Source organism: Hydrogenophaga sp. L310, from assembly GCF_055703065.1.
Genome location: NZ_JBVPZA010000001.1, coordinates 1 through 56,581, shown reverse-complemented (window position 1 = coordinate 56,581; position 56,581 = coordinate 1). Strand labels below are relative to the sequence as shown.

Here is a 56,581-nt window from a genome sequence, read left to right as displayed (position 1 = left end):
GAATTGCAACAATCGCAGGTGCCAGAAAATTTAGGACACCGTTAGGACACGGAGCCCCAGAAAGACTAAAGGGTTAGCAGGAACTAACCTGCTAACCCTCGTCAATATTGGTCGGCGTGGCGGGATTCGAACTCGCGACCCCTTGCACCCCATGCAAGTGCGCTACCAGGCTGCGCTACACGCCGACAAGCCTCATAGTATAGCTGGCTATTCCAAGAATTCAGGCTCGAACACTCAGAAGCTCGCGAATTTCCAGCAGTTCGCGTCGCACTCCAACCCATTCCGCTCCCGAACTCTGGCTCATTGGCCTGATCAAGACTTCGTCAGCACTCCCAACCACCCGTGGGGCTGCAACCTCAAAGTCCATCACCTCGATCGCTTCATCGCCTTCGTGACGACGCTTGTCCCGCTCAGCATGCACGAGCTCCTGCAGTTTGTTGCGAGCGCCACTGATGGTGAAACCCTGGTCGTACAACAGTTCACGAATACGCCGAATCATCAGCACCTCATGATGCTGGTAGTAGCGCCGATTACCACGTCGCTTCATCGGACGCAGCTGGGTGAACTCCTGCTCCCAATACCGCAGCACATGCGGCTTGACGCCGCAAAGCTCGCCCACTTCACCGATAGTGAAGTAGCGCTTGGCCGGGATGGGAGGTAGCGTTTTTTCCATGAAAATCAAGGCGGTAGAGGCCGAACCTTGAAATTTACTCTAACACAGGCCAGTGCGGGTGAGCACACACAAATTCCCGCACATATTGCAGCCAAACGCCACTGTCTGGCAATTTCACACGTTTTTGCGGTGCACTTTCGACGTAAAAAAGCCCGGGGCTCAATGCCACCGGGCCGAATCGTCGTCACATCCCGGAATCAGTTGCCGATGACCGCTGTTTGCACCTGCTCCTTGAGCTTCGGGCTGGCGTGAAAGGTGACGACGCGGCGCGCCTCGATGGCCACCGGCTCACCTGTGCGTGGGTTTCGGCCGGGTCGCGGCGCCTTGGTGCGGATCTGAAAATTGCCAAAACCGGAAATTTTCACATCGGTGCCTTCGACCAGGCTGTCGGTGATGAGATCGAAGAACGCGTCAATCATGTCCTTGGACTCACGCTTGTTCAGCCCTATCTGATCAAACAACAGTTCGGCCAGTTGTGCTTTGGTCAGAGCCGGGGTTTCCAGGCTTTCGACAGCAAGTTCCATGAGTTGATGCTCCATCCTCGTTGTTGTTTGCTCAGGCACGCAGGCGGGCAGCCACGCGTTGAGCGAGTGATTCGAGTGCTCCGTTGACCGCTGCATCGATCTCGTCATCGGTCAGTGTAGCGTCGTCACGGCTCAGGGTCAGGCGCACGGCCAGACTCTTTTCGTTCGCGGCCAGGCCGCCGGCGGGGGCATCACTCTGCTTCTTCGGCCGGTACACGTCGAACAGCACCGCGTCGCGCAGCAGGTCACCACCACCGGCACGAACAGCGGCCATCACGGCCGCGTGAGTGACCGACTCCTTGACCACGATGGCCAGATCACGCTCGACCGGCTGGTGGCGGCTCACGGCCTGGAACACCGGCACGTCGCGTTGCAGCACGGCATCCAGCTCCAGCTCAAACATCACCGGCGCCTGGGCCAGATCGTAGGTCTGGCGCCATTTGGGGTGCAACTCACCCACATGGCCGATGCAGCGCTCGCCCAGCCACACGCTGGCGCAGCGGCCCGGGTGCATCGCGGGATGTTCGTCCGGCTTAAAGGTTGCCTGCAACGGCGCCAACAGGGACTGCACGTCGCCCTTGACGTCAAAGAAGTCCACCGCACGCTCTGCAGTGCCCCACTGCAACGCGTCAACGGAGCCGAAACAAAGGCCGGCCACCCGCATGGGCTGGTCAAAGCCGGCCACGGTGGTGTCACTGTCGGGCACCGAAGGATCCTTGCGGAATACGCGACCCAGTTCGAACAGGCGCACACGCTGGGCCTTGCGATCCAGGTTGAACTTGAGCACCGCCATCAGGCTGCCCAGCAGGGATGAACGCATCACGCTCATCTGACTGGCGATCGGGTTCTTCAGTTTGATCGGGTCGGCATTGCCGGCCAGCTCGCGCTCCCAGCGCTCTTCAACGAAGCTGAAGTTGATGGTTTCCTGGTAACCCAGTTGCGCCAGTTGTCGGCGTACGGCGAACGGGCCACGCCTGGATTCGGCGCGCAGCCTGGCGGTGATGGGCGCCAGCGGCGGATTCGTCGGCAACTGCTCGTAGCCGATGATCCGGGCCACTTCCTCGATCAGGTCTTCTTCGATCTGCAGGTCAAAGCGGAAGGCTGGCGGCGCCACGGTCACCGTGCCCTTGCCTTCGGTCACGTCCAGTCCCAGGCGGCGCAAGGCGCCCGCGCATTGCTCTTGCGAGACCGGCATGCCAATCACCTTGGCCGCACGGGCCACGCGCAGCGTGACCGGCTTGCCTTCGGGCAGCACCAGCGTCTGATCGTCCAGCGGACCGGCCTGACCGCCGCAAATATCCAGCACCAGCTGCGTGATGCGCTCGACGTGTTCGACGGTCGTGGACGGGTCCACACCGCGCTCGAAGCGGTGACCAGCGTCGGTGCTGAAGTTGTAGCGGCGCGAACGGCCAGCAATCGCCTTGGGCCACCAGAAAGCGGCTTCGATGAAAATACTGGAGGTGTCGTCGGAGACAGCTGTGGCATCGCCGCCCATGATGCCGGCCAGAGACTCCACCTCCTTGTCGTCGGCGATCACGCCCACGTTGGCATCGACCGTGATGATGTTGCCATTGAGCAGCTTGAGCTGTTCGCCCTCGCGGCCCCAGCGCACCTGCAGGCCGCCGTGGATTTTGTCGAGATCGAAGATGTGCGAGGGGCGACCCAGCTCGAACATCACGTAGTTGGAGATGTCCACCAGCGGCGAGATGCTGCGCTGGCCACAGCGCGCCAGGCGCTCGACCATCCAGGCCGGCGTCTGCGCCTGGGTGTTCACACCGCGCACGACGCGGCCACTGAAACGACCACACAGATCGGGCGCCTGAACGCTCACGGACAGGCGGTCCTGAATCTGAACGGAAGCCTCCGGAAATTCGGGCTGCAGCAGTGGCGTATCGGTGAGCGCCGAGACTTCACGAGCGATGCCGTACACGCTCAGGCAGTGCGCCAGGTTGGGCGTGAGTTTGAGCGTGAACAGCATGTCGTCCAGACCCATCTGTTCGCGGATATCGCGGCCGATCACCGCGTCTTCACCCAGCTCCAGCAGACCGTGACTCTCTTCGGAAATCCGCAGCTCCTTGGCCGAGCACAACATGCCCTGGCTCTCCACGCCACGCAGCTTGCCGAGCTTGATGGCAAAGGGCTTTCCGTCTTCACCCGGTGGGAGCAAGGCGCCCACCGTGGCGCAAGGAATCTTGATGCCGGGGCGTGCGTTGGGCGCACCACAGACGATGTTCAGCGGAGCACCTTGCCCTACATCTACCTGGCACACACGCAGGCGGTCAGCGTTGGGGTGTTGCTCGGCACTCAGTATCTGGCCAACCACCACACCGGTGAAGGCGGGCGCGAACGGGCGCAGTTCTTCGACCTCCAGACCGGCCATGGTCAGGGTATCGGCCAGCTGCTGGCTGGTCAGGGATGGGTTGCAGAAGGCACGCAGCCAGGATTCGGGGAATTGCATGGTGGTCGCTTATCTGAACTGACTGAGGAAACGCACGTCGCCGTCGAAGAACAGGCGCAGGTCGTTCACACCGTAGCGCAGCATGGTCAGGCGGTCCGGGCCCATGCCGAAAGCAAAGCCGATGTAGCGCTCGGGGTCCAGGCCCATGTTGCGAACCACGTTCGGGTGCACCTCACCGGAGCCTGCCACCTCCAGCCAGCGGCCGGCCAGCGGGCCGCTCTGGAACTGGATGTCGATCTCTGCGCTGGGCTCGGTGAACGGGAAAAAGCTCGGACGAAAGCGCAGCACCAGGTCGTCGGACTCGAAGAAGGTACGGCAGAAATCAGTGAAAACGACCTTCAGGTCCTTGAAGCTCACGTTCTCGCCGATCCACAGACCTTCGCACTGGTGGAACATGGGCGAATGCGTCGCGTCGCTGTCCACGCGGTAGGTCCGGCCAGGCGCGATGACGCGAATCTCCGGCATGGGCAGACCGGCGTCCAGCGCGGCGCGGTGGCGCTTGACGTGCTGCACCGCGTGGCGGATCTGCATCGGGCTGGTGTGGGTGCGCAGCAAATTCGGCGCTTTGTCGCTGCCGCCTTCGACGTAGAAGGTGTCGTGCATGGAACGCGCCGGGTGATCCTCGGGCGTATTCAGCGCGGTGAAGTTGAACCAGTCGGACTCGATTTCAGGCCCCTCGGCAACCTCGAAGCCTTGCGAGGCAAAGATGGCCTCGATACGCTCCAGCGTCAGGCTCACGGGGTGCAAACCGCCCAATCCACGCTGACGGCCCGGCAGACTCACGTCGAGTGCCTCGCCCTTGAGCTGGGTTTCGAGCTCGGCATCGGCCAGCGCCTGGCGCCGCTCGTTGAGGGCAGCCTCGATGGCTTGCTTCGCCACGTTGATCGCAGCGCCACGGGTCTTTTTCTCGTCGACCGGCAATGCTGCCATGCCCTTCATCAGCTCGGTGATGCGACCCGATTTGCCCAGGTACAGGGCTTTGGCGTTTTCCAGATCGGCCGGGGTGGCGGCTTGCGCGAAGCCAGCGCGGGCGCTGTCAACCAGTGCGTCCAACTCGTTCATGTGTGTCTTGTGCAGAGAAATGAAAAAAGGGGCTGAGAGCACCGAGGGAATCCCTCAAGCCTCAACCCCTTTGAGCGACGGGAAACCGCCATCACCTTTGCAGGCAACGACGTCTTCCGCCGTGAATCAAGCGGCCAGCTTGGCTTTGACTTGCTCCACGATGCTGTTGAAAGCAGCCACGTCGTTCACGGCCAGATCGGCCAGGACCTTGCGGTCGATCTCGATCTGGGCCTTCTTCAGACCGTTGGCGAACTGGCTGTACGTCAGGCCGCAAGCACGGGCACCGGCGTTGATACGCGCGATCCAGAGCTGACGGAAGACACGCTTCTTATTACGGCGGTCACGGTAGGCGTATTGCCCAGCCTTCATCACCGCCTGTTTGGCGATGCGGAAGACGTTACCGCGGCGACCGCGAAAACCCTTGGCAAGGGCGAGAACTTTTTTGTGGCGGGCGCGTGCCGTTACACCACGTTTGACGCGAGGCATGAGTGACTCCTTGTTCGTCGTTGATCAAATACCCATGCCGGGCAGCATCTGCGCCATGTGACCCATATTGGTCTCATGGACAGTCACTGCTCCACGCAGGTGGCGCTTGGTCTTGGTGGACTTCTTGGTCAAGATGTGACGTTTGAAGGCTTGACCGCGCTTGACGGTGCCACCGGGACGAACGCGGAATCGCTTCTTCGCGCTGCTCTTGGTCTTCATTTTGGGCATCTTCATGCTCCTTTTGATTTGTGCTCGTGAGGCGCCGCGAACCTTCCGCGGACTTGTTGGCCCCGAGCCACTTTTATGAAAGGCTTTACAACCTCTCTTTCAGCATCCGGCTTTTCAGCCAGTGCCTCGGACCGGCAGGAGACTACCCTGCCCGTCCAATACTGTTTATCACCGGTCCCTTCAGGTTGCCGATTGTTCAGCGCTTTGCGCTGGCGCCTCAGGTGACTTGGCTGCGGCCTTCTTACGACCGGGTGCAATCATCATGATCATCTGGCGGCCTTCCAGCTTGGGAAACTGCTCCACGATGATCGAATCGGCCAGCTCGTCGCGAATACGGTTCAGCAGCGCCAGTCCCAAGTCCTGGTGCGTGATCTCGCGGCCGCGAAAGCGCAGCGTGATCTTGCATTTGTCGCCATCATCCAGAAAGCGTCGGATGTTGCGCATCTTGATGTTGTAGTCACCGTCGTCGGTGCCCGGGCGGAACTTGATTTCCTTGATTTCAATGACCGTCTGCTTGGCCTTCGCTTCCGCTGCCTTCTTCTGCTCCTGATACTTGAACTTGCCGTAGTCCATCAGGCGACAGACAGGCGGCACTGCGGTGGCCGCAATTTCGACCAGATCCACATCCAGCTCACCTGCCATGCGCAGTGCCTCCATCAGACTGACGATACCCAGCGGTTCGTTCTCGGGTCCGTTGAGGCGAACCTCAGGAGCCATGATTTCACGGTTCAGTCTGTGTGCACGCTCTTCACGTTGGCGGCGGTCGCGAAAATTGGTAGCTATGGTGTATTCCTTGATGTGGGCTGTTCAGACAGGCGGGCAATCTTCGTCACCCTCAATGCGCGCGCCACGTGCACCGCAGCATGGGAGGGGTATCAACCGGATGTTTGACTTCAAACCTTCGATGAAACGTCTGCCGCAATCAGTCTGGAAAAGTCTTCCAGCGGCATGACCCCGAGGTCTTTATTACCTCGCGCCCGAACAGCCACGGCGCCAGCAACCCTCTCTTTGTCGCCCACGACAATGATATAAGGCCGCTTTTGCAATGCGTGCTCGCGTATTTTATACGTTATTTTCTCGTTGCGCAGATCAGTCTCAACTCTAAGCCCTTGATTCTGCAGTGCTTTCGCGATTTCACGACAGTAGTCGGCTTGCGAATCGGTGATATTGAGCACCGACACCTGCACCGGCGCGAGCCAAACAGGCAGCGCACCGGCGTGTTCCTCGATCAAAATTCCGATGAAACGCTCCAGACTGCCAACGATGGCGCGGTGCAACATGACCGGACGATGGCGTGCGCCATCCTCGCCCACGTACTCTGCATCCAGCCGCTCGGGCATGGAGAAATCCACCTGGATCGTGCCGCACTGCCACTGGCGTCCAATGGCATCCTTCAGCGTGTATTCAATCTTGGGGCCATAGAACGCACCTTCGCCCGGGGAAATTTCAAACTCGCACCCAGCCACGCGCAAGCTTTCCATCAAAGCGTGCTCGGCTTTGTCCCAGCTTTCATCGCTGCCAATGCGGGCATCCGGACGGGTGGCGATCTTGTAGATGATGTTCTTGAAACCGAAGTCGGCGTACACCTTCTGCAACAGCGCGGTGTAGGCTACGCACTCATCCAGAATCATGTCTTCGGTACAGAAGATGTGCCCATCATCCTGCGTGAACGCACGCACGCGCATGATGCCATGCAGGCCGCCGGTGGGCTCGTTGCGGTGGCACTGGCCAAACTCGCCATAACGCAGCGGCAGGTCGCGATAGCTCTTGATCCCCTGCTTGAAAATCAGGATGTGACCAGGGCAATTCATCGGTTTGAGCGCGTATTCACGCTTCTCCGACTCGGTGGTGAACATGTTGTCGCGGTACTTGTCCCAGTGCCCCGTCTTCTCCCAGAGGCCTTTGTCCAGGATCTGAGGGCCCTTGACTTCCTGATAGCCGTTGTCACGGTAGACCTGCCGCATGTACTGCTCGACCCCTTGCCACACCGTCCAGCCTTGGGGGTGCCAGAACACGGTGCCCGGCGAGTGTTCGTCGATGTGGAACAGATCCAGCTCACGGCCCAACTTGCGATGGTCGCGCTTTTCAGCCTCCTCCAGCATGGTCAGGTGCTGCTGCAGTTCGTCCTTGGTGGCCCAAGCCGTGCCGTAGATGCGCTGCAGCATTTCGTTGCGGTGATCGCCACGCCAGTAGGCACCTGCCACCTTCATCAGCTTGAAGTGCTTGAGCTTGCCGGTGCTCGGCACGTGCGGGCCACGGCACAGGTCTTCGAAGTTGCCTTCGCGGTACAGGGACACGTCTTCGTTGCTGGGAATGCTCGCAATGATCTCGGCCTTGTAATGCTCACCCAGGTTCTTGAAATACGCCACGGCCTCATCGCGCGGCAACACGCGGCGCACCACCGGTTCGTCCTTGTTGGCCAACTCGGTCATCTTCTTCTCGATGGCCACCAGGTCTTCGGGCGTGAACGGGCGCTTGTACGAGAAGTCGTAAAAGAAGCCGTGCTCGATCACAGGACCGATGGTCACCTGGGCATCCGGGAAAAGCTCTTTCACCGCGTAGGCCAATAAATGGGCGGTGGAGTGGCGGATGACTTCCAGACCATCGGCATCCTTGGCGGTGATGATGGACAGCGGGCAGTCGGCCGTAATTTGAAAGCTGGTATCCACCACCCTGTCCCCGATCTTGCCGGCGAGTGCGGCCTTGGCCAGCCCGGTACCAATCGAAGCAGCGACTTCGGCCACCGTGACCGGGCCGGGAAATTCGCGTTGGGAACCGTCGGGAAGTGTGATGTGAAGCATGGGGAGTCCAGAAACAAAAAAAGCGCGGCATGGGCCGCGCTGGATGTGATCGAAAAAAGAAATCGGGCAGGCGCGAACTGCAGGCCTCAGGAGACCAGGGAGAACATCACACGAGTTCGCGGTGTCATAACCAGATTGCCTTTCTCGCTCTTGCTGCTTGATGAATATTTGAATTTTCCCACAAAAAAGCCCGGGGCTGGCCCGGGCTCCTGTCTCTTCAGCCTCTGCAGGCCCCGTTGAGCATCAGATCAGTGGAACTGCTCTTCTTCGGTCGAGCCGGTCAAAGCTTTCACGCTGGAAGAACCACCCTGGATCACGGTGGTCACGTCGTCGAAGTATCCAGCGCCGACTTCCTGCTGGTGCGACACAAAGGTGTAGCCTTTTTCACGGGCGGCGAACTCAGGTTCTTGCACCATTTCGGTGTAGTGCTTCATGCCTTCGCCGCGGGCGTAGGCATGGGCGAACTGGAAGGTGTTGAACCAGTTGATGTGGATGCCGGCCAGCGTGATGAACTGGTACTTGTAGCCCAGCGCGGCCAGATCTTCCTGGAACGAGGCGATCTGCTTGTCGTTGAGGTTTTTCTTCCAGTTGAAGGAAGGCGAGCAGTTGTACGACAGCAGCTTGCCGGGACATGCGGCCTGCACGGCCTGGGCGAATTCGCGGGCGAAACCGATGTCGGGCACGCCAGTCTCGCACCACACCAGGTCGGCGTAGGGGGCGTAGGCAATGCCGCGGCTGATGGCCTGCTCCAGGCCGTTCTTGACGCGGTAGAAGCCTTCCTGGGTACGCTCGCCGGTGAGGAAAGGCTTGTCGTTGGCGTCGTGGTCGCTGGTGATCAGGTTGGCGGCTTCGGCGTCGGTACGGGCCAGCACAATGGTGGACACACCCATCACGTCGGCGGCGAAGCGCGCGGAAATCAGCTTCTCGCAAGCCTCTTGCGTGGGCACCAGCACCTTGCCACCCATGTGGCCGCACTTCTTCACGGCCGCCAGCTGGTCTTCGAAGTGCACGCCGGCTGCACCGGCGGCGATCATGTTCTTCATCAGCTCGAAGGCGTTGAGAACGCCGCCAAAGCCGGCTTCTGCATCGGCCACGATGGGCAGGAAGTAGTCGATGAACTCAGGGCTGCCCGGCTCGATGCCACGGCCCCACTGGATTTCGTCGGCGCGCTTGAAGGTGTTGTTGATGCGGCGAACCATGGTGGGCACCGAGTCGTAGGCGTAGAGCGACTGGTCGGGGTACATGGTCTCGGATGTGTTGCCATCGGCAGCCACCTGCCAGCCCGACAGATACACGGCTTCCAGGCCGGCCTTGGCTTGCTGCATGGCTTGGCCAGCAGAGATGGCGCCGAAGGCGTTCACGTAGCCTTTCTTCGCGCCGCCGTTGACCTTGTCCCAAAGCTTTTCGGCACCGCGCTTGGCCAGTGTGTGTTCGATCTGCATGCTCCCGCGCAGACGCACGACGTCAGCAGCAGAGTAACCGCGCTTGACACCTTTCCATCGCGGGTTGGTGGCCCAGTCTTTTTCCAAGGCTTCGATCTGCTGTTGGCGGCTCAGTTGCTCGTTAAGGGATTGGGGCATTTGAAGACTCTCCGTGAGGTTGATGAAAAGGGGTCGGCGCTCTCACCATGCAAGCCAGATGCCGATGTATGAACTTTAAGTCTTATAGAAGAGTTTTTAAAGCTCTTATGTCTTATATAAGATAAAATTTTTCTCATTTAAAATCAACAATGTTTACACATCATTTCTCAATACGATATTTTATTTCTTGTATTGAGAAATTTTTTTGCAGCGCAACACATCCTGTTTTCACATTAAGAAAAGACGTTCTCTCATCCCGGAATAGGTAAAACACCATCCCTGTGGGTGCCCCGCGCATGCGACCCACCTCCAGGAGACGCACGTATTCCAGGCGAGCTGTGTCTGCACATACCGGCTGCGAGGCTGAAGTGACGGGGCTTCGGGCATGATCTGCGGCCATGCACGCTTCCATCACAACAACCCCTGCGATACCGCGTTGGTGGGCCTACGCTTGCCTGGCCCTGAGTATGTCGCTGGTCGGCAGCTACGTGGCACTGTCCAAACCTCTTGTGCTGGTCTTTCCGGTTTTTCTGCTGGCCTGGCTGCGCTTCGGCATCGGAGGAATCGCCATGTGGCGCTGGCTGCGCAAGCCAACGGAGGAACCTCCGTTTTCGCCCCGAACACGCCGCCTTCTGTTCTTGGAATCCTTCCTCGGCAACTTCCTGTTTTCGATCTGCATGCTGTTTGGTGTCAGCTTGACCACGGCCGTGGCCGCTGGTGTGGTGATGGCGGCCATTCCGGCGGTGGTGGCGATTCTGAGCCGCATCTTTCTGAAAGAACGCATCGGTCGCCGGACAACTGCCGCCATTGCTTGCGCCGCGCTCGGTATCGGCTTGTTCTCTCTGCAAAAACCCGATGTCGGCCTGGCCGGATCGCAAGAATTGACATTCTTGGGACTGGGATATTCGGTCTGGGGCAACCTGCTCGTGTTCGCTGCCGTGGTGTGTGAAGCATCCTATGTGGTGATCGGCAAGAAGCTGACTGAAGGCCTCGGGCCCAAACGCATCTCTGCCATCATCAACCTCTGGGGTTTTGCGCTGGTCACGCCGTTTGGCTTGTGGGCAGCGTGGCATTTCGATTTCATGGCAGTCAGCGGCGGAATCTGGGGCCTGCTGGTGTTCTATGGGCTCGCCGCCAGCATGTGGACCGTCTGGCTGTGGATGACCGGGCTTCGGACCGTACCTGCCTCACGTGCGGGCGTGTTCACGGTGATGCTACCGGTTAGTGCCGCGGCCATCGGGGTGCTGTTCATGGGAGAACGGTTGACGCCGTTGCAGATGCTGGCGTTCGGTATCGCGCTACTGGGCTTGATCCTGGCAACCCTGCCCGCTCGCCAGTCGACCAGGCGCTGACCCGCTTCAGCTACCGGTCACAGGCAGAACAAGCCAGTGGGGTTGGTCAGCCCCATCCAGAGTGCCCAGCCAGAAGTCAGCGCAAGCGCCAAGCCGGCCAAGCGGATGGCCCAAGCTCCCGATTGACCGCCTCGCAGGCGCAGCAACAACCAGGGTGCCGCCGTGAGGGAAATGGAAGTACCCAATGAGAACAGTGCCATGATGGCAGCTCCCTCGAACACGTTCGCCGAGAGCGATGCCACGAGCAAGGCGGAATACAGCAGACCGCACGGCATGAACGCCCAGCCGATACCCAACACAATGGGCGCACGGGGGCCCAAGCGGGTAAGCACCGGGCGTGCCTTGCGCCACAGCGATTGGCCCAGGCTGTCAATCCAGGCGGGTTGGCGTGCTTGCCAGATCAGTGCCAGCCCAAGGAGAAATGCCGCCGCGTGGAACATGGTCCAGAGCGGCCGGATCGCGATGGTGTTGGTCCCCAGCACCGCAAGCCCCTGGACCGATCCCGCTGCAAAAGCGCCGAACAGTGAATAACCCAGCATGCGACTGAACTGGAACGACCACAAAGCCTGCGTACTGCGAGCTCCCGCCGCGCGGCTGATCCCGGCGCAGGCTGCACCGCACATGGCAACGCAGTGGGGGCCCCCCACGATGCCCATGAACAGGGCCGTGATCGCCATGGAAGTTTGCATGAAAGAACTGTAGCAGTGTGTGCGTCTTGGCCTTCGAAGGCAAAGTCAAACCCGCACCCACAAGGATTGGATGCTTTTTCCAGCGCACGCGCCAGCTCGTGCGCATTTCTCGCGGGCCGAGCCTCGCCCCAGGTCTCCGAATTGACCGTTCAGATGATCTTTGAAAACCGGGCCCGGTCCAGATCAACCTGCAGGTTCTTGTCGAACACCATGGCAATGGCCCGGACCAGATACCAGCCTGTCGGCGTGACCTGAACACCGCTGTCATCCAGGGTGACCAAGCCGTGTTCGGCCAGTCCGGCCAACACCTCGAGTTCACGCGCGAAGTAGCTCTTGAATTCGATCAGATGCCCCAGTTCGATCGATTCGTACTGCAGCTGACCCTGACACATGATGGACATGATGACGGCACGGCGCAGCAGATCATCGCGCGTGAGCACAAGACCACGCACGATGGGCAGCCTGCCCTGATCGAGGGCATCGTAGTACTCCTCCAGCGTCTTGGCGTTCTGGCTGTAGGTGGCACCGATGCGACCAATAGCGGAAACCCCCAGAGCGATCAGATCACAATCGGGCTGCGTGCTGTAGCCCTGAAAGTTGCGATGCAGGCGGCCCTGGCGCTTGGCAACCGCGAGTGCATCCGTCGGCAGGGCGAAATGGTCCATGCCCACGTAAACATACCCGGCATCGCTCATGGCATCCAGCGATGCTGACAACATGGACAGCTTGTCGCCAGGACTGGGCAACTCGGCGGAAATGATGCGACGTTGTGGCTTGAAGCGGGACGGGAGATGCGCATAGGCGTATAGCGCAATGCGGTCCGGCCGCAACTGGTTCACTTGCGCGAGCGTGCGTGCAAACGACTCGGGCGTCTGCAGCGGCAGACCGTAGATCAGATCAACGTTGACCGACTCGAATCCGATCTTGCGCGCAGTGTCCACCAGCGCGAACACCTGTTCAGCGGGTTGCACGCGGTGCACCGCTTTCTGAACGGCAGGGTCGAAATCCTGGACACCAAAACTGAGACGGTTGAAGCCCAGTCTCGCCAAGGTCTGAAGCCGCTGGTCGGTCACGGTCCGGGGATCCACCTCGATCGAGTACTCGCCACCCGGCACCAACTTGAAGTTGCGCCGGATCATCGTCATGAGATCCTCAAGCTCTGCATCGGACAGAAAGGTAGGCGTGCCGCCACCCAGGTGCAACTGGGACACGCTGTGCCCCTTCCCAAAATGCTGGACCTGCAACTCCACCTCACGTGACAGGTAGCGCAGGTATTCGGCCGCCCGTTCGTGGTGTTTGGTGATGACCTTGTTGCAGGCGCAGTAATAGCAGACCGACTCGCAGAACGGAATGTGTACGTAGATGCTGAGCGGAAGGGCCAACGAGCCGGCTCTGCGCTGCTCCAGCGCTTGTATATAGTCGCCCTCGGTGAACGCTTCCACAAAGCGGTCAGCTGTCGGGTACGACGTGTACCGCGGACCGGGAACATCGAATCGCTTGAGCAATTCATCGGAAATGGCGTGACTCACAAACTGTTCTCCAATGCTGAGCCCCGAATGTGCACCAGGCTCGCAGATCCTCCCTTGATCTTGATCAAGCCCCGGTGTGTTCGCAAGCCATCGCTCCCACGAAGGGCCTGGCGCGCGGTCATTTCCTCGACACAAGTCCCAGCTATGCGTTAAGCTCACCACCGATTTCCGGATAATTTATGGACGCACAAAGCATCAAAGTCGCCTGTTCGAGCTGCAACCTGCGAGAATTGTGTCTACCCATGGGTCTCAACCCAGACGAAATGGACAAGCTCGACAATGTCATTTCGGCGCGGCGACGCATCAAACGCGGGTCGGCACTTTTCAGTACGGGTGACCGGTTCACCTCGCTTTACGCGGTGCGTTCCGGCTTCTTCAAAACCTGTGTCACCACGGCCGATGGCAGGGATCAAGTGACCGGCTTCCAGATGACCGGAGAGATCATCGGCCTGGATGGCATCGTGAGCGACCGCCATTCCTGCGATGCCATCGCACTGGAAGATGCTGAAGTCTGTGTGATGCCGTTTGATCAAGTCGAGGAACTCTCCCGAGAGTTCACCACCCTTCAACACCATGTGCACAAGATCATGAGCCGCGAAATTGTGCGCGACCACAGTGTCATGCTGCTGCTTGGCAGCATGCGCGCAGAAGAACGCCTCGCGGCGTTCCTGCTGAACTTGGTTCAGCGCCTGCACGCCCGCGGCTTCTCCCAGTCCGAGCTGATTCTCCGCATGACACGCGAAGAAATTGGTAGCTACCTGGGCATGAAGCTGGAGACGGTGAGCCGCACTTTTTCCAAGTTCGTGGACGAAGGCATCATCGAGGTCAAACAGCGTTACGTCCACATCAAAAACACCGAAGGGCTCAAGCTGATCGTGCCCCCCCCGACCGGTCACTGAACCCAACATCTGTCCCAACAGGAAGCCTCAGCTGGAAACACTCCGCTGGGGTTTTTTATTTTGGAGATCTGCAGGAGCGTTCAGGAACAAGATTCATTCTTGGCACAATCCCGCGGCCGCTGATCCGGCGGGACAGGACACCGGTTCACTTCAAAAGGTGACATGGACAGCAAAGAGGTGAGTGCACTCGACACCATGGCCACGATCCAGAAGGTGAAAAATGCCAGCGTGTAGACCGCTGGACGAGACAACTCCAGAGGAGCCCCAAACCAGTGAAGATCACTCGGATCGATCATGGCAAACACGATCATCTCCAGAACCGCCGCCACCAAAAATGCGGGCCACGCAATCCACATCCATCGTTGAGCCGTCATTCCTGTTTCTCCTCGGGTGTTGTTGTGATCGATTCCGGGCATAACCGGTGCATAGTCGTTCAGGCCATGGCTTGGGATAGTCGCAGCACGCGCTATTACTTCGTCGGTGGCACCACAGGGGAGGCTGCGTGGTTCCGAGCCTGGTGAGCCGGTTGAAGTTGAATCAGCGCTTCGGCACGAGCTTGTCCGTCCAGCATCTGGGCCGCCTTCAGGTCGCGCTCAAAGTCGGCCTTGTTGAGCACCGGGTCTGCGCCCTTCACTGCAATGACGGCCGTGATGATGGCGGCCACAACAACCACCAATGGCCCCCCCACCACCAGCCACATGTGGGGAACGCGCCACCAAGGAATCGGGAGCTGTTCATTGACCGGTGTTTTGAGTATTGTGGTGTTCATAGAGAATCTTGAAACGGGTTGACTGAAAGTGGTGCTCAGCGCGGTACCAGGAAGGCCGCTTTTTCGGTGACACGTGTGCCCGAATCTCCGACAGCCTGGATTTCGAAATAGATGGAATGGGAACCAGTGGCAGCGGTTCCCGGGGGAACCTGGACCCGCATGACCGCAGAGCGTACTTCCGTCGGCAATACTTCAATCTCTGTTTCCGACGCAATGGCAATGCCCGGCAACCCGGAAACACCGATCACATAGCGTTGTGAGCGCTCGGTCGCGTTCATCACCTGCAACCGGAAGACGTTTTCGATGCGTCCCTGTTCCACCATGCGTGCCAACGCACCGCGGTCCCGGATGACATCAACCTTGAGTGGCTTGCGCAGAAACAGACTGACCATAACCGCGAGGCTGATGGCCAACAGGATGCCTGTGTACACCAGAACCCGCGGACGCATGGCCCGACGGATCATCTGCTGGGAGTTCCATCCTTGTGCAATACCGTTCTGGGTCGAGTATTTGACCAGTCCACGCGGATAGCCCACCTTGTCCATCACCTCGTCGCAGACGTCGATACAGGCACCACAACCGATGCACTCGTACTGAAGACCGTTGCGGATATCGATGCCCGTCGGACAAACCTGAACACACAGCGTGCAGTCTACGCAGGCACCCAGTTCCAGTGCTTTGGGGTCGGCCTTCTTCGAGCGCGGGCCACGCGGTTCACCGCGTTTTTCGTCGTAGGTCACGATCATCGTGTCCTTGTCAAACATCGCGCTCTGGAAGCGCGCGTAAGGACACATGTATTTGCAAACCTGTTCGCGCATGAAGCCAGCGTTGCCGTAGGTGGCAAAACCGTAGAAAAATATCCAGAAAGTCTGCCACGGCCCCAGCGAAGCGGCCAGCGAGACCGCGGCCAACTCCCGAATCGGTGTGAAGTAGCCGACAAAGGTAAAACCGGTCCACAGCGAGAACAGAATCCAGAGTGCGTGCTTCGACCACTTCTTCCCGAACTTGCCAGCTGAAAACGCCGAATCGTCCAGACGCATGCGCGCCGAGCGGTCACCCTCGACCTTTTTTTCGATCCAGAGGAAAATTTCGGTGTAGACCGTCTGTGGACAGGCGTAACCACACCACAAACGACCGGCAACAGCCGTAAACAGGAACAATGCCAGGGCTGCAATGACCAATAGACCCGTCAGGTAAATGAAGTCCTGCGGATACAGTACCAAGCCAAAAATGTAAAAACGGCGCGCCTCAAGATCGAAGAGCACCGCCTGTCGGGCATTCCACTCTAGCCAAGGCAACCCGTAGAAAACGATCTGGGTGATCCAGACTGTGATCCAGCGCCACTGAGAAAACAGACCCGAGACAGATCGTGGGTATATCTTCTTGCGCGAGGCGTAGAGCGAAACCATGACCTCATCGTCTGCAGGAACCCCTTTGGGCGGCGGTTCCGGGACGATGGGAATGATGGTGGTCGGATTGGCGCTGGTGGCTGGCTTGGCGGAACTCACGAAGAACCCGAGGTTGGAAAATGGAAAAGAGTCGCAGCGGTCGACTCGACCGCTGCGACTCTCTTTAAACGCTCAATTGGCCGCTTTGTTGGACATGCCCCAGACATAGGAGGCCAGCACATTGATCTGTGCTTCGTTCAACAAGGCCGACTGCCCAGGCATCTGGTTGTTGAACCCGTTGTTCACAGCACGCACGATGGCTTCTTCGCCCCAGCCGTGAAGCCAGATTCCGTCGGTTAAGTTGGCTGCACCCACCGCAGCCATGCCCTTGCCGTCCATGCCATGGCATGCCGCACAAGCAGCGAACTTCTCTTTTCCCTGGGTGGCCCGCACGGAGTCGTGAGGACTGCCAGACAGGCTCAGCACATAGTTCGCCACGTTGCGCACGTCTTCAGCACTGCCCACGGCAGCAGCCATTGGGGGCATGACACCGACACGGCCCTGCGTGATGACCGTCTTGATGGTCGCATGATCACCACCACCCAGCCAGTCGTTATCGGTCAGGTTGGGAAAGCCTTTGGCACCGCGCGCATCCGAACCATGGCACTGGGCACAGTAGTTCATGAACAGGCGCTCACCGATTGCCATGGCTTCGGAGTCACCAGCAATCTGCTCGGGAGTCATGCCGCTGAATTTGGCGTAGATGGGGGCGATTGCCGCCTCCACCTTGGCAACTTCAGCTGTGTGTTGACCCTGCGAACTCCAGCCCAGTGCACCCTGAAATTTGCCAAACATGGGATACAACGCACCATAGGCCAGTGCGAAGATGACCGTGATGACGAACAGATACACCCACCACCTGGGTAGCGGGTTGTTCATCTCCGCCAAGTCGCCGTCCCAGACGTGCCCGGTGGTGTTGTCGGCATGGGTGGTCGCCTTGGTAGTGCCGCTGATCCAGAGCAGGACCAGGCAGGCGATGATGCTGATCAGCGTCAGTCCACCCACGTAGAGGTGCCAGAAATCACTTGTAAAGTCGCTCATGATGTTTCTCTTGTTGGTGCCGCGGTTTAGTCGTCAGTGAAGGGCAGCTGGGCTGCCTCGTCAAAACCAGCCTGGTTGCGTTTGGACCAGGCCCAGACCACGATGCCCACGAAGGTCAGCAGGCTGACCACCGTGACAATGCTGCGGAGATCGTTGATGTCCATGAAGGGCCTTCCGCGTTTACTGGTTGGTACCAGTCGCCGCCGCGGGAGCTGGTTCAACAACCGGCGCGGCTTCAGCCGCGGGTGCAGCAGCCTCGGTCGCTGGCGTCACATCAGCAACGGCGGGCGCTGGAGCGACTTCGGCAGCTACCGGACGGACAGCGCTGCGAGCGGTACCCAGTACCTGCAAGTAAGCGATCACGGCTTCCATCTGGGTCTTGCCCTTCACCGCATCGACCGACTGGGCGATTTCCTCATCGGAGTACGGAGCGCCCAATGTGCGGAGCACTTCCATGCGCTTGGGCATGCTGTCCGCATCCACCGATTTCTCACCCAGGAAGGCGTAGGCAGGCATGTTCGATTCAGGCACCACATCACGCGGGTTGTTCAGGTGCACACGGTGCCACTCGTCACTGTAGCGGCCCCCCACGCGATGCAGATCAGGACCCGTGCGCTTGGAGCCCCACTGGAATGGACGGTCGTACACGAACTCGCCAGCGACCGAGTAAGGGCCATAACGCAGTGTCTCGGCCTGGAAGGGGCGAATCATCTGCGAGTGGCAGTTGTAGCAACCTTCGCTGACATACACATCGCGACCGGCCAGCTGCAGTGCGCTGTAAGGTTTGAGGCCTTCGATCGGTGTGGTGGTGGACTTCTGGAAGAACAGGGGCACGATTTCAACCAGACCACCCACAGCCACCACAAGCGTGATCAACACGATCATGAGGAAGTTGTTGGTCTCGATCCGTCCGTGGCCTTCGATTTTTTCGTTGTTTGCCATGTTTTTACTCCTCAGGCGTGTGCAGGGTTGACGGCAAGGACAGGCACGTCCACAACACGGCCCTGGCGCATCGTCATGATGACGTTCCAGAGCATGACCAGCATGCCACCGAGGTACAGCAAACCACCCAGCAGACGGATCACATAGAACGGGAAGGTGGCTTTCACCGATTCGACAAAGGTGTAGGTCAGGCTGCCGTCGGGATTGACCGAGCGCCACATCAGACCTTGCATCACGCCGGCAATCCACATCGCTGCGATGTACAGCACGATGCCGATGGTGGCCACCCAGAAGTGCAGTTCAATGGCGGGCACTGAGTACATCTTCTTCTGGCCGAATAGGCGCGGGATCAGGTAGTACAGCGAACCCATGGACACCAGACCCACCCAGCCCAGCGCACCGGAGTGCACGTGGCCCACGGTCCAGTCGGTGTAGTGCGACAGCGCGTTGACGGTCTTGATCGACATCATCGGGCCTTCGAAAGTGGACATGCCGTAGAACGACAGGGACACGATCAGGAAACGCAGGATGGGGTCGTCACGCAGTTTGTGCCAGGCACCCGACAGCGTCATGATGCCGTTGATCATGCCCCCCCAGCTGGGAGCCAGCAGGATCAGGGAGAACACCATGCCAACCGATTGCGTCCAGTCTGGCAGCGCGGTGTAGTGCAGGTGGTGAGGACCTGCCCACATGTAGGTGAAGATCAGCGCCCAGAAGTGGACGATGGACAGGCGGTAGGAGTAAACCGGGCGCTCGGCCTGCTTGGGGATGAAGTAATACATCATGCCCAGGAAGGCTGCGGTCAGGAAGAAGCCCACAGCATTGTGACCGTACCACCATTGCACCATGGCGTCCTGCACACCGGCGTAGGCCGAGTAGGAGTGCGTGGCGCTGGTCGGGATGGCTAGGTTATTGAAGATGTGCAGCAGGGCAATGGTGATGATGTAGGCACCAAAGAACCAGTTGGCCACGTAGATGTGCTTGACCTTGCGGATGCCGACCGTGCCGAAGAACACGATGGCATAGGACACCCAGACCACAGTGATCAGCAAGTCGATCGGCCAGATCAGCTCAGCGTATTCCTTGCTCTGGGTCAGACCCATGGGCAAGGTAATCACCGCCGAGACGATCACCGCATTCCAGCCCCAGAACGTCAGCCAGGCCAGCTTGTTCGAGAACAAGGCGGTGTGACAGGTTCGTTGAACCACGTAGTAGCTGGTAGCAAACAGCACCGACCCACCAAACGCAAAAATCACCGCGTTGGTGTGCAGCGGACGTAGGCGACCATAGGTCAGCCATTCAATGCCCATATTGAGCTCGGGCCAGGTCAACTGGGCCGCGATGATTACACCCACCAGCATGCCCACCACGCCGTAGATCACGGACATGACGGCAAACCCGCGGACCACACTATCGTTGTAGACCGCCGGTTGGCTGGCCTTTGTTGTCACGGACATACAGAACTCCTCAAAAATGTCACTTGGCGAGTGTCTACAGGCACCCTGCCAGCCGCCTTGACTTAAGTCAATCACCTCGGAGAATACGCTCGCCTTCTCGCTCGATGTTGTCAAATTGCCCCGCGTGGAGCGCCCACCAGAAAATGCCGATGATGGCGAAGACCAGAACCACGGAGAGCGGAACCAGCAAATACAAAACGTCCATGGTGAATACCTCTGGAAACCTCGGTTCGAAAACAAGCGCGATCTTACGCCGGCCACCCCATACCGGACTGGGTATCCGAGGATCGGACAGGAATATGAGTCGCCAGCCGCAGCGCGTTGCCAATGACCAGCAGAGAACTGCCCGCCATGCCCAACCCGGCCAGCCATGGCGGCATCCAGCCGATCAGGGCCATCGGGATGCTGACCACGTTGTAGAGCGCGGCCCATATCAGGTTCTGGCGCACAATGCGCATCGTGGACCTGGCCAGCTTCAACGTCAAGACCACATCCATGACTTCGCCGCCCTGGATCACATAGTCCGATTGGGCCTGTGCCAGGGGAGCTGCATGCCCAAGAGCAAACGAGGTGTCGGCTCGCGCCAGCACCGGTCCATCGTTCAAGCCATCACCTACCATAGCCAGGCGGTGGCCCCTGGACTGGAGGTTCACCACCTCGGCCAACTTCTGTTCCGGCGTGGCGCCGGCGATGACATGGTCCACGCCCACCGCCTGCCCGACCTGGCGCGCGGCGGCTTTACGGTCCCCGGACAGCAGCCAGGTCTGGATGCCCAATTCGCGAAGAGCGGATACGGCGGCCTGTGCGTCCTCACGCAAACCTTCCTGAAACTCGAAAGTGGCCAGCCATCCCTGGCCGTCAGCCAGATGGGCCAGAGGCGCGCCGTCCACTTCGTCGGTCGCCCCAAGGTTGACGCTACAAAATGCGGCTGATCCCAGCCGCAGTGGCCCTCCGTCCAACAGTTTCGCCTGCATGCCCTGACCCGCCATCTCCTGCATGTCCGTGAAGCTGATGGGCACGTAGTCTGCACCTGCCGCATCGAACTGCGCCTGGACCAGCGCCCGTGATACGGGGTGCAGCGAGCCCTGTGCCAGCGAAGCCGCCAGCAACAGCACGTGGGCCGGATCCGCGCCGTCCCTGGTGCGCACAGCCTGAAGCTTCAACTGGTCATGGGTGAGTGTCCCTGTCTTGTCAAAGATCACTGTGTTGATCCCAGCCAGTGACTCAAAGGCCTGCAACCGGCGGACCAGAATGCCGCGACGGGCCAGCGCGCCGGCCGACGTGAGCATGGCTGCGGGCGTCGCCAGTGAGAGCGCACACGGACAGGTGACGATGAGCACCGCCACCGCCACCGCCAGCGCCTTGCTGTGATCGATCTGCCACCAGTACCAGCCAGCGAAGGCGGCCGCCAAAAGCACCATCACCAGGAACGGCGCCGCAATACGGTCGGCCAGCACCGCCAGCCGCGGCTTTTCTGTGGATGCTTTTTCCATCAGCGCCACGATTTGGGCAAACCGGGTATCGCGCCCCAGGCGCTGAACGGCCACCAGCACCGGGCCGCCCAGGTTGAAACTGCCGGCCACAACCGATTGGCCACGCGTGCGCATGACGGGGCGTGACTCACCCGTCAGCAAGGCCTCGTCGACCGTCGCGAATTCGCTGCGGACCTCACCATCACCCGGAAACGCCTGACCCGCCTGAACGCGCACCACGTCGCCCACAAGCAGTCGTCGAACCGAAACCGATTCGAGGCTGCCGTCCAGCTTCAGTCGCTCACACACTTCGGGCAGACGGCTCATCAGGCTGTCGAGTGCACCCGCCGTTCGGTCGCGCGCCTTGAGTTCAAGGTAGCGCCCACCCAACAGGAAAAAAACGAACATGGTCAGCGAGTCGAACCAGACCTCATGGCCCCAGGGACCGGTCGGATCAAAAGTGGCTGCCGAGCTCGCGATGAAAGTCACCAGAATGCCGATGGATACCGGTGTGTCCATCCCCACTCGGCCCCGCAGGAGGTCGCGCCAGGCGCTGCTGAAAAACGGACCACTGGCAAAAAACACCACCGGCAGGCTCAGCACCCAGCTGGCCCAGCGCAGCAACTGGTCAATGTCGGGAGGGATCTCACCGGGCGCGGCCACGTAAGCTGGCCATGCGTACATCATGACCTGCATGGCGCAGAAGCCGGCGACAAAGAGGCGCCACAGCGCGCGGCGGGTTTCGCGCAGGCGTTCGCTGATCGACAAGGCCTGTTGCATCGGAAGCAGCCGGTAGCCGGTCTCGCCAACCACTTGTGCCAGGTTGGACATGCGGGTCTGGGTCGGATCCCAGCGCACCGTCAGGCGTCTTGTGGCGGCATGCACCCGGGCAAGCTGCACACCAGGCAGATCCTGCAAAGCACATTCGACCGTGTCGGCACAGGCTGCGCAGTACATGCCCTGCACCATCAACACCGACTCCGCCACCTGGCGGCCATCGATTTCGGAGAATTGGGTGAAATCCTGCTGCTCGACCGGGTCGTCCAGAACAGCGAAGTTGTCGGTGACGGTGAGGGGGCCTCGGTGCGCACCAAACAGGCTGGGAACAGCCGCGCCCTCACCCGTCTGCTCGACGCGGCCAGGGGCCGCGAGATCGCTGGGCAAGGAACGCCCAAGCGATGACCCCACCGGGGGCGCGGTGACGGCCTCGTTCATGCGCTGAGGGTAATTCAACTGGTGCTCCTGGCGCTTGATTTAAGTCAACCACTCCAGGGCGGTCTTTGTTAGCCTATTGTCTGTCCAACAACAATTTCACTGGAGAAGACCATGTACAAGCGCATCCTCGTGGCGACCGACGGTTCCAAACTGTCGCAAATGGCCGTCGAGCACGCCATCAATCTGGCCGATATCACAGGTGCCGAGGTGGTGGCACTCAAGGTGGTGCCGCGCTATCCGCAGACCTATTTTGAGGGCGGTGTGGCCCTGGCCGCGGCGGAAGTCGCCCGCATCGAAAAGCAGTGGCAGGACGAGGCCATGGAGGCGGTCAACGCCGTGAAGTCGGCGGGACAGCTCCGCGAAGTGAAGGTCAAGCCAATCACCGTGAAATCCGATCTGATTGCCGAAGCCATCATCGCTGCGGCCAAACGCAACAAATGCGACCTGATCGTGATGGCATCGCATGGTCGTCGAGGCCTCAAGCGCCTGTTGCTGGGCAGCGAGACCCAGCAGGTGCTGACGCATTCGCACACACCTGTGCTCGTGTTGAGGTAACTGGCACCTCCGCGCCACTGGGATTCCCTGCGCCGCCCTTCGGCGTCACACCCCCAGGGGCAATGCGAGCGACCCGGCCAAGCCGGCTTCGCCGCGTTCTGGCTTGATGACACGTGCTCCGGAAAAGCCACCGCAGCGCGTTTCATTTTTCAGGCGAATTCGCTCTTGTATTGCTCGCGCAGCAGGTTCTTCTGAACCTTCCCCATGGTGTTGCGGGGCAGTTCATTCACCACGAAGCAGCGCTTGGGAATCTTGAAGTTCGCCAATTGCGCCTTGAGCATGACCAGCACCTGTTCGGCGTTCAACTGGGCACCCGGTCGTGCGATCAGCACGGCCACACCCACCTCGCCAAAGTCCGGATGCGGCACGCCCACCACGGCGCTCTCGGCCACGCCCGGCAGTTCGTTGATGAAGCCTTCGATCTCGGCCGGATAGACGTTGTAGCCACCACTGATGATCAGATCCTTGCTGCGCCCGACGATGGTCACGTAGCCTTGAGCATCGATGCGCCCCACATCACCGGTCTTGAAGAAACCGTCGGCGGTGAATTCTTCGGCGGACTTCTCGGGCATGCGCCAGTAGCCCTTGAAGACGTTGGGTCCGCGCACCTGAATGCCACCGACCTTACCCACGGGTACCGGCTCACCCGCATCGTCCACCACCCGCAGCTCCACCCCGGGCAACGGAAACCCCACCGTGCCGCCGCGCCGCTCGATCTGCCCGCCGTGGCGCGCGTCAGCCGCGCAAGGGTTGGACGTCAGCATGACGGTTTCGCTCATGCCGTAGCGTTCCAGGATGGTGTGCCCGGTGCGGGCCTGCCAGGTGTTGAAGGTTTCGATCAACAGCGGTGCCGAACCGGAGATGAACAGGCGCATGTGACCAGCCTGCTCGGGCGTGAGGCCGGGTTCGGCGAGCATGCGCACGTAGAGAGTGGGCACGCCCATGAACACCGTCGCTCGCGGCAGCAGCGACACCACGCTGGGTGCGTCGAATTTGTTGAGCCACAGCATCGGGCTGCCGTTGATGAGCGCGCCATGGATGGCAACAAAAAGACCATGCACATGGAAGATCGGTAAGGCATGGATCAATACATCGTCGGGCTGCCAGCACCAGTAGTCCCGCAACACCTGCGCATTGCTCAGCATGTTGCCGTGGGTGAGCATGGCGCCCTTGCTGCGCCCCGTCGTGCCGCTGGTGTAGATGATCACGGCCAGGTCATCGGCTGCGCTGGTGATCGGCGAGTGCTGATCGCTGTGGTGTGCGGCGCGTTCGAGCAAACTGCCGCTGCGATCATCGTCCAGGGTGAAGACATAACGCGTGCCGGCCGTGAAGGCAATCTTGGACACCCATCCGTGGGTGCGCGGGCTGCACACGAACACAGCGGGTTCGGCGTTGGCCACGAAGTACGCGATCTCCGCGCTCTGGTAAGCCGTGTTGAGCGGCAGAAAGACAAAACCCGAGCGCAGCGTGGCCAGGTAAAGCACCATCGCCTCCACCGATTTTTCCACCTGCACCGCGATGCGAGCGCCCGGAGGCAGATCGAGCGAGGCCAACAGATTGGCCACCATGGCGGATGCGCGGTCGAGGTCGCGCCATGTGTAGCTCAAGCCGGTGCCGCCACCGGGCTCAATGTCTTCGACCGCGACCTGATCCAGATCGGTGGGAAACGCCGCACGCAAGGCGGCATACAGGTTGTGGTTGTTCATGGACGGCACAACAGGATGAAGCACAGACGGATCAGAAGACCGGTGGCCGCTTGGCCAGGAAGGCTGTGATGCCCTCGCGGTGTTCGGCGCTGTCGGCGTAAGCGTAGGCGTCGGCCAAGACTCCGTCGTCCAGTGGCGCCGTCGCCAGGCGCCGCAGCGTCTGCTTGTTCAGGCGCGCGGCCTGCGGGGCCAGTGTGGTCAGGCGTTGCGCGCGCACCTGGGCATCCAGCTCCACATCGGCACCGGGCAACACGGCGCGCAGAAAACCGCTGGCCATCATCTCGTCGGCACTGAAGACCATGGCCTCCAGCAACATCGAACGCGCAACTGGCAGGCCGACCTCACACGCCACCAGTTGCGCCTCCCGTGGTGCCATCGGAAATCCGAGTCGCGCAATGGGCGCGCCAAAACGGGCGTCCTGTCCTGCGATGCGGATATCACAGCAACATGCAATCTCGACACCGGCTCCCATGCAATTGCCTTCGATCTGCGCCAGGATGGGCAGGTCACACGCCAGCATGGCCGCCAGCCCGCCCCAGACATCCTGCTCGTGAAAAGCGCGCAGGGTGGCTTCGTCAAAACGAAAATCCGGGTACTCGGCGATGTCGCCTCCCGCACAGAAGTGACCACCCTCCCCGCTCACGATCACGCAGCGCAGATCGGTGCGTAGCTGCAGGTGGTCGAAAACCGTCTTCAACTCACGCCACATCGCGCGCGACATCGCGTTGAACTTGCCAGGATGCGACAGGGTGACCCGGGCCACTGGCCCCTGGCTCAACAACTGAACCGTCCCGCTCATGCCCGAGCTCCCGGGCTGCGCTGTCCATACCACCACCACATCCCCGCGCCAGCCACGATCATGGGCACACACAGCCATTGGCCCATGCTCATCCCGAGCGAGAGCAGTCCCAGATGGGCATCAGGTTCACGGAAGAACTCGGCAATGAAGCGGAACACGCCGTAGCCAAACAGGAAGACCGAGGAAACCTGACCCGTGGCGCGCGGTTTGCGCGCGTACAGCCACAGCAACACGAAGAGCACCACACCCTCCATGAGGAACTGGTAGACCTGCGAAGGATGGCGCGGCAGGTCGCCCGCGCCACGGAACACCATGCCCCAGGGCAACGACGGGTCGGCGACACGCCCCCACAACTCGCCGTTGATGAAGTTGCCCAAGCGCCCTGCGGCCAGACCGGTGGGCACGCAAGGCGCCACAAAGTCCATCACCTGCATGAAGGGTCGATGGCGACTGCGTGCGTACCAGACCATGGCGGCCATCACGCCCAGCATGCCGCCATGAAAACTCATGCCGCCTTGCCAGACCGCAAAGATTTCCAGCGGATGCGACAGGTAGTACGCGGGCTTGTAGAACAGGCAATAGCCGATGCGCCCACCAAGCACCACGCCCATCACACCGAGAAACAGGATGTCCTCGGTGTCGCGACGGGTCCAGGGTTGGGGCACCCGGATCGACGCGAAAGGCTCGTGCTTCAGGCGCGCATGGGCCAGCAACATGAACAGGCCAAAAGCGGCCAGGTACGTCAGCCCATACCAGTGAATGGCCAGCGGGCCCAACTGCAGGGCGACGGGATCAATTTGGGGATGAATCAGCATGGCTTGCGATTGTGCACGCAAGCCATGACCGCCCGTCACAGGAGGATCAGTCGCCGAGCAGGGACAGGTCGCGCACCGCGCCCTTGTCGGCCGAGGTGGCCAGCAGTGCATAGGCCTTGAGCGCGGCCGACACCTTGCGTGGGCGCGGCAGCGTGGGCTTCCAGCCCTTGGCGTCTTGCTCGGCGCGGCGCGTGGCCAGTTCCTCGTCGCTCACCAGCAGGTTGATGCTTCGGTTGGGGATGTCGATGCGGATCCTGTCGCCGTTGCGCACCAGACCGATCGCGCCGCCCGCCGCGGCTTCGGGCGAGCAGTGACCAATGGACAGGCCCGAGGTGCCGCCCGAGAAGCGGCCGTCGGTCAACAGCGCGCAGGCTTTGCCCAGGCCCTTGGACTTGATGTAGCTGGTCGGGTAGAGCATCTCCTGCATGCCGGGGCCACCCTTGGGGCCTTCGTAGCGCACGATCACCACATCGCCCGCCTTCACGTGGTCGGCCAGAATCTCGGCCACAGCCTCGTCCTGCGATTCGGTCACAAAGGCAGCGCCTTCGAACACCAGAATCGATTCGTCCACGCCGGCGGTCTTGACCACGCAGCCATCCACGGCGATGTTGCCATGCAACACCGCCAGACCGCCTTCTTGCGAAAAAGCATGCTCGCCCGAGCGGATGCAGCCTTCGGCGCGGTCCACGTCCAGGCTGGGCCAGCGGGTGTTTTGGCTGAAGGCCACCTGCGTGGGGATGCCGGCCGGGCCGGCCATGTAGAAGGTCTTGACCTCGTCCGATGGGCAACGCGCGATGTCCCAGGCATCCAGCGCGTCTTTCATGGTCTTGCTGTGAATGGTGGGCACATCGGTGTGCAGCTTGCCGGCGCGGTCCAGCTCACCCAGGATCGCCATGATGCCGCCCGCGCGGTGCACGTCTTCGATGTGGTACTTGTTGGTGTTGGGCGCCACCTTGCACAGCTGCGGCACCGATCGCGACAGGCGGTCGATGTCCTGCATCGTGAAGTCGATGCCAGCTTCTTGCGCGATCGCCAGCAGGTGCAGGATGGTGTTGGTCGAGCCACCCATGGCGATGTCCAGCGTGATCGCGTTCTCGAAGGCCTTGAAGCCCATGGAGCGCGGCAGCACCGATGTGTCGTCCTGCTCGTAGTAACGCTCACACAGCTCCACCGCCAGGCGACCGGCGCGCTTGAAGAGCTGCTCGCGATCGGCGTGTGTGGCCACCACCGTGCCGTTCCCCGGCAGCGAGAGGCCCAGCGCTTCGGTCAGGCAGTTCATCGAGTTGGCGGTGAACATGCCCGAGCAGGAACCGCAGGTCGGGCAGGCCGAACGCTCGACTTCGGCCAGATCAGCGTCGCTCACCTTGTCATCCACCGCCATCACCATGGCATCGACCAGGTCGAGCTTCTTGAACTCCATCACCTGCGTTTGCGGATTGGCCAGTCGCACCTTGCCGGCTTCCATCGGTCCACCGGAGACAAACACCACCGGGATGTTCAGGCGCATCGCGGCCATCAACATCCCGGGCGTGATCTTGTCGCAGTTGGAGATGCAGACCAGCGCATCGGCGCAATGGGCATTGACCATGTATTCCACCGAGTCGGCGATCAGGTCGCGGCTGGGCAGCGAATAGAGCATGCCGTCGTGGCCCATGGCGATGCCATCGTCGACAGCGATGGTGTTGAACTCCTTGGCCACACCGCCCGCGGCTTCAATTTCACGCGCCACCAGTTGACCCAGGTCCTTCAGGTGCACATGGCCGGGCACGAACTGGGTGAAGGAGTTGGCGACCGCGATGATGGGTTTGCTGAAATCGCCGTCCTTCATGCCGGTGGCACGCCAGAGCGAGCGGGCACCGGCCATGTTGCGGCCGGCGGTGGATGTCTTGGAGCGGTAAGCGGGCATGGTGAGGTCTTTGTCTGGGCGGATCAGGGGGCAAAAAACGCAGCCCTGGATTATCTCCCACGCCCAGAAGGTGATTGCCGGCCGCGCTATAAGCAAGGCACAACAACACCCCACCACCGGAGACACCCATGGCCAAACCAACCGTCATTCCGATCCAGCCGATGAACCCGCGCAGCCGCAACATCACCCAGGGAAAGTCGCGCGCGCCCAACCGCTCCATGTACTACGCCATGGGCTACGAAGAATCCGACTTCGTCAAGCCCATGGTGGGTGTGGCCAACGGCCACAGCACCATCACCCCCTGCAACTCGGGCCTGCAGCGGCTGGCCGATGCCGCCATCGCCGGCATCGAGGAAGCCGGTGGCAACGCCCAGGTGTTTGGTACACCCACCATCTCCGACGGCATGGCCATGGGCACCGAGGGCATGAAGTACTCGCTGGTGAGCCGCGAGGTGATTGCCGACTGCATCGAGACCTGTGTGCAGGGGCAGTGGATGGATGGCGTGCTCGTGATCGGTGGCTGCGACAAGAACATGCCTGGTGGCCTCATGGGCATGCTGCGCGCCAACGTGCCGGCCATCTACGTGTACGGCGGCACCATCCTGCCCGGGCGCTACAAAGACCAGGATCTGAACATCGTGAGCGTTTTTGAAGCGGTGGGCCAGAACGCGGCTGGCAACATGAGCGATGCCGAGTTGCGCGAGATCGAGATGCGGGCGATCCCGGGATCGGGCTCCTGCGGCGGCATGTACACCGCCAACACCATGAGTTCGGCCTTCGAGGCGCTGGGCATCTCCCTGCCCTACTCCAGCACCATGGCCAATCCGCACGACGAGAAAATGAACTCGGCCCGCGAGTCGGCGAAAGTGCTGATCGAGGCGATTCGCAAAGACATCAAGCCGCGCGACATCGTCACCCGCAAGAGCATCGAAAACGCGGTGGCCGTGATCATGGCCATCGGCGGATCGACCAACGCCGTGCTGCATTTCCTCGCCATTGCTCACGCGGCCGAGGTGGAGTGGAGCATCGACGACTTCGAGCGCGTGCGGGTGAAGACGCCGGTGCTCTGCGACCTCAAGCCCAGCGGCCGGTACCTGGCGGTCGACCTGCACCGCGCCGGCGGCATTCCGCAGGTGATGAAGATGCTGCTGAACGCTGGCCTGCTGCACGGTGACTGCCTCACCATCACCGGCCAGACCATCGCCGAGGTGTTGCAGGCGGCGCCCGACGCGCCGCGCGCCGATCAGGATGTGATCCGTCCCATCGACCGTCCCATGTACGCCCAGGGTCACCTGGCTATCCTCAAAGGCAACCTGTCACCCGAGGGCTGCGTGGCCAAGATCACCGGACTGAAGAACCCCGTGATGACCGGCCCGGCGCGGGTGTTCGACGACGAGCAATCGGCGCTGCAGGCCATCCTGGATGGCCGGATCAAGGCCGGTGACGTGATGGTGCTGCGCTACCTCGGCCCCAAGGGCGGACCGGGCATGCCCGAGATGCTGGCGCCCACCGGTGCGCTGATCGGTGCAGGGCTGGGCGAGAGCGTCGGCCTGATCACCGATGGCCGCTTCTCGGGCGGCACCTGGGGCATGGTGGTGGGCCACGTGGCGCCCGAGGCCGCTGCCGGCGGCACGATTGCCCTGGTGCACGAGGGGGACAGCATCACCATCGACGCCCATGCTCTCAAGTTGGAGCTCAACGTGGCTGCAGATGAAATTGCCCGCCGTCGGGCCAACTGGACCGCTCCCGTGCCCCGCTACACGCGTGGCGTGCAGGCCAAGTTTGCGTTCAACGCCGCCAGCGCGAGCCGGGGCGCCGTGCTCGACAACTACTGAGCGGTGAGTGCCCAGCGCAGGCTCAGCGGCGCTTGCTCTTCATGCCCAGCGCTTGGCGCTGGCGCTCAATGCGGTCCTGCTTTTTCTGGTCCATCTTTTCCATTTCCTTGCGCTTGGTGTAGCCGGTGCTGTCAGCCCAGGCCCACCAGGCCATAGCCATGGCAAAGGGCGACAACACCCACCACCAGGACAGCTCGGCGACGAATCCAATCTCGAAATACTTCAGTAGCAACAGGCCGACGCCCGCGATGAGGAAAAACATCACACCCTCCAGTAAAGGTCCGATAAAGCCCGGCAAGTAACTGTAAGCGAGCGTATCCGGGCCGTCCCACTGGGTAAAATCCAGCCTGTGAGTTTTTCACGTTCACCCACTAGGACAACACCATGAAACGCGCTCTCCTGATTATGGCCGCTGTGGCCGCCATCTCCGCTCCCGCCATGGCCGACGAGGCCTTGGCCAAGAGCAAGAACTGCATGGCCTGCCATGCGGTGGACAAGAAACTGGTTGGTCCGGCCTACAAGGAAGTGGCCAAGAAGTACGCCGGCAATGCCAAGGCCGCCGACATGCTGGCCGAAAAGATCGTCAAGGGTGGTTCTGGCGTCTGGGGTGCGATTCCCATGCCCGCCAACCCGCAAGTAAACGCTGCCGACGCCAAGAAGCTGGCAGCATGGGTGATGAGCCAGCAGTAAACCGCTTCTCGCTTCCGCAACAAAAAACCCGCTGGTCTCCAGCGGGTTTTTTGTTGCCTGGTTCCTGGAAACTAAAGGCACCAGGAACTTAAGATCAGTTGTTTTCCGACAACTGATCCAGGATGGCCGGGTTCTCCAGCGTGGAGGTATCCTGGGTGATGGCTTCGCCCTTGGCGATCGAGCGCAGCAGGCGGCGCATGATCTTGCCCGAGCGTGTCTTGGGCAGGTTGTCACCGAAGCGGATGTCCTTGGGCTTGGCAATCGGGCCGATCTCCTTGCCCACCCAGTCGCGCAACACCTTGGCAATCGCCTTCGCCTCGTCGCCGGTGGGGCGTGAGCGCTTGAGCACGACGAAGGCCACAATGGCTTCGCCGGTCAGGTCGTCCGGGCGGCCCACCACGGCGGCTTCAGCCACCAGGTCGGTCTTGCCGACCAGGGCCGATTCGATTTCCATCGTGCCCATGCGGTGGCCCGACACGTTCAGCACGTCGTCGATCCGGCCGGTGATGCGGAAGTAGCCGCGGTCAGGACTGCGCACCGCGCCGTCACCGGCAAGGTAGTAGCCCTTGAGTTCCTCGGGGAAGTAGCTCTTCTTGAAACGCTCGGGGTCGCCCCAGATGGTGCGGATCATCGAAGGCCAGGGCCGCTTGACCACCAGAATGCCACCCGCACCATTGGGCACGTCCATGCCGGCTTCGTCGACGATGGCGGCGGTGATGCCAGGCAACGGCAGCGTGCACGAACCCGGCACCAGTGGCGTGGCACCCGGCAGCGGCGTGATCATGTGGCCACCGGTTTCGGTCTGCCAGAAGGTATCCACGATCGGGCAACGCTCGCCGCCGATGTGTTTGTGGTACCACATCCAGGCCTCGGGGTTGATGGGCTCACCCACCGAACCCAGGATGCGCAGGCTGCTCAGGTCGGAGCGCGCAGGGTGCACCTTTTCGTCACCCTCGGCCGCCTTGATCAACGAACGGATCGCTGTCGGGGCGGTGTAGAAGATGGTGCACTTGTGGCGCTCGATCATCTGCCAGAAACGGCCGGCGTTCGGGTAGGTGGGCACACCTTCGAACACGATCTGGGTTGCGCCAGCGGCCAGAGGGCCATAGGCCACGTAGGTGTGGCCAGTGATCCAGCCGATGTCGGCCGTGCACCAGAAGATGTCGCTGTCCTTCAGGTCGAAGGTCCAGTTCATGGTCAGGTTGGCCCACAGCAGGTAACCGCCGGTGCTGTGCTGCACGCCCTTGGGCGTGCCGGTGGAGCCTGAGGTGTAGAGCACGAACAGCGGGTGCTCGGCACCCACCATGACAGCCGGGCAGTCGGTGGACTCGGCCGCCATCACCTCGTGCATGAAGCTGTCGCGACCGGCCACCATGTTGCAGGCGGTGGGCGTACGCTGGAAAACGATCACGTCCTTGACGCACTCGCAGCCGCCCATGGCAATGCCTTCGTCCACGATGGACTTGAGCGGCAGCTCCTTGCCACCGCGCAGCTGGTAGTTGGCGGTGATCACCGCCACAGCGCTGGCGTTTTGAATCCGTTCCTGCAGGGCCTTGGCGGAGAAGCCGCCGAACACCACGCTGTGCGTCGCGCCGATGCGGGCACAGGCCTGCATGGCCACCACGCCTTCGATCGTCATGGGCATGTAGATGACGACGCGGTCACCCTTCTTCACACCCCTGGCCTTGAGCGCGTTGGCAAACTGGGACACCTTGGCCAGCAACTCCTTGTAGGTCACTTTGGTCACTTCACCGCCATCGGCTTCGAAGATGATCGCCGTCTTGTTCTCCACCGGCGTGCCCATGTGGCGGTCGAGGCAGTTGTAAGAGGCGTTCAGTTCGCCGTCTTCGAACCACGTGTAAAACGGCGCATTCGACTCGTCCAGCGTCTTGGTGAAGGGCTTGCTCCAGGTCAGTGTTTCGCGCGCGAGCCTGGCCCAGAAACCTTCGAAATCATTTTCGGCCTCGGCGCAGAGGGCGTTGTAGGCGTCCATGCCCGAAATGCGCGCCGCCTTGCGGGTGGCCTCGGTGGGTTCAAAAACACGGTTTTCGACCAGGGTGGATTCAATCGACGACGAAGGCGCGGACATGGGCAGTCTCCTCAGGTGTTGTGGGAACAGGTAACACATGAATGTGCGCAAAGGCTCTTACGAGCCACTTACATGGACGCGACGGCCCCCAGCGCGCACCACGCCGCCACTCTACAATGCCGCCAAAGCCCTGAGGCTCGAACGCCTTCTTCTGTACGTTCGCTTCCGGCAAAAACACCCATTTCCATGACCGCTCCCGTCAAAACACCCGTCGCCATCCGCTCCCTGCCCAACCTGATTTTTGCCAGCCGCTGGCTGCAGTTGCCGCTGTATCTTGGCCTGATCCTGGCTCAGGCCATCTACGTTTTCCATTTCTGGGTGGAGCTGGTTCACCTGATCGAGGCGGCCTTTGGGAGCAAGGATGCGCTGGCCGCGCTGGTTCACAGCATCGGCTACAAGGAATCGGCCGATGTCACCTCGCTCAACGAAACCATCATCATGCTGGTGGTGCTGGCGCTGATCGACGTGGTCATGATCTCGAACCTGCTGATCATGGTGATCGTGGGTGGCTACGAAACCTTCGTGAGCCGCATGAACCTGGAGAGCCACCCGGACCAGCCCGAGTGGCTGAGCCATGTGAACGCTTCGGTGCTGAAGGTCAAGCTGGCCACCGCCATCATCGGCATCAGCTCCATCCACCTGCTCAAGACCTTCATCAACGCGGCCAACTACGATGAAAAGGTGCTCATGTGGCAGACCATCATTCATGTGGTGTTCCTGCTCAGCGCCATGGCCATCGCCATGACCGACCGCCTGATGGTGCATCCAGCGACCAACACCCACTGATCGCCCGGACTCGCTCAGGATGAAAAGCGGCCACCCGGCCGCTTTTTTTCATTCTGCGTCCTGGGCAGCATCAACGCCCGGTCATGTCGCCCGGCACCACCCACCGATCAAACTGCTCGGCGCTCACGTGACCTGACGCCAGTGCAGCCTCTCTGAGGGTCATACCTTCCCGGTGCGCTTTTTTCGCAATCTCGGCGGCACGGTCGTAGCCGATGTGAGGGTTCAGCGCGGTCACCAGCATCAGCGACTGCTCCAGCATTTCAGCGATGCGCTCGCGGTTGGGTTCGATGCCGGCCGCGCAGTGCTCATGGAAGCTCGCCATGCCATCGGCCAGCAGGCGCACGCTCTGCAGAAAGTTGTGGGCCACCATCGGACGGAACACATTAAGTTCGAAATTGCCCGACGAACCACCCATGTTGATGGCCACGTCATTGCCCATGACCTGGCAACACAACATGGTGAGCGCCTCGCACTGCGTCGGGTTGACCTTGCCCGGCATGATGGACGAGCCCGGTTCGTTTTCGGGAATGGACAGTTCGCCCAGTCCGCTGCGTGGACCACTGGCAAGCCAGCGCACATCGTTGGCGATTTTCATCAGACTCGCCGCCAGCCCTTTCAAAGCACCATGGGCGTGCACCAGCGCATCGCAGCTGGCCAGCGCTTCAAACTTGTTGGGTGCGCTCACCAGCGGCAGGCCGGTGTACCGGGCCAGCTCGGCGGCCACCTGCTCGGCGAAGCCCGCTGGCGCGTTGAGCCCGGTACCCACCGCCGTACCGCCGAGCGCGAGTTCGCACAGGTGCGGCAGCGCGGCACGCACATGGTGCTCGCCATGCGACAGCTGCGCCGCCCAGCCCGATATCTCCTGCCCCAGCGTCAGCGGTGTGGCGTCCTGAAGGTGGGTGCGGCCGATCTTCACGATACCGTCAAAGTCCGTCGACTTGGCGGTCAGCGTGTCTCTCAGCGCGATCAGCGCCGGCAGCAATCGGTGGGTGAGTCCGTCCACCGCCGCCAGGTGCATGGCGGTGGGAAACACGTCGTTGGACGACTGGCTGCGGTTGACGTCGTCGTTCGGGTGCACCAGTCGCCCCTCGCCACGCGTGCCGCCCAACAGCTCGCTGGCGCGGTTGGCCAGCACCTCGTTGACGTTCATGTTGGTCTGCGTGCCTGAACCGGTCTGCCAGATCACCAGCGGGAATTCGGCATCCCACCGCCCACTGACCACCTCTTCGGCCGCGGCCTCAATGGCTCGCGCCTTGTCGGGCGCCAGACCGGCAAGGCTCTGGTTCACAACGGCACAGGCCCGCTTGGCCCGGACCAGCGCACGGATCAGCTCACGCGGCATCCGCTCGCCAGAAATGTCGAAGTGCTGCAGGGAACGCTGGGTTTGCGCACCCCACAGGTGGTCCGCGGGCACCTCGATCGGTCCCATGCTGTCGTGTTCGGTACGGGTATCCATGGCGGGCCTCCAGTCGTCAGCCGGTGAAAGGCTAGTCCTGTCAAAATAGCAGGCTGATCCCACCGTAGCAGACCTTGCGCCGCGCCACCAGTGCAGCACCCGTTGTCCACGTCAATCACACAGCCCACGCCATGACCACGAGCATCCGCCAGAACGACCTGATCGAATCCGTTGCTGCCGCCCTGCAGTACATCAGCTACTACCACCCGGCCGACTACATCGCCCACCTGGCCCGCGCCTACGAACGCGAGCAGAGCGCCGCCGCCAAGGACGCCATCGCGCAGATCCTGACCAACAGCAAGATGAGCGCCACCGGCCACCGTCCGATCTGCCAGGACACCGGCATCGTCAACGTGTTCCTGAAGGTGGGCATGGACGTGCGCTGGGAAGGTTTCAGCGGCAGCCTGGACGACGCCATCAACGAGGGCGTGCGCCGTGGCTACAACCACCCCGACAACACGTTGCGCGCCAGCGTCGTGGCCGACCCGCAGTTTGATCGCAAGAACACCAAGGACAACACGCCGGCCGTGATCTTCACCGAGATCGTGCCCGGCAACACGGTGGAAGTGACCGTGGCGGCCAAGGGCGGCGGCTCGGAGAACAAGTCCAAGATGGTGATGCTCAATCCCGGCGACAACGTGGTCGACTGGGTGCTCAAGACCGTGCCGACCATGGGCGCCGGCTGGTGCCCGCCGGGCATGCTGGGCATCGGCATCGGCGGCACTGCTGAAAAAGCCGTTCTGATGGCCAAGGAAAGCCTGATGGACGATCTGGACATGTACGAGCTGCAGGCCAAGGCGTCCAAGGGCGAAAAGCTCAGCAAGGTCGAAGAAATGCGCCTGGAGCTGTTTGACAAGGTCAATGCCCTGGGCATCGGCGCGCAGGGCCTCGGTGGCCTTACCACCGTGCTCGACGTCAAGATCAAGATGTACCCCACGCACGCGGCCAGCAAGCCCGTGGCCATGATCCCCAACTGCGCCGCCACGCGCCACGCGCACTTCGTGCTCGATGGCAGTGGCCCGGTCTACATCGACCCGCCGAGCCTGGACCTCTGGCCCGACGTGGCCTGGACGCCCGACTACGTGAAGAGCAAAAAGGTGGACCTCAACGCCCTCACCGCCGCCGAAGTGGCGAGCTGGAAGCCCGGCGACACCCTGCTGCTCAACGGCAAGATGCTGACCGGCCGCGACGCCGCGCACAAGCGCATCCAGGACATGCTGGCCAAGGGCGAGCAGCTGCCGGTGGACTTCACCAACCGCGTCATCTACTACGTCGGCCCGGTCGATCCGGTCAAGGGCGAGGCCGTCGGCCCCGCCGGTCCGACAACCGCCACCCGCATGGACGGCTTCACCGAGATGATGCTCGCGCAAACCGGTCTGATCGCCATGGTCGGCAAGGCCGAACGTGGCCCGGTCGCCATCGAAGCCATCAAGAAGCACAAATCGGCCTACCTCATGGCCGTGGGCGGTGCCGCCTACCTCGTCTCCAAAGCCATCAAGACCGCCAAGGTCGTGGGCTTTGCCGACCTCGGCATGGAAGCCATCTACGAGTTCGACGTGGTCGACATGCCCGTGACCGTGGCGGTGGATGCGGGCGGCACCAGCGCCCACATCACCGGCCCGGCAGAGTGGAGCAAGCGCATCGCCTCGGGCGAGTTCAAAGGCATCGCGGTGGCCGCCGCTTGAAAACCATCGGGGTTTTTGACAGTGGTCTGGGCGGCCTGAGCGTGCTGCGCGCCCTGCTGCTCGAAATGCCGGAAGCCCGCTACGTGTACCTGGCCGACGGGGCCTACACCCCCTACGGCGGGCGCAGCGCAGCGCAGGTGACCGAGCGCGCGCATCGCATCACACAATGCCTGCGCCAGGACTCAGCGGTCGACGCGCTGGTGGTGGCCTGCAACACCGCCACCGCCATGGCCATTGAATCCCTGCGCCAGGAGCACCCGGACTGGCCCATCGTGGGCGTGGAACCCGCGCTGAAACCCGCTGCAGCCCTCAGCCAGACAGGGCACATCGGCGTTCTCGCCACGCGCGGCACCGTCGAGAGTGAGCGCTTTGCCCGCCTGCGCACCCGGATCGAGTCCGAATCCAGCCGCGCACTGCACTTCAACTGCCAGGCCTGTGATGGCCTCGCCGACGCGATCGAGCGCGGCGACGAAACCACAACACGGGCACTGTGCGCACGTTACCTGGATGCTTTGCGCGCCCACGCCAGCACCCCCGACCCCATGGACACCCTGGTGCTGGGCTGCACGCACTACCCGTTCGCGACCGACATCCTGCTGGCGCTGTCGGGACCTTCCGTGCGCCTGGTTGAAACCGGCGCGCCGGTGGCACGTCGCACACGGGCGGTGCTGGGACTGCCCGAGACCCACCCCTCAGATGGCGCGACACCGCAGATCACGCTGCTGTCCACCGGCGACCCGGCACCGCTGGCGCAAGCCGCAGCGCGCTGGCTCGGCACCACCGTGGGTGCCACTCACATCAGCGTCTGATCCGGCGAACAACCCGCTTGGAGACGCAGAGGTCAGCCGTTCGCCGCACCTGGACCCGACAAGGCGGCCCGACGCCCCCGCTCCATGTTCACCGGCAACAGCAAGACGAGCCCGAGCAAAAACAGCAGCGCCGTGAACCCAATGGCCAGCCGCTGGTTGCCCCCGGTGGCCCAGGTGATGGCCCCATAGCTCAACGGCCCGATGATGCTCGCCAGCCGAGTTGCAAAGGTCCAGAGGCCGTAGAACTCAGCCAACTGCTTCGGGGGCGCCAGCATGCCCGCCATGGCGCGACCGGACGACTGGCTGGAACCCATGCATAAGCCCGCGATCGCCGCGGCGTACCAGAAGCCCCCTTTGGTGGTGGTGAGTGCGGCGATGATGCAAGTTGCGATCCAGCCGACCAGGGTGATGCCCAGCGCGAGCTTGTGACCCAGCCGGTCCTGCCAGTAGCCAAAGGCAAACGCGCCCAATGCCGCAGCAATGTTGAGCACAAAAATCAGCACCATGGTTTCCTGCTGAACAAACCCGATCACCTGTTCGGCGTAGATGGCCGCCAGCGTGATGGTCACGGTCACGCCGCCCTGGTACGCCGCCGCGCAGGCCAGCAGCCACATGAAATCGCGGTAGCGCCGGGCGTTGCGGTAGGTCGCATGCAGGCGGCTCAATGAAGCCTTCAGTCCGCCTTCAGCCGACCGAGCCTGAGGTTTGGCCCGTTCCTTCAGCAGCTTGAAAGTGACCAGCGCCGCGAGCGCAAAGATCCCGGCGGTGATCCACATGGTCACGGGCACGAACTGGGCAGCCGTCTGCCCCTGCCCCTGAGCCCGGATCACGTACACCAGACTCAGGCCGAGCGCCAGCATGCCGCCGAAGTAACCAAAGCTCCAGCCCCAGCCGCTGACCCGGCCCATGGCTGCCGGACGTGCGAGTTCGGGCAGGAACGCGGCAATCAGGGACTCACCCCAGGCGAAGCAGACATTGGAAACAATGATCAACAGCACCGCCAGTGCCACCATCCCGGGTCCGACAAAAGCCAGTGCGGCCGTCGCCAGCACGCAGCCCAAGGTGGTGAACAGCAGCAGCCGCTTCTTGGCACCAAAGCGGTCAGCCCAGGCCCCCATGGCGGGCATGGTCACCATCACGATGGCATGCGACACGCTGAGTGCGAGCGTCCAGGCGAACGTGGCCCAGACAGCGCCCCCGGCCACGGCGCCGACAAAATAGGCCGCAAACACCGCCGTCAGCACCACGGTGGTGTAGCCCGAGTTGGCGAAGTCGTACATGGCCCAGCCGAACACTTCGCGCCTGCGCACGCCGGGGTTCAGGGCTTCGGTGGAAAACAGCGCCATCAGGGTCTCACGGATTCACGCCGCGCCGATGACTCAAGGCCGGTGCCTGCGCTCAGCGCAGACCGCCGTTCCATCAGGCATGTGTCAGTGCAAATGGCGTGGCTTGCGCCCACCGCCGTGACCCGAGGATCCACCACCATGCCCTCGGGGCGGGCGGCCCAGCTGCATGGAGTTGACGAGGGCGTCAAAGCGCTGCGAGAACAGCTTGTCGATCGAGCCAACCACATCACCCAACTCGGCCGCGTCAAAGTGCCGCTCCATGATGTGCACCACGTCCTGCACCAGCAGGTCGCGCTGCACCTGCATGATGGCCGCCGGCGTGGGGCCGACAAAACACATCATGAAGTCGTCGCGCGCCTCATCTTCCGAGGACTCGTCTTCTTCATCGAACTCGGTATCGTAGAAAGACACTTCGAGCGGCGCACCCGCCGATGCGATGTCGTTCAGGCCCATGCAGGCCTCTTCGATCACCTGACGAAAATCCTCATCACCCGGTACCGTCCAGCACATCTGCAAGACGTGAGCTTCGGCGTCAAAGCGGATGCCCGGCTCGTCCTCGTAGCTGCTCTCGGCCGCTGCCGCCAGTGAGCGGGCACCGGCATACTGCCAGAGTGGCTTGAGCGCATCCTGAATCTGGCCATAAGCCACATCCTCGCGCAACGGCACATCGCCATGCACGTGGATTTCAAAGGGTGCGTTGTATCGGGTCATGAAAACTCACTGTACCGGTGAAACCGGAAAAAGCCTAGGGGATGTGGTGCCTCGAACCGGGGTCGAACCGGTACGCCCCCTCTCGGGAAAGCGGCGGATTTTAAGTCCGCTGTGTCTACCAATTTCACCATCGAGGCCAGCCTGTCATTGTCGCAGGTTCGCCAACAGCGCCGCCTCATGGACAGACGCCTGACGAACACTGCGGGCAACGGCCCCGCGATCGCCCAGAGCGGAAACGAAAAAAGGGGAAGCACAGCTTCCCCTTTTTTGATGTTGGAGCGGGAAACGAGACTCGAACTCGCGACCTCAACCTTGGCAAGGTTGCGCTCTACCAACTGAGCTATTCCCGCAATGCCTGATACCGACCAGTGACTGGAGGCGCGACCCGGAGTCGAACCGGGCTAGACGGATTTGCAATCCGTTGCATAACCGATTTGCTATCGCGCCCTATGCGATGAATCGGAAAACCCATTCATCCCAATCGACAAAAAAGGGAAGCTCGGCTTCCCTTTTTCAAAACTGGAGCGGGAAACGAGACTCGAACTCGCGACCTCAACCTTGGCAAGGTTGCGCTCTACCAACTGAGCTATTCCCGCATGTTTCTGATGTTTGTCAGAAGCTGGAATTCTAGCGCAGAAAAACGCCTCTTTTCAAGCCCCCGCAAATTTTTTGACTCAATGTTTCACGGCATCGGGTGCGGGTGCCGCCGGGCGCACGGACGCTGCGGCCACCTGCGCAGCGACCTCTTCGTCGGTCAGCGGAACCGGCTGGCGCTCCAGCGCAATGGCCAGCACCTTGTCGATCCATTTGACCGGTACGATCTCCAGACCCTGCTTCACATTGTCGGGAATCTCGGCCAGATCCTTCACGTTTTCTTCGGGAATGATCACGGTCTTGATGCCGCCACGCAAAGCCGCCAGGAGCTTTTCCTTCAAGCCACCAATCGCGGTGACTTCACCACGCAAGGTGATCTCTCCGGTCATGGCCACGTCGGCCCGCACCGGGATGCCCGTGAGCGAGGACACCAGCGCCGTGGTCATGGCCGCACCGGCGCTCGGTCCATCCTTGGGCGTGGCGCCATCGGGCACGTGGATGTGGATGTCGCGCTTGTCGAACTGTTCGTCCTTGATGCCGAGTGACCGGGCACGGCTGCGCACCACCGTGCGAGCCGCTTCCACCGACTCCTTCATCACGTCACCCAGCGAACCGGTGCGGGTGATGATGCCCTTGCCCGGCATGATGGCCACTTCGATCGTCAGCAGATCGCCACCCACCTCGGTCCAGGCCAGACCCACCACCTGGCCGACCTGGTTCTGCGCTTCGGCGCGGCCGTAGCTGTACTTGCGCACACCCAGGAATTCGCTGAGGTTTTCAGCATCGACCACCACGGTCGGCGTGTACTTCTTGAGCAGCAGGCCCTTGACCACCTTGCGGCAGATCTTGGAGAGCTCACGCTCCAGCGAACGCACACCGGCTTCGCGGGTGTAGTAGCGCACGATGTCGCGCACCGCGTCGTCCTTCACCTCCATCTCGCCTTCGCGGATGCCGTTGTTCTTCAGCTGTTTCGGCAACAGGTAGCGGATCGCGATATTGGTCTTCTCCTCTTCGGTGTAACCCGAGAGGCGGATCACTTCCATCCGGTCCAGCAGGGCTGGCGGGATGTTCATCGAGTTCGAGGTGGCGACGAACATCACGTCGGACAGGTCGAAATCGACCTCGACGTAGTGGTCACCAAAGGTGTGGTTCTGCTCCGGATCCAGCACCTCCAGCAAGGCGCTCGACGGATCCCCGCGGAAATCGGTGCCCAGCTTGTCGATCTCATCGAGCAGGAACAACGGGTTGCGCGTGCCGATCTTCGAGAGGCTTTGCAGCACCTTGCCCGGCATGGCGCCGATGTAGGTGCGGCGGTGACCGCGGATTTCTGCCTCGTCGCGCATGCCTCCCAAGGCCATGCGAACATATTTGCGGCCCGTGGCCTTGGCCACCGACTGGCCGAGCGAGGTTTTGCCCACACCGGGTGGGCCGACCAGGCACAGGATCGGCGCCTTGACCTTGTCCACGCGCTGCTGGACCGCAAGGTATTCGAGGATGCGGTCCTTGACCTTGTCGAGACCGTAATGGTCTTCGTTGAGTACGGCTTCGGCGTGTGCCAGGTCGTGTTTGATCTTGGTCTTCTTGCTCCAGGGCAGGGCCACCAGGGCATCGATGTAGTTGCGCACCACGGTGGCCTCGGCAGACATGGGCGACATCAGCTTGAGCTTCTTGAACTCGGCGTCGGCCTTCTTGCGCGCCTCGGCGGGCATCTTGGCGGCCTTGATCTTCTTCTCGATCTCTTCGATGTCGGCGCCCTCTTCGCCTTCGCCCAGCTCCTTCTGGATCGCCTTGACCTGCTCGTTCAGGTAGAAGTCACGCTGGTTCTTCTCCATCTGGCGCTTCACCCGGCCACGGATCTTCTTGTCGACATTGAGGATGTCGACCTCGCGTTCGAGCTGCTCAAACAGGTTTTCCAGGCGCTTGTTGACCGGGTCCAGATCGAGCACGACCTGCTTGGACTCCAGCTTCAGCGGCAAGTGGGCTGCAATGGTGTCGGCCAGACGACCGGGGTCGTCAATGCTGGAGATCGAGGTCAGGATTTCCGACGGGATCTTCTTGTTCAGTTTGACGTACTGGTCAAACTGCTGCATCACGGCACGGCGCAGCGCCTCGAGTTCGGTCGACAGGATGTCGGCACGCTCAACCGCCGGGTCCACCGGGTGGACGCTGGCGACAAAGTGGGTCTCACCGTCGGTGATCGACAAAACTTTTGCACGCTGAACCCCCTCCACCAGCACCTTCACGGTGCCGTCGGGCAGTTTCAGCATCTGCAGGATGGTGGCGATGCAACCCATTTCGAACATGTCCTCCGTGGAGGGCTCGTCCTTGGCGGCGGCTTTCTGGGCCACCAGCATGATGCGCCGCTCCGCTTCCATGGCGGACTCCAGCGCCTTGATGCTTTTCGGGCGCCCCACAAACAGCGGGATCACCATGTGCGGGAAGACCACCACGTCGCGCAAGGGCAGCAGTGGCAGGTCAACCGGCGTGCTGGGCAAAGGGGTTTGTCCGGACATTTCTCAACCTCAACAAAAGGGTCATGGGCAGATGCGGGCGGTCGACACCGGGCGCATCATCAACTTGGCATGCACTCACTCACGCATGCCCGCTACCGTTCAGGCCTGTTTGGCCGCTTCGCGGTAGACCAGCAGGGGAGGCTTGTTCTCTTCAATGGTGGACTCGTCCACCACGACTTTCTCCACGTTGCTCATGCCTGGCAGATCGAACATGGTGTCGATCAGCGCGTTTTCCAGTATCGAGCGCAGGCCGCGCGCGCCGGTCTTGCGCGCCAGTGCCTTGCGCGCGATGGCTTTGAGGGCGGCGGGGCGGACTTCCAGCTCCGCGCCTTCCATGGACAGCAGCCGCGAAAACTGCTTGACCACGGCGTTCTTGGGTTCGGTCAGGATTTCGACCAGCGCATCCTCACTGAGCTCCGACAGCGCGGCAATCACCGGCACGCGGCCCACCAGTTCGGGAATCAGGCCGAACTTGATCAGGTCTTCGGGTTCGATTTCCTTGAAGGCGTCGGTCAGGCTGCGCTGCTTCTTGCTCTTGACCACCGCGCTGAACCCCATGCCCGAGGCTTCGGTGCGGTTTTCGATGATTTTTTCCAGCCCGGCGAAGGCGCCACCGCAGATGAACAGGATGTTGGTCGTGTCGACCTGCAGGAAATCCTGGTTCGGATGCTTGCGGCCACCCTGGGGCGGCACCGAGGCCATGGTGCCTTCAATCAACTTGAGCAGGGCCTGCTGCACACCCTCACCCGACACGTCACGCGTGATGGACGGGTTGTCCGACTTGCGGGTGATCTTGTCGATCTCGTCGATGTAGACGATGCCCTGTTGGGCACGTTCGACGTCGTAGTTGCAACTTTGCAGCAGCTTGGCGACGATGTTCTCCACGTCTTCGCCCACATAGCCGGCTTCGGTCAGCGTGGTGGCGTCCGCCATGACAAACGGCACGTTGAGCATGCGCGCCATGGTCTGGGCCAGCAAGGTCTTTCCCGAACCCGTGGGACCGATCAGCAGGATGTTGCTCTTGGCCAGTTCCACCTCGTCCTTGCGTGCTGTCTGTTTGTGGCGCAGGCGTTTGTAGTGGTTGTAGACCGCCACCGCCAAAGCCCGCTTGGCCCCTTCCTGACCGATCACGTAGCTGTCGAGATTGCCCTTCAGGTCGGCAGGCGTAGGCACGTCATCGCCCGACGCCTTGACCGATTCCAGTCCCGGCAACTCGTCGCGGATGATGTCGTTGCACAGCTCGATGCACTCATCGCAGATGAACACCGAGGGCCCGGCGATCAGCTTCTTGACCTCGTGCTGGCTCTTGCCACAAAACGAGCAGTAGAGCGCTTTTTCACCGGAGGCGGCTTTTTTGTCGGCCATGAGATTTGGGGTTCAGAAAGACAGAGAGATGCAACGGGAACAATGATAGTTCAAGGCTGCAATGTGACAAATGCCGGAAAAGCGCCTCTTTGGGCACGGATCAGGCGGTTTGGAGGAGACACTGGACCGATGGGAACCTCGACGGCACCATGCAGTCCATCGGCATCAGGCTGCGATAGCCCCACGCTTTTCGATCACCTTGTCGATCAGGCCGTATTCGGCCGATTCGGCGGCCGACATGTAGTAGTCGCGTTCCGTGTCGCGTGCAATGCGCTCCAGCGGCTGGCCGGTGCGTTCGGCCAAGATCTTGTTCAGCTGCTCGCGGGTCTTGAGGATTTCTCGGGCCTGGATCTCGATCTCGGTCGCCTGACCGCGGCTTCCACCAGACGGCTGGTGAATCATGATCTTGGAGTTGGGTAGCGAGAACCGCTTGCCCTTGGTTCCTGCGGCCAACAGGAAAGCACCCATACTGGCAGCGAAGCCACAGCACAGTGTGGACACGTCGGGCTTGATGAAGTTCATCGTGTCGAAGATCGCCATGCCGGCGCTCACCGAACCGCCGGGCGAGTTGATGTAGAACGAAATGTCCTTGTCAGGGTTTTCACTTTCCAGGAACAGCAGCTGCGCGACGACCAGATTGGCCGAATGGTCATTGACCTCACCCACCAGGAAGATCACGCGCTCCTTGAGCAGGCGCGAATAGATGTCGTAGGCGCGCTCGCCGCGGCCCGAGGTCTCGATCACCATGGGCACCATGCCCAAGCCCTGAATGTCCATTGCGCTCATGCGTTTCTCCATGTGTTGATGCATAACATGCCACTACTGTAACCAACCTGCCAAAGCCGCCACACGGTCGCGGCTTTGGCCGAGGTATGCATATGGCGTGCCTGTTGAAAAAGGCAAGCGTCGGGGAACAAAAAAAGGGCGGATTGCTCCGCCCTTTCCAGTCCTGACGTGACCGCGGATCCCGACCGGTGCCGCAAGCGACCCGACCGCTGACCCGCTGTGGGCCAATCAGGCCTGACCCATCAGCTCATCGAAGCTGATCGACTTTTGATTGATCTTGGCCTTGGACAGCACGAATTCGGTCACGTTGTTCTCGATCACGATGGCTTCCACTTCGGCCATGCGGCGGTTGTCGCCGGTGTACCAGCGCACCACTTCAGCCGGCTTTTCGTAAGAAGCAGCGAGCTCGTCGATGTGTGCCTTGATCTGCTCGGACGTGGCGTGCAACTCGTTGGCACGCACCAGCTCCGCCACCACCAGACCCAGGCGCACACGGCGCTCGGCCTGGGGACGGAACAGGTCGTCGGGGATCGGCGCCTTGTCGGCGTCTTTCACTCCGCGCTGCTTCAGGTCGGCGCGGGCGCCTTCGACCAGTCGGTCCAGTTCGGCCTGCACCACCGACTTCGGCAGGTCCAGTTCGGCTTTGGCGGCCAGGGCATCCATGGCAGCCTGCTTGTTGCGGGCCTGCAGGCGGTGTTTGACTTCGCGCTCCAGGTTTTTCTTGATGTCGGCGCGCAGGCCTTCGACCGTGCCTTCGGCGATGCCGAGCGACTTGGCCAGGGCCTCGTCCACATCGGGCAGGTGAGCGGCTTCAATCTTGTTCACGGTGACCAGGAAGTCGGCGGTCTTGCCGGCCACGTCCTTGCCGTGGTAGTCCTCGGGGAATGCCAGGGGGAACGTCTTGGACTCGCCCGACTTCATGCCGCGCACGGCGTCTTCAAATTCCTTGAGCATCTGGCCATCGCCGACGATGAACTGGAAGCCTTCGGCCTTGCCACCTTCAAAAGCCTCGCCGTCGATCTTGCCGGCGAAGTCGATGGTGACGCGGTCGCCGTCGGCGGCGGCCTGGTCCTGCGCGCGTTGCGCAAAGGTGCGGCGCTGCTTGCGCAGGATGTCCAGCGTGCGGTCGATGGCAGCATCGTCCACTTCGGCCGAAATCTTCTCCACTTCAGCGGTGGACAGGTCTTCGATCTTCACTTCGGGGTACACCTCGAAGACGGCGTCAAAAGCCAGCTGGCCTTCGGGCGACTCTTCCTTTTCGGTGATCTTGGGCTGACCGGCGACGCGCAGCTTGGCTTCGTTGGCGGCGGTGGCAAAGGCCTCGCCCACCTTGTCGTTCATGACCTCGTAGTGCACCGAATAACCATAGCGCTGGGCCACCACGTTCATGGGGACCTTGCCAGGACGGAAGCCGTCCATCTTGACATCGCGGGCCAGGCGCTTGAGGCGCTTGGACACTTCGCTCTGGATCACTTCGGCCGGCAGTGTCAGCGTGATCTTGCGCTCGAGCTTTTCCAGGGTTTCAACGGTCACGGTCATGGCATTCTCCAAAAGGATGTCGGTCAACCAGCCACTCTGGCCAACCGGAAAAAATCTGTTCGTCTGAGAGGTGGTGCGCGGGGGGGGACTCGAACCCCCACACCATTGCTGGCGTCAGGACCTAAACCTGGTGCGTCTACCAATTTCGCCACCCGCGCGCCTGACACTCGGGCAAGTCGCAGCAGCGGATGAAGGCTGTGAGACTTGGAACCCCGCTTTTCGGCAACCTTCTATTGTAGCGGTTGGTTGCCCTCGCCTTTCACCGGTTGCCCATTGATGCCCAGTCGTTGCCGCAGCGCGCGCACCGCGCTGCCGGGCGTGGTCAGCACCGGCAGACCCAGCGCCTGTTGCACCGCAGCCTGCGCACGCGCCATGCTGAACTGCGCCAGGGCAATCACGGTGCAGCCTTGTCGGGCCAGCGCCTCGGCCGCCTGCACCACACCGGCGTCGTGGGCAGCCGTGTCGCCCCGGTCCAAAGACTCCATCGCACCTGCAGCGAGCTCGGCGCGCAGGTCCGTGCCGGGCGGGAACTCGGGAGGCATGGACGCCAGCGTCGGCGCAAACGAAGCGATCAGCCCGACCCGACCGCCCAGCGCCACCGCTTCGGCCACCATGGCCTCGTTGGGCTTGAGCACCGGCATGTGCGGCCGGCGCAGCGCCACCGCTTCGATGCAGGGCCCGAATGCCGAGCAGGTGAACAGGATGGCCTGCGCGCCCGTGCCTTCGGCGTAGGCGGCGAGCGACTCGAAACGCTGGTGCATCGCTGCGTCCAGTCCCTGCCCGCTGTGGGCCAGGTCGGCCGACAGGCTGTCGTCCAGCAAGTTCATGCGCACCGCCTCAGGCCAGACGTTCTGCAGCTCGTCGTTGATCGGCGCTACCGAATGCGCCAGCGCGTGGATGAGCGCGATGCGCGTCACGCCGGCAGGCCCTCGCGAGGCCGGCGGGCACGTTGCAGCCCCATCACCAGCAGCAACAAGGCCAGTGCGGGCAGGTACAGCCACTCTTTGGCCGGACGTTCGGCCGGCACTTCGGCCGACACGATGCGGAAACCCTGCTCCATGCCCAGCTTTTCAGCCGGGCTGCCAAACTTCACGGCAGCAATCAGCAGTTCGTCGCCCTGCGCCATCACGGTCAATCCCGCGCTGGCCATGCGTTCGCGGGCGGTGCCGGGTTCGCCCAGGGGCAGCAGCACGCCTTTGCGGATGTCATCGCCGTTCATGTTCATGCCTTCGATCCAGATCCGCTTGCCCGAGCCGGCAGGGGCTTGTTCGATGAGCGATGTCATCTGGGCCGCGGGCACCTCGTCAAACGGCGGGTACAGCATGTCCCACCAGAACCCGGGCCGGAACAAGGTGAAGGTGATCAGCAACAAGGCCAGGGTTTCGTACCAGCGCGACTTCACGAGGAAAAAGCCTTGCGTGGCCGCGGCAAACACCAGCATGGCCACCGTGGCGCTGACCACGGTGAGGATCAGGTGCAGGGGGCCGGACAGCCCGATCAACAGCAACTGGGTGTTGAAGATGAACAGGAACGGCAGGATGGCCGTGCGCATGCTGTAGTAGAAGGCGGTGATGCCGGTCTTGATGGGGTCGGCGCGCGCAATCGCCGCCGCGGCAAACGAGGCCAGACCCACCGGCGGCGTCACGTCGGCCATGAGGCCGAAATAGAAAACGAACATGTGCACTGCGATCAGGGGCACGATCAGGCCACTCTGCGCGCCCAGCTCCACCACCACCGGCGCCATCAGCGTGGACACCACGATGTAGTTGGCCGTGGTCGGCAGCCCCATGCCCAGGATCAGGCTGATGAGCGCCACCAGCACCAGCATGAGCATGAGGTTGCCGCCCGAGAGCAGCTCCACCAGTTCGGTCATGACCAGACCGACACCGGTGAGCGACACCGTGCCCACGATGATGCCGGCCGCCGCGGTGGCCACGCCGATGCCGATCATGTTGCGCGCACCCGTGGCCAGACCATCCACCAGGTCGGCAAAACCCTGCCGGGTGGCAGCGCCCAGGCCACCGTGCCCGCGAAACGCCGCGATGATCGGCTTCTGCGTGACCATGACGAAGATCATGAAGAGCGTGGCCCAGAAGGCGGACAGGCCTGGCGACATCTGCTCGACCATCAGGCACCAGATCAGCACCACCACCGCCAGCAGGTAGTGCAGGCCGGACTTCACGGTGGGCCCGGTTTCGGGCAGTTCGAACACGGGCGCGTTCGGGTCGTCCAGCTCCAGGGCGGGCTGTCTGGCGCCAAACCAGAGCAGGCCGACATAGCTGGCGAGCAGACCGGCACCGACCACCCAGATGGCGGCATCGCCCATGGCGGTCTTGATCCAGCCAATGCCCCAGTACACCGCGCCGGAGAGCACGATGAAACCGGCCACGGTCATGGCAAACGACATCAGCCGCTGGCCGGCCGTGGCCGTGCCGCGGCGCGGCAGGCCGACCATGTTGGCCTTGAGGGCCTCCAGGTGCACGATGTAGAGCAGTGCGATGTAGGAGATGATGGCCGGCAGGAAGGCGTGCTTCATCACCTCGATGTAGGGAATGCCGACGTACTCCACCATCAGGAAGGCGGCCGCGCCCATCACCGGCGGCATGATCTGGCCGTTCACCGAGCTCGACACCTCGACTGCGCCTGCCTGGTCGGGTCGGTAGCCGACCCGCTTCATGAGCGGGATGGTGAAGGTGCCGGTGGTCACCACGTTGGCGATCGACGAGCCGGAAATGATGCCGGTGGCCGCCGAAGACAGCACCGCCGCCTTGGCCGGACCACCGCGCATGTGGCCCAGCAGCGCAAAGGCTGATTTGATGAAGTAGTTGCCGGCACCCGCCTTGTCGAGCAGCGAGCCAAACAGCACGAACAGGAAAATGAAACCGCTGGACACACCCAGCGCAACACCGAACACGCCTTCGGTGGTCAGCCACTGGTGGCTCATGGCACGGTTGAGCGAGAAGCCGCGGTGGGCAATCATGTCGGGCATGTACGGCCCGCCAAAGGTGTAGCCCAGAAACACCAGCGCCACGATCACCATGGGCAGGCCCAGCACGCGCCGGGTCGCTTCAAGCAGCAACACGATACCGACCGCGCCGGTGTAGACGTCCATCGGTGTCGGCTGGCCGGGCCGGGTGGCCAGTTCCTTGTAGAACAGGAACAGGTAGGCAGCACAGAAGGTGCCGACCAGGGCGAAAACCCAGTCCGTGACCGGCACATAGGCGCGCGGCGAGCGCCTGAACGCCGGGTACGCCATGTACGACAGGAACACCGCAAAGGCGAGGTGGATGGCGCGGGTTTCGGTGTCGTTGAACACCAGAATGCCCAGACTGAACGGCAGCGGCGAGGCGATCCAGAGCTGGAACAACGACCAGGCCAGCGCGACGGCCAGCAGCATGCGGCGCATCCAGGGACCGGGTTCGCGACCGCCGGTGTCGTTGTCGGCAACCAGCTGGTTGACGTCGACTTCGGGTGCGGTGTGGGTTTTCATGCAGATCGGTGTGTTGTGGTTTTGAAGAGAGACCAACAAAAAAGCCCTGACGAGTCAGAGCTTTTTTGCGGCGTCAGTCCGGCAGGACCTCGGCAGTCAGCCGGACCTTACATCCAGCCTTTTTCTTTGTAGTACTTCACGGCACCGGGGTGCAGCGGGGCCGACAGGCCATCCTTGATCATGTTCTTGGGATCGAGGCCCACGAAAGCCGGGTGCAGTTTCTTGAACTCGTCGAAGTTCTCGAACACGGCCTTGACCAGCTCGTACACCGCCGTGTCAGGGACTTTGGCCGAGGTCACGAACGAAGCCAGCACGCCGTAGGTGGGGGTGGGGTTCGGGTGTCCGGCGTACAAACCGCCGGGGATGTTGACCTTGGCGTAGTAGCTGTTGGCCGCCACCAGCTTGTCCACGGCCGGGCCGGTCATGGGCACCAGCCTGGCGCCGCAGGTGGTGATCGGGTCCTGGATGTTGGCGCTGGGGTGCCCCACGCCGTAGAAGAAGCCATCGATCTTGTTGTCGCACAGGGCCGCTCCGTGTTCGTCGGCCTTGAGCTCGGCGGCCAGACCGAAGTCGCTGATCTTGCCGCCGCTGCTGGCCAGGTATTCGTCCATGGCGGCGCGCGTGCCCGAGCCAGGGTTGCCGACGTTGAAACGTTTGCCCTTCAGATCGTCAAACTTGGTGATGTTGGCTTCCTTGCGGGACAACACGGTGAAGGGTTCGGGGTGGATGGAAAACACCGCGCGCAGGTCGGTGTGCTTGCCGTCCTTCTCGAACTGTTTGGCGCCATTGAAGGCGTTGTACTGCACGTCCGACTGTGAGACGCCGAAATCCAACTCGCCGGCCTTGATGGTGTTGATGTTCACCACCGAACCGCCGGTGGACTCAACCGAGCAGCGGAAGCCGTGCTTGGCGCGGTCCTTGTTGACCAGACGGCAGATGGCACCACCCGCGGCGTAGTACACGCCGGTCACGCCACCGGTGCCGATGGTCATGAATTTCTGCTGCGCCTGAACGGGGGCCAGAGGGGCCGACAGCGCCAGCACGGCGGCAGCAAGCGAGAGGCGGGAAGCGGTGGTTTTCAGGGAAATGGTCATGCGGACTCCTTGTGATTGAACGTGATGGTCATGGAACCCTTGTGAGGTCAGGCCAGTGAGGGGACAACGGCAACGCCAGCGGGTGACCCGCTCAGCGCGCAACAGGGGCATGCAGGCGGGTCTGCTGCAAAACGCCATGCTAACCCGCAACAACAAAGGGTCAGACCGGGTTTCACCTTGGTTTTCATATCTGTAATGATTCAGCAAGAAAACTTATACATCAAGCCAGCTCTGCAGGAAAGACCCCTCAGGCTGTCGCGGCAATGGCCCGGTCCACGCTGACCCGCAGACGCTTCACGATCTGGGACAGTTCGGCCTCACTGGCGATGAAGGGTGGGGCCAGCAGCACGTGGTCACCGCAACGCCCGTCCACCGTGCCGCCCATGGGGTAGACCATCAGACCCTCGGCCATGGCTTCGCTTTTGATGCGCGCGTGCAGGCGCCGCGCCGGGTGAAACCACTGTTTCGTGCCGCGATCGAGCACCAGCTCGATGCCCCAGAAGAGGCCGCGCCCGCGGATGTCGCCCACGTGCGGATGATCCCCAAAGGCGTCCAGCAACAGGGTTTGCAGCGCTTGCCCGCGTGACTTCACCTGGTCCAGCAGGCCATCGCGCTGGATCACGCGCTGCACCGCCAACGCGGCTGCGCAGGCCACCGCATGGCCCAGGTAGGTGTGGCCATGCTGAAACAGGCCACTGCCTTGACGGAACGCGTCCACCAGCCGGCCCTGCGCCAGCACCGCGCCGATCGGCTGGTAGCCGCCGCCCAGGCCTTTGGCAATGGTCAGCAGGTCGGGCACCACGCCTTCCTGCTCGCAGGCGTGCAGCGTGCCGCTGCGGCCCATGCCGCACATCACTTCGTCGAGGATGAGCAGGATGCCGTGGCGGTCGCACAGCTCGCGAACGCCCTTGAAATACCCCGGGACCGGTGTCAGCACACCAGCCGTCGCGCCACCAATGGTTTCGGCGACGAAGGCCATGACGTTCTCGCCGCCGAGGCGATCGATCGCCTCGGACAGCTCGGTCACGAGCCGCTGGCCATACTGCTCCGGCGTCTCGCCATCGCGGCGGTCCCGGTATTCGTAGCACGGTGCAACATGGGTCACATCGATCAACAGCGGCTTGAACTGCTCACGCCGCCAGGCGTTGCCCCCCACGGCCAGCGCGCCCAGCGTGTTGCCGTGGTAGCTCTGGCGCCGGGCGATGAAATGCTGGCGCTGTGGCTGCCCGATCTCAACGAAATACTGCCGAGCCATCTTCAGCGCGGCCTCGACCGCCTCGGAACCACCGCTGACGAAATAGACATGGCTCATGCCGGCGGGCGCGGTGTGAATGAGCAGGTCGGCCAGTTCCTCGGCCACGGTGGTGGTGAAAAAACTGGTGTGGGCGTAGGCGAGCTGGTCGATTTGCCGGTGCATGGCCGCGATCACATCGGGATGACCATGACCCAGGCACGACACGGCGGCACCGCCCGAGGCGTCGAGGTAGACGCGGCCGTTCTGGTCGGTGATGGAAATGCCCTGGCCGCTGACGGCGACGGGCAAGGCGTGGTGCAACTGGCGGTGGAAAACGCGGGATGTCGGGGCGGTGGACATGCGGGCTCTTTTGCGGGTGGTGAAAACGTCCGCAGTGTAGGCAGTGAAGCACCGATTCGGAAAATGCCTTTTTGAACAGGCCCCATGAATTTGCGGCATGGATGGCACCGCGATCGGCATTTTTCAGCGCTGCAGGCCTTGGCTACATTCGGTGTGCATGAACCACTCGACAGAAAAGCCCCTGCAGGTCTGCGTGCTCGGCGCGGGCATCATCGGCCTGGCCACGGCCTGGCAACTCCAGCGCGCCGGGCACACCGTCACGGTGGTCGACCGCGCCCGGACCGGCGCAGGAGCCAGCGCCGCCAACGGCGCGCAACTGAGTTACGCCTACGTACAGCCACTGGCCGACCCCGGTATCTGGCAACAGTTGCCCCGGCTCCTGCTGGCCAGCGACTCGCCGCTGAAGCTGCGCCTGATGCCCGATCTTCACCAATGGGCGTGGGGCCTGCAGTTCCTGGCCGCGTGCCGCGCCAGCGTTTCACAGCGCACCACCGTCAGCCTGCTCGCGCTGGCGGCCGAAAGCCGGCAGGGCTTCGACCACATGATGGCCGAGGAGCGCATCGCATGCGACTTCTCCGCCACCGGCAAGCTGGTGCTCTACCCCGATGAGGCGGCCTTTGCCGGCGCGCGCCGGCAGATGGCACTGCAGCGCCCACTGGGCAGCGTGCAGCACGCGCTCTCACCCACTGACGCCGTGGCGGTGGAGCCTGCGCTGGCGGGCTACGCGCAGCGCTTCGCCGGCGCCATCCACACACCAGGCGAATGCGCAGCCGATTGCCACCAGGCCTGCCTGGCACTGGAGCGCCTGCTGCTGGCACGCGGTGTGCGCTTCGCGTTCGACACACCCGTCACACGCCTGCTGCGTTCGGGCGAACGGATCGTGGCCGCCGACACGCCGCGCGGCGCGATCGAGGCCGACGCGTTCGTGGTCGCGCTCGGCACGGGCTCGCACCCGCTGGCGCGCTCGCTGGGCCTGCGCGTGCCGGTCTACCCGCTCAAAGGCTACAGCCTGACGGTGGACGCCAACGATGCGCCAGGAGCCACACCGCGCGTGAGCGTGACCGACGCGGCGCGCAAGGTGGTGTTCGCGCGCCTCGGGCAGCGCCTGCGCGTGGCGGGCATGGCGGAACTGGTGGGCGAAAACACCGCCATCCCCGCCGACCGCATCGCCTCGCTGCTCGCCACCGCGCGCGATCTGTTTCCCGACGCCAGCCGCTACGAGGACCTGCAACCCTGGGCCGGCCTGCGACCCGCCACCCCCACCGGGTTGCCGGTGATCGGCCGTTTGCGCGGCGGGCCTGCCAACCTCTGGTTCAACACCGGCCACGGCGCCCTGGGTTTCACCCTGGCCTTCGGCAGCGCGCAGCGCATCGCCAGGCAACTGACCGGTTCGGCACACGCCGGGCCACCACACTGAGGGGCCACCCGGCGTTTGCTGAGCGGCTTCCGTGCGTGACCGGGCGCCACCCGCTCAGACGGTTTCCCGCAGCGCCTGCTGCATGCAGCGGGTGAAGGCGCGGATGGGCAGCGAGTTCGGTCGCGCCGTGGACCGCAAGGCATGAACCCGGGTCGGCAAGGCCGGCTCCAGCGCCAGCACGTCGACCTTGCTGCGGTCGGCCGAAGCGGCCGTGCAGCTCTCCACCATGGCCACGCCCACGCCGTGGTGCGCCAGCGCCAAGGCCACGTGGTAGGTCTGCACCGTCATCACTTCCTGCAGCCCCGCGCCACTGTCGCGCACCGCATGCGCCAGCAGCTGGCCCAGCGGGTCCTGCCCATCGAGCGCGATGACCGGCAGTTTGGCGAGCTGGGCCAGCGTGATGGTGCCGGCCTTGAGCTGGCGCGCCGACAGCAAGCCCCTGGGCACCACACACACCACCTGCCGTTCGGCCAGTTGTTCCTGCGCCAGCGAGGGGTGGGAGACCGCGCTGAACACGTAGCCCACATCGGCTTCCTGCAAGGCCAGCGAGGCCACGATTTGCGGTGAATGCAGGGCCTCGTGGTGCACCATGACCTGGGGGTGTTTCTCGCGAAACAGCCGCATGGCCCGCGGGAACACCTCGTAGCTCAGCGCGAGCACGGTCAGCACGCGCAGCTCCCCCTGGCCGCGCCCGGCCTTGAGGCTGGCCGAGAGGCGCTGCACCTCGTCGAGCTGTGAAAACAGGCGTTCGATGTGCGGGTACAGGGTCTGCGCCTCCACCGTGGGTTTGAGCCGCCCGCCCACGCGCTGGAACAGCTGGAAGCCGAGCTGGATCTCGGCGTGTTGAAGTGTGCGGCTGACCGCCGGCTGCGTCACGTTGATCATGCGCGCGGCCGCGCTCACGCTGCCGGTGAGCATGACGGCATTGAAGACTTCGATGTGTCTGAGGCGCATGGGCGGTATTGTTCACCAGGTTGTTTCTCCGGCTGGAACGGTCATCGGCGGCCATGGGGCACGGCTCCGCTCATGTCCCCCGTGCCGGCTGCGCCGTCCCTCCGCCTTGACTTCGCTGCGCCATACCCCATGGCCGCCGATGACTTGGTGGCACGCCAACCGTTGGTGCGCCCTAGGAGTCTGCGCGGCAGAACGTCTCGCGGGCTGATTTGGGGGGCAACTGCGCGGTGCCTCGGGTGATTTGATCGTTCCTGTTGTTTGGCGTGGTCTGTGTGTCGGCCTTGTGCGGGTCAGAACGCTCCGTTTCGCGGCCCGAGATGCCCCGTTTTCCCTCAAGTGCCGCGCAAACTGCACATCCTTCTCAAGTTGAGTGCCAGACACACGAGCTTGAACTCGGCCTTGACCTTGTCCAGTCCCCGCAGACTGAACTGCCTGAACCCCAGCACGCTCTTGATCCACCCGTTGGGCGCCTCCACGATCCACTTCCTCTTGCGGTAGGCAGCCTTGCCTTCGGGTGTCTTCAACTTGGCATCCATCGCTGCGCTGTGCGGCTACTTCTGGGCGTCGATCTCAAGGTCCTGCTTGCCCTCGCGACCCAGCGCCACGATCAACTCGCTCGGACTGTCCTTAAGTCGCTCGAACACCGACTCGGACTGTCCTTAAGTCGCTCGAACACCGACTCCGATCGGAACCCCGCATCGGCCAGAACCTGCTTGGCGTCATCGCCCAGGGTGGCCTTCACTGCCGCCAGCAATACGGGCAGGCGATCGTTGTCGGCGGCGTTGTTGGTGAGCTCGGCCGCCACCACGATCTGCGCGGTCTCGTCCACCGCCGTGTGCGCGTTGTAGCTGTAGTCATAGCCACCACCGGCGCGCTTCATGATGCGGCTGTCCGTGTCGGTGAAGCTCTCCTGGGCGCTGTCCTTGGGAACGCCGAAGTCGCGCTTGTAGCGCCCGCCCTTGGGTTTGCCGTCCTTGTCCCGGGGTTTGCGCTGGTCGTCCTTGCTGCGTCCGCGCGCGGCATCGGCTTCTTGCTGGCGCTGCTCCAGCCGCAGCTTGGCCGCCGTGATGGCGGACAGGCGATCGGCCCGGCGCTTGATCTCGCTGGGGATGTCGATGTCGGGCTCGTTCTTCTCCAGATCGTCGGCCGCCTTCGCTCGGTTGAGCAGGCCGTCAATCTGGGCTTTGAGTTCGGCCTCGGCCTTGAGCATGCGCTCGTAGCTCATGGCCTTGTGACGGCTCGCATTGGCCTTGAGCTTGGTGCCGTCCACCGCCACGGTGCCCAGTTTGACCAATCCGCACTCGCGCGCCAGGCGAACGACCTGCACGAACAAGGCCGAGAGTTCTTGCAGGTGCAGTGCCCGAAAGTCCGACAGCGTGCGGTGCGCCGGGTAGTTCTCTGCCGCCAGCACACGCAGTGCCA

Annotated in this window: 48 protein-coding genes, 6 tRNA genes and 1 pseudogene (1 of these 55 cut by a window edge); 10 read left to right on the top strand and 45 right to left on the bottom strand. The window is 62.3% G+C overall.

Going from position 1 to position 56,581, the window contains the following annotated elements; genetic code table 11:
* Nucleotides 1–45: the final stretch of a helix-turn-helix transcriptional regulator gene (locus tag AC0GNO_RS00275; RefSeq protein WP_472902493.1), read on the top strand. Its footprint begins 369 nt before the window's first position; the window shows 45 of its 414 coding nt (coding positions 370–414); its start codon lies off the left edge, out of view; its stop codon occupies nt 43–45.
* 63 nt (nt 46–108) lie between these two features.
* On the opposite strand, the gene AC0GNO_RS00270 is transcribed toward AC0GNO_RS00275, so the two are convergent.
* The 10 genes from AC0GNO_RS00270 to aceA form a co-directional block, all read right to left on the bottom strand.
* Nucleotides 109–185 (bottom strand) — tRNA-Pro (locus tag AC0GNO_RS00270).
* Between the two features lie 35 nt (nt 186–220).
* Nucleotides 221–673, bottom strand: coding sequence for a MerR family transcriptional regulator (locus AC0GNO_RS00265; RefSeq protein WP_472889481.1), 453 nt, complete (start codon nt 671–673; stop codon nt 221–223).
* Nucleotides 674–870: 197 nt separating this feature from the next.
* A complete protein-coding gene (locus AC0GNO_RS00260) occupies nt 871–1,197 on the bottom strand; it encodes an integration host factor subunit alpha (protein WP_305362868.1) in 327 nt (108 codons plus the stop codon).
* 31 nt (nt 1,198–1,228) lie between these two features.
* Nucleotides 1,229–3,655, bottom strand: a complete 2,427-nt coding sequence (gene pheT, locus AC0GNO_RS00255; protein ID WP_472902492.1) for a phenylalanine--tRNA ligase subunit beta — start codon at nt 3,653–3,655, stop codon at nt 1,229–1,231.
* A gap of 9 nt (nt 3,656–3,664) precedes the next feature.
* On the bottom strand, nt 3,665–4,717 hold the full coding sequence (gene pheS, locus AC0GNO_RS00250) for a phenylalanine--tRNA ligase subunit alpha (RefSeq protein ID WP_472889479.1): 1,053 nt from the start codon (nt 4,715–4,717) through the stop codon (nt 3,665–3,667).
* Between the two features lie 126 nt (nt 4,718–4,843).
* Nucleotides 4,844–5,203 (bottom strand): 50S ribosomal protein L20, encoded by a 360-nt coding sequence (gene rplT, locus AC0GNO_RS00245; RefSeq protein ID WP_305362850.1) that lies wholly within the window; start codon nt 5,201–5,203, stop codon nt 4,844–4,846.
* A 24-nt stretch (nt 5,204–5,227) separates the two neighbouring features.
* Nucleotides 5,228–5,431, bottom strand: a complete 204-nt coding sequence (gene rpmI, locus AC0GNO_RS00240; RefSeq protein WP_069048846.1) for a 50S ribosomal protein L35 — start codon at nt 5,429–5,431, stop codon at nt 5,228–5,230.
* Between the two features lie 180 nt (nt 5,432–5,611).
* Nucleotides 5,612–6,214, bottom strand: coding sequence for a translation initiation factor IF-3 (gene infC, locus AC0GNO_RS00235; RefSeq protein ID WP_472889483.1), 603 nt, complete (start codon nt 6,212–6,214; stop codon nt 5,612–5,614).
* A 110-nt stretch (nt 6,215–6,324) separates the two neighbouring features.
* Nucleotides 6,325–8,232, bottom strand: a complete 1,908-nt coding sequence (gene thrS, locus AC0GNO_RS00230; protein WP_472902491.1) for a threonine--tRNA ligase — start codon at nt 8,230–8,232, stop codon at nt 6,325–6,327.
* A 248-nt stretch (nt 8,233–8,480) separates the two neighbouring features.
* Nucleotides 8,481–9,812, bottom strand: coding sequence for an isocitrate lyase (aceA, locus tag AC0GNO_RS00225; RefSeq protein ID WP_472889477.1), 1,332 nt, complete (start codon nt 9,810–9,812; stop codon nt 8,481–8,483).
* Nucleotides 9,813–10,210: 398 nt separating this feature from the next.
* Here aceA and AC0GNO_RS00220 point away from each other — a divergent pair, with 398 nt between their 5' ends.
* Entirely contained in the window at nt 10,211–11,164 is a 954-nt protein-coding gene (locus AC0GNO_RS00220; protein WP_472902490.1) for a DMT family transporter, read from the top strand.
* A 17-nt stretch (nt 11,165–11,181) separates the two neighbouring features.
* On the opposite strand, the gene AC0GNO_RS00215 is transcribed toward AC0GNO_RS00220, so the two are convergent.
* Together AC0GNO_RS00215 and hemN are read right to left on the bottom strand one after the other, a co-directional pair.
* Nucleotides 11,182–11,841, bottom strand: a complete 660-nt coding sequence (locus AC0GNO_RS00215; protein ID WP_472902489.1) for a sulfite exporter TauE/SafE family protein — start codon at nt 11,839–11,841, stop codon at nt 11,182–11,184.
* A 161-nt stretch (nt 11,842–12,002) separates the two neighbouring features.
* Nucleotides 12,003–13,382 (bottom strand): oxygen-independent coproporphyrinogen III oxidase, encoded by a 1,380-nt coding sequence (gene hemN, locus AC0GNO_RS00210; protein WP_472889474.1) that lies wholly within the window; start codon nt 13,380–13,382, stop codon nt 12,003–12,005.
* Between the two features lie 179 nt (nt 13,383–13,561).
* On the opposite strand from hemN, the gene fnr reads away from it, so the two are divergent.
* Nucleotides 13,562–14,281 carry a fumarate/nitrate reduction transcriptional regulator Fnr gene (gene fnr, locus AC0GNO_RS00205; RefSeq protein WP_472902488.1) on the top strand — a complete coding sequence of 240 codons (720 nt, stop codon included), beginning with the start codon at nt 13,562–13,564 and terminating at the stop codon, nt 14,279–14,281.
* An 80-nt stretch (nt 14,282–14,361) separates the two neighbouring features.
* Here the strand turns inward: fnr and AC0GNO_RS00200 are convergent, their stop codons facing one another.
* The 9 genes from AC0GNO_RS00200 to AC0GNO_RS00160 form a co-directional block, all read right to left on the bottom strand.
* On the bottom strand, nt 14,362–14,655 hold the full coding sequence (locus tag AC0GNO_RS00200) for a hypothetical protein (protein ID WP_472889472.1): 294 nt from the start codon (nt 14,653–14,655) through the stop codon (nt 14,362–14,364).
* A gap of 95 nt (nt 14,656–14,750) precedes the next feature.
* Nucleotides 14,751–15,050 carry a nitrogen fixation protein FixH gene (locus AC0GNO_RS00195; protein WP_472902487.1) on the bottom strand — a complete coding sequence of 100 codons (300 nt, stop codon included), beginning with the start codon at nt 15,048–15,050 and terminating at the stop codon, nt 14,751–14,753.
* A 35-nt stretch (nt 15,051–15,085) separates the two neighbouring features.
* Nucleotides 15,086–16,558, bottom strand: coding sequence for a cytochrome c oxidase accessory protein CcoG (gene ccoG, locus AC0GNO_RS00190; protein WP_472902486.1), 1,473 nt, complete (start codon nt 16,556–16,558; stop codon nt 15,086–15,088).
* A gap of 72 nt (nt 16,559–16,630) precedes the next feature.
* Nucleotides 16,631–17,539: a cytochrome-c oxidase, cbb3-type subunit III gene (ccoP, locus tag AC0GNO_RS00185; protein WP_472902485.1), complete on the bottom strand. Its 909-nt coding sequence runs from the start codon at nt 17,537–17,539 to the stop codon at nt 16,631–16,633.
* Nucleotides 17,540–17,565: 26 nt separating this feature from the next.
* Nucleotides 17,566–17,703 carry a cbb3-type cytochrome oxidase subunit 3 gene (locus AC0GNO_RS00180; protein ID WP_305362860.1) on the bottom strand — a complete coding sequence of 46 codons (138 nt, stop codon included), beginning with the start codon at nt 17,701–17,703 and terminating at the stop codon, nt 17,566–17,568.
* Nucleotides 17,704–17,719: 16 nt separating this feature from the next.
* Nucleotides 17,720–18,481, bottom strand: a complete 762-nt coding sequence (gene ccoO, locus AC0GNO_RS00175; protein ID WP_472902484.1) for a cytochrome-c oxidase, cbb3-type subunit II — start codon at nt 18,479–18,481, stop codon at nt 17,720–17,722.
* An 11-nt stretch (nt 18,482–18,492) separates the two neighbouring features.
* Nucleotides 18,493–19,938: a cytochrome-c oxidase, cbb3-type subunit I gene (gene ccoN, locus AC0GNO_RS00170; protein WP_305362862.1), complete on the bottom strand. Its 1,446-nt coding sequence runs from the start codon at nt 19,936–19,938 to the stop codon at nt 18,493–18,495.
* Nucleotides 19,939–20,005: 67 nt separating this feature from the next.
* Nucleotides 20,006–20,143, bottom strand: a complete 138-nt coding sequence (gene ccoS / locus AC0GNO_RS00165; protein WP_177135122.1) for a cbb3-type cytochrome oxidase assembly protein CcoS — start codon at nt 20,141–20,143, stop codon at nt 20,006–20,008.
* 43 nt (nt 20,144–20,186) lie between these two features.
* Complete coding sequence (locus AC0GNO_RS00160; RefSeq protein ID WP_472902483.1) at nt 20,187–22,625, bottom strand: heavy metal translocating P-type ATPase; 2,439 nt, start codon at nt 22,623–22,625, stop codon at nt 20,187–20,189.
* A gap of 111 nt (nt 22,626–22,736) precedes the next feature.
* Here AC0GNO_RS00160 and AC0GNO_RS00155 point away from each other — a divergent pair, with 111 nt between their 5' ends.
* The gene (locus AC0GNO_RS00155) at nt 22,737–23,180 is read left to right on the top strand and encodes a universal stress protein (protein ID WP_177135124.1); all 444 of its coding nucleotides are present in this window, start codon (nt 22,737–22,739) and stop codon (nt 23,178–23,180) included.
* A gap of 149 nt (nt 23,181–23,329) precedes the next feature.
* Here the strand turns inward: AC0GNO_RS00155 and AC0GNO_RS00150 are convergent, their stop codons facing one another.
* The 4 genes from AC0GNO_RS00150 to ilvD (AC0GNO_RS00135) are packed head-to-tail and all read right to left on the bottom strand — an operon-like array spanning nt 23,330 to nt 28,406.
* Nucleotides 23,330–24,886, bottom strand: a complete 1,557-nt coding sequence (locus AC0GNO_RS00150) for a malonate--CoA ligase (protein ID WP_472902482.1) — start codon at nt 24,884–24,886, stop codon at nt 23,330–23,332.
* 31 nt (nt 24,887–24,917) lie between these two features.
* Nucleotides 24,918–25,685, bottom strand: coding sequence for an enoyl-CoA hydratase/isomerase family protein (locus AC0GNO_RS00145; protein ID WP_472889466.1), 768 nt, complete (start codon nt 25,683–25,685; stop codon nt 24,918–24,920).
* Complete coding sequence (gene lgt, locus AC0GNO_RS00140) at nt 25,682–26,500, bottom strand: prolipoprotein diacylglyceryl transferase (protein WP_472902481.1); 819 nt, start codon at nt 26,498–26,500, stop codon at nt 25,682–25,684. The genes AC0GNO_RS00145 and lgt overlap by 4 nt, the downstream gene beginning before the upstream one ends.
* Before the next feature lie 46 nt (nt 26,501–26,546).
* Nucleotides 26,547–28,406, bottom strand: a complete 1,860-nt coding sequence (gene ilvD / locus AC0GNO_RS00135) for a dihydroxy-acid dehydratase (RefSeq protein WP_472902480.1) — start codon at nt 28,404–28,406, stop codon at nt 26,547–26,549.
* A 128-nt stretch (nt 28,407–28,534) separates the two neighbouring features.
* Between ilvD (AC0GNO_RS00135) and ilvD (AC0GNO_RS00130) the strand changes: the two genes are divergently transcribed.
* Nucleotides 28,535–30,241 (top strand): dihydroxy-acid dehydratase, encoded by a 1,707-nt coding sequence (ilvD, locus tag AC0GNO_RS00130; protein ID WP_472902479.1) that lies wholly within the window; start codon nt 28,535–28,537, stop codon nt 30,239–30,241.
* Between the two features lie 22 nt (nt 30,242–30,263).
* Here the strand turns inward: ilvD (AC0GNO_RS00130) and AC0GNO_RS00125 are convergent, their stop codons facing one another.
* Nucleotides 30,264–30,503 (bottom strand): TIGR04438 family Trp-rich protein, encoded by a 240-nt coding sequence (locus AC0GNO_RS00125; RefSeq protein WP_472902478.1) that lies wholly within the window; start codon nt 30,501–30,503, stop codon nt 30,264–30,266.
* Nucleotides 30,504–30,625: 122 nt separating this feature from the next.
* Between AC0GNO_RS00125 and AC0GNO_RS00120 the strand changes: the two genes are divergently transcribed.
* Complete coding sequence (locus AC0GNO_RS00120; RefSeq protein WP_305360384.1) at nt 30,626–30,931, top strand: c-type cytochrome; 306 nt, start codon at nt 30,626–30,628, stop codon at nt 30,929–30,931.
* Nucleotides 30,932–31,025: 94 nt separating this feature from the next.
* Here the strand turns inward: AC0GNO_RS00120 and acs are convergent, their stop codons facing one another.
* Nucleotides 31,026–33,020: an acetate--CoA ligase gene (gene acs, locus AC0GNO_RS00115; RefSeq protein WP_472902477.1), complete on the bottom strand. Its 1,995-nt coding sequence runs from the start codon at nt 33,018–33,020 to the stop codon at nt 31,026–31,028.
* 186 nt (nt 33,021–33,206) lie between these two features.
* On the opposite strand from acs, the gene AC0GNO_RS00110 reads away from it, so the two are divergent.
* Nucleotides 33,207–33,806, top strand: coding sequence for a TIGR00645 family protein (locus tag AC0GNO_RS00110; protein WP_305360382.1), 600 nt, complete (start codon nt 33,207–33,209; stop codon nt 33,804–33,806).
* A 70-nt stretch (nt 33,807–33,876) separates the two neighbouring features.
* Here AC0GNO_RS00110 and fumC read toward each other — a convergent pair whose 3' ends face one another.
* Nucleotides 33,877–35,262 carry a class II fumarate hydratase gene (gene fumC, locus AC0GNO_RS00105; RefSeq protein WP_472902476.1) on the bottom strand — a complete coding sequence of 462 codons (1,386 nt, stop codon included), beginning with the start codon at nt 35,260–35,262 and terminating at the stop codon, nt 33,877–33,879.
* 131 nt (nt 35,263–35,393) lie between these two features.
* Here fumC and AC0GNO_RS00100 point away from each other — a divergent pair, with 131 nt between their 5' ends.
* The gene (locus AC0GNO_RS00100) at nt 35,394–36,947 is read left to right on the top strand and encodes a fumarate hydratase (RefSeq protein ID WP_472902475.1); all 1,554 of its coding nucleotides are present in this window, start codon (nt 35,394–35,396) and stop codon (nt 36,945–36,947) included.
* Nucleotides 36,944–37,756 carry a glutamate racemase gene (gene murI, locus AC0GNO_RS00095; RefSeq protein ID WP_472902474.1) on the top strand — a complete coding sequence of 271 codons (813 nt, stop codon included), beginning with the start codon at nt 36,944–36,946 and terminating at the stop codon, nt 37,754–37,756. Before AC0GNO_RS00100 ends, murI begins: the two co-directional genes overlap by 4 nt.
* A 32-nt stretch (nt 37,757–37,788) precedes the next feature.
* On the opposite strand, the gene AC0GNO_RS00090 is transcribed toward murI, so the two are convergent.
* The 15 genes from AC0GNO_RS00090 to AC0GNO_RS00020 all read right to left on the bottom strand — a co-directional run bounded on the left by AC0GNO_RS00090 (nt 37,789) and on the right by AC0GNO_RS00020 (nt 52,788).
* The gene (locus tag AC0GNO_RS00090) at nt 37,789–39,102 is read right to left on the bottom strand and encodes an MFS transporter (RefSeq protein ID WP_472902473.1); all 1,314 of its coding nucleotides are present in this window, start codon (nt 39,100–39,102) and stop codon (nt 37,789–37,791) included.
* Between the two features lie 84 nt (nt 39,103–39,186).
* Entirely contained in the window at nt 39,187–39,813 is a 627-nt protein-coding gene (locus AC0GNO_RS00085) for a DUF6806 family protein (protein ID WP_472902472.1), read from the bottom strand.
* Nucleotides 39,814–39,857: 44 nt separating this feature from the next.
* A tRNA-Leu gene (locus AC0GNO_RS00080) sits at nt 39,858–39,950 on the bottom strand.
* A gap of 137 nt (nt 39,951–40,087) precedes the next feature.
* Nucleotides 40,088–40,163 (bottom strand) — tRNA-Gly (locus tag AC0GNO_RS00075).
* A gap of 23 nt (nt 40,164–40,186) precedes the next feature.
* Nucleotides 40,187–40,260 (bottom strand) — tRNA-Cys (locus AC0GNO_RS00070).
* Between the two features lie 73 nt (nt 40,261–40,333).
* Nucleotides 40,334–40,409, bottom strand: a tRNA-Gly gene (locus AC0GNO_RS00065).
* A 78-nt stretch (nt 40,410–40,487) separates the two neighbouring features.
* Nucleotides 40,488–42,920 (bottom strand): endopeptidase La, encoded by a 2,433-nt coding sequence (gene lon / locus AC0GNO_RS00060; protein WP_472902471.1) that lies wholly within the window; start codon nt 42,918–42,920, stop codon nt 40,488–40,490.
* Between the two features lie 99 nt (nt 42,921–43,019).
* Nucleotides 43,020–44,285 carry an ATP-dependent Clp protease ATP-binding subunit ClpX gene (gene clpX / locus AC0GNO_RS00055; protein WP_305360375.1) on the bottom strand — a complete coding sequence of 422 codons (1,266 nt, stop codon included), beginning with the start codon at nt 44,283–44,285 and terminating at the stop codon, nt 43,020–43,022.
* A 165-nt stretch (nt 44,286–44,450) separates the two neighbouring features.
* Nucleotides 44,451–45,071 (bottom strand): ATP-dependent Clp endopeptidase proteolytic subunit ClpP, encoded by a 621-nt coding sequence (clpP, locus tag AC0GNO_RS00050; RefSeq protein ID WP_305360374.1) that lies wholly within the window; start codon nt 45,069–45,071, stop codon nt 44,451–44,453.
* 228 nt (nt 45,072–45,299) lie between these two features.
* Complete coding sequence (tig, locus tag AC0GNO_RS00045) at nt 45,300–46,610, bottom strand: trigger factor (protein ID WP_472889455.1); 1,311 nt, start codon at nt 46,608–46,610, stop codon at nt 45,300–45,302.
* A 71-nt stretch (nt 46,611–46,681) separates the two neighbouring features.
* Nucleotides 46,682–46,768 (bottom strand) — tRNA-Leu (locus AC0GNO_RS00040).
* A gap of 72 nt (nt 46,769–46,840) precedes the next feature.
* Nucleotides 46,841–47,527 carry an aspartate/glutamate racemase family protein gene (locus tag AC0GNO_RS00035; RefSeq protein ID WP_472902470.1) on the bottom strand — a complete coding sequence of 229 codons (687 nt, stop codon included), beginning with the start codon at nt 47,525–47,527 and terminating at the stop codon, nt 46,841–46,843.
* The gene (locus AC0GNO_RS00030) at nt 47,524–50,100 is read right to left on the bottom strand and encodes a TRAP transporter permease (RefSeq protein ID WP_472902469.1); all 2,577 of its coding nucleotides are present in this window, start codon (nt 50,098–50,100) and stop codon (nt 47,524–47,526) included. Before AC0GNO_RS00030 ends, AC0GNO_RS00035 begins: the two co-directional genes overlap by 4 nt.
* Before the next feature lie 107 nt (nt 50,101–50,207).
* Nucleotides 50,208–51,194: a TAXI family TRAP transporter solute-binding subunit gene (locus tag AC0GNO_RS00025; RefSeq protein ID WP_472902468.1), complete on the bottom strand. Its 987-nt coding sequence runs from the start codon at nt 51,192–51,194 to the stop codon at nt 50,208–50,210.
* A 247-nt stretch (nt 51,195–51,441) separates the two neighbouring features.
* Nucleotides 51,442–52,788 carry an aspartate aminotransferase family protein gene (locus AC0GNO_RS00020; RefSeq protein ID WP_472889451.1) on the bottom strand — a complete coding sequence of 449 codons (1,347 nt, stop codon included), beginning with the start codon at nt 52,786–52,788 and terminating at the stop codon, nt 51,442–51,444.
* Between the two features lie 157 nt (nt 52,789–52,945).
* Here AC0GNO_RS00020 and AC0GNO_RS00015 point away from each other — a divergent pair, with 157 nt between their 5' ends.
* Nucleotides 52,946–54,205, top strand: coding sequence for a D-amino acid dehydrogenase (locus tag AC0GNO_RS00015; protein ID WP_472902467.1), 1,260 nt, complete (start codon nt 52,946–52,948; stop codon nt 54,203–54,205).
* Nucleotides 54,206–54,259: 54 nt separating this feature from the next.
* Here AC0GNO_RS00015 and AC0GNO_RS00010 read toward each other — a convergent pair whose 3' ends face one another.
* Together AC0GNO_RS00010 and AC0GNO_RS00005 are read right to left on the bottom strand one after the other, a co-directional pair.
* Nucleotides 54,260–55,159, bottom strand: a complete 900-nt coding sequence (locus tag AC0GNO_RS00010; RefSeq protein WP_472889449.1) for a LysR family transcriptional regulator — start codon at nt 55,157–55,159, stop codon at nt 54,260–54,262.
* A gap of 332 nt (nt 55,160–55,491) precedes the next feature.
* Nucleotides 55,492–56,581, bottom strand: a pseudogene (locus tag AC0GNO_RS00005) (transposase); the annotation flags it as partial.

What these genes read in the sequence shown, in the direction of transcription:
- ccoN (WP_305362862.1), bottom strand. Translation starts at nt 19,938, where the DNA reads ATGTCCGTGACAACAAAGGCCAGCCAACCGGCGGTCTACAACGATAGT.
- clpX (WP_305360375.1), bottom strand. Translation starts at nt 44,285, where the DNA reads ATGGCCGACAAAAAAGCCGCCTCCGGTGAAAAAGCGCTCTACTGCTCG.
- AC0GNO_RS00110 (WP_305360382.1), top strand. Translation starts at nt 33,207, where the DNA reads ATGACCGCTCCCGTCAAAACACCCGTCGCCATCCGCTCCCTGCCCAAC.
- AC0GNO_RS00180 (WP_305362860.1), bottom strand. Translation starts at nt 17,703, where the DNA reads ATGGACATCAACGATCTCCGCAGCATTGTCACGGTGGTCAGCCTGCTG.
- AC0GNO_RS00010 (WP_472889449.1), bottom strand. Translation starts at nt 55,159, where the DNA reads ATGCGCCTCAGACACATCGAAGTCTTCAATGCCGTCATGCTCACCGGC.
- AC0GNO_RS00025 (WP_472902468.1), bottom strand. Translation starts at nt 51,194, where the DNA reads ATGACCATTTCCCTGAAAACCACCGCTTCCCGCCTCTCGCTTGCTGCC.
- AC0GNO_RS00220 (WP_472902490.1), top strand. Translation starts at nt 10,211, where the DNA reads ATGCACGCTTCCATCACAACAACCCCTGCGATACCGCGTTGGTGGGCC.
- AC0GNO_RS00090 (WP_472902473.1), bottom strand. Translation starts at nt 39,102, where the DNA reads ATGGCGCTGTTTTCCACCGAAGCCCTGAACCCCGGCGTGCGCAGGCGC.
- fumC (WP_472902476.1), bottom strand. Translation starts at nt 35,262, where the DNA reads ATGGATACCCGTACCGAACACGACAGCATGGGACCGATCGAGGTGCCC.
- AC0GNO_RS00125 (WP_472902478.1), bottom strand. Translation starts at nt 30,503, where the DNA reads ATGTTTTTCCTCATCGCGGGCGTCGGCCTGTTGCTACTGAAGTATTTC.
- ilvD (WP_472902480.1), bottom strand. Translation starts at nt 28,406, where the DNA reads ATGCCCGCTTACCGCTCCAAGACATCCACCGCCGGCCGCAACATGGCC.
- ccoS (WP_177135122.1), bottom strand. Translation starts at nt 20,143, where the DNA reads ATGGACGTTTTGTATTTGCTGGTTCCGCTCTCCGTGGTTCTGGTCTTC.
- lon (WP_472902471.1), bottom strand. Translation starts at nt 42,920, where the DNA reads ATGTCCGGACAAACCCCTTTGCCCAGCACGCCGGTTGACCTGCCACTG.
- pheT (WP_472902492.1), bottom strand. Translation starts at nt 3,655, where the DNA reads ATGCAATTCCCCGAATCCTGGCTGCGTGCCTTCTGCAACCCATCCCTG.
- tig (WP_472889455.1), bottom strand. Translation starts at nt 46,610, where the DNA reads ATGACCGTGACCGTTGAAACCCTGGAAAAGCTCGAGCGCAAGATCACG.
- clpP (WP_305360374.1), bottom strand. Translation starts at nt 45,071, where the DNA reads ATGAGCGCAATGGACATTCAGGGCTTGGGCATGGTGCCCATGGTGATC.
- AC0GNO_RS00215 (WP_472902489.1), bottom strand. Translation starts at nt 11,841, where the DNA reads ATGGCGATCACGGCCCTGTTCATGGGCATCGTGGGGGGCCCCCACTGC.
- AC0GNO_RS00200 (WP_472889472.1), bottom strand. Translation starts at nt 14,655, where the DNA reads ATGACGGCTCAACGATGGATGTGGATTGCGTGGCCCGCATTTTTGGTG.
- AC0GNO_RS00145 (WP_472889466.1), bottom strand. Translation starts at nt 25,685, where the DNA reads ATGAGCGGGACGGTTCAGTTGTTGAGCCAGGGGCCAGTGGCCCGGGTC.
- AC0GNO_RS00260 (WP_305362868.1), bottom strand. Translation starts at nt 1,197, where the DNA reads ATGGAACTTGCTGTCGAAAGCCTGGAAACCCCGGCTCTGACCAAAGCA.
- ccoO (WP_472902484.1), bottom strand. Translation starts at nt 18,481, where the DNA reads ATGGCAAACAACGAAAAAATCGAAGGCCACGGACGGATCGAGACCAAC.
- pheS (WP_472889479.1), bottom strand. Translation starts at nt 4,717, where the DNA reads ATGAACGAGTTGGACGCACTGGTTGACAGCGCCCGCGCTGGCTTCGCG.
- AC0GNO_RS00155 (WP_177135124.1), top strand. Translation starts at nt 22,737, where the DNA reads ATGTACAAGCGCATCCTCGTGGCGACCGACGGTTCCAAACTGTCGCAA.
- AC0GNO_RS00195 (WP_472902487.1), bottom strand. Translation starts at nt 15,050, where the DNA reads ATGAACACCACAATACTCAAAACACCGGTCAATGAACAGCTCCCGATT.
- rplT (WP_305362850.1), bottom strand. Translation starts at nt 5,203, where the DNA reads ATGCCTCGCGTCAAACGTGGTGTAACGGCACGCGCCCGCCACAAAAAA.
- acs (WP_472902477.1), bottom strand. Translation starts at nt 33,020, where the DNA reads ATGTCCGCGCCTTCGTCGTCGATTGAATCCACCCTGGTCGAAAACCGT.
- fnr (WP_472902488.1), top strand. Translation starts at nt 13,562, where the DNA reads ATGGACGCACAAAGCATCAAAGTCGCCTGTTCGAGCTGCAACCTGCGA.
- AC0GNO_RS00265 (WP_472889481.1), bottom strand. Translation starts at nt 673, where the DNA reads ATGGAAAAAACGCTACCTCCCATCCCGGCCAAGCGCTACTTCACTATC.
- lgt (WP_472902481.1), bottom strand. Translation starts at nt 26,500, where the DNA reads ATGCTGATTCATCCCCAAATTGATCCCGTCGCCCTGCAGTTGGGCCCG.
- ilvD (WP_472902479.1), top strand. Translation starts at nt 28,535, where the DNA reads ATGGCCAAACCAACCGTCATTCCGATCCAGCCGATGAACCCGCGCAGC.
- AC0GNO_RS00120 (WP_305360384.1), top strand. Translation starts at nt 30,626, where the DNA reads ATGAAACGCGCTCTCCTGATTATGGCCGCTGTGGCCGCCATCTCCGCT.
- aceA (WP_472889477.1), bottom strand. Translation starts at nt 9,812, where the DNA reads ATGCCCCAATCCCTTAACGAGCAACTGAGCCGCCAACAGCAGATCGAA.
- rpmI (WP_069048846.1), bottom strand. Translation starts at nt 5,431, where the DNA reads ATGCCCAAAATGAAGACCAAGAGCAGCGCGAAGAAGCGATTCCGCGTT.
- AC0GNO_RS00030 (WP_472902469.1), bottom strand. Translation starts at nt 50,100, where the DNA reads ATGAAAACCCACACCGCACCCGAAGTCGACGTCAACCAGCTGGTTGCC.
- AC0GNO_RS00015 (WP_472902467.1), top strand. Translation starts at nt 52,946, where the DNA reads ATGAACCACTCGACAGAAAAGCCCCTGCAGGTCTGCGTGCTCGGCGCG.
- AC0GNO_RS00150 (WP_472902482.1), bottom strand. Translation starts at nt 24,886, where the DNA reads ATGAACAACCACAACCTGTATGCCGCCTTGCGTGCGGCGTTTCCCACC.
- AC0GNO_RS00020 (WP_472889451.1), bottom strand. Translation starts at nt 52,788, where the DNA reads ATGTCCACCGCCCCGACATCCCGCGTTTTCCACCGCCAGTTGCACCAC.
- ccoP (WP_472902485.1), bottom strand. Translation starts at nt 17,539, where the DNA reads ATGAGCGACTTTACAAGTGATTTCTGGCACCTCTACGTGGGTGGACTG.
- AC0GNO_RS00085 (WP_472902472.1), bottom strand. Translation starts at nt 39,813, where the DNA reads ATGACCCGATACAACGCACCCTTTGAAATCCACGTGCATGGCGATGTG.
- AC0GNO_RS00160 (WP_472902483.1), bottom strand. Translation starts at nt 22,625, where the DNA reads ATGAACGAGGCCGTCACCGCGCCCCCGGTGGGGTCATCGCTTGGGCGT.
- AC0GNO_RS00100 (WP_472902475.1), top strand. Translation starts at nt 35,394, where the DNA reads ATGACCACGAGCATCCGCCAGAACGACCTGATCGAATCCGTTGCTGCC.
- thrS (WP_472902491.1), bottom strand. Translation starts at nt 8,232, where the DNA reads ATGCTTCACATCACACTTCCCGACGGTTCCCAACGCGAATTTCCCGGC.